This is a genomic window from Kitasatospora sp. NPDC097605, assembly GCF_040302725.1.
In the GTDB taxonomy this organism is placed as follows: Bacteria; Actinomycetota; Actinomycetes; order Streptomycetales; family Streptomycetaceae; genus Kitasatospora.
The window spans coordinates 56982-113204 of the sequence record NZ_JBEOSF010000010.1; the positions used below are offsets into that span (position 1 = coordinate 56982).

General features: G+C 74.9%; 51 protein-coding genes and 1 riboswitch (2 of these 52 running past the window's edge). Of the genes, 28 read left to right on the forward strand and 23 right to left on the reverse strand.

The window, feature by feature from the left end; all coding sequences use genetic code 11:
- The 6 genes from ABTX81_RS13990 to ABTX81_RS14015 form a co-directional block, all read left to right on the forward strand.
- Positions 1–765 carry the 3' portion of a carbon-nitrogen hydrolase family protein gene (locus tag ABTX81_RS13990; RefSeq protein ID WP_350544271.1) on the forward strand. The gene continues 240 nt to the left of window position 1, outside the view, so only the last 765 of its 1005 coding nucleotides appear in the window; its start codon lies beyond the left edge, outside the window; it ends in the stop codon at positions 763–765.
- Positions 762–1886: a cupin domain-containing protein gene (locus tag ABTX81_RS13995; RefSeq protein WP_350544273.1), complete on the forward strand. Its 1125-nt coding sequence runs from the start codon at positions 762–764 to the stop codon at positions 1884–1886. Before ABTX81_RS13990 ends, ABTX81_RS13995 begins: the two co-directional genes overlap by 4 nt.
- Before the next feature lie 16 nt (positions 1887–1902).
- Positions 1903–2817 carry a fumarylacetoacetate hydrolase family protein gene (locus ABTX81_RS14000; RefSeq protein WP_350544275.1) on the forward strand — a complete coding sequence of 305 codons (915 nt, stop codon included), beginning with the start codon at positions 1903–1905 and terminating at the stop codon, positions 2815–2817.
- 33 nt (positions 2818–2850) lie between these two features.
- A complete protein-coding gene (locus ABTX81_RS14005; RefSeq protein WP_350544277.1) occupies positions 2851–3612 on the forward strand; it encodes a maleate cis-trans isomerase family protein in 762 nt (253 codons plus the stop codon).
- Between the two features lie 78 nt (positions 3613–3690).
- The gene (locus ABTX81_RS14010) at positions 3691–4569 is read left to right on the forward strand and encodes a PaaX family transcriptional regulator (RefSeq protein ID WP_350544279.1); all 879 of its coding nucleotides are present in this window, start codon (positions 3691–3693) and stop codon (positions 4567–4569) included.
- Complete coding sequence (locus tag ABTX81_RS14015) at positions 4569–6185, forward strand: amidohydrolase (protein WP_350544281.1); 1617 nt, start codon at positions 4569–4571, stop codon at positions 6183–6185. Before ABTX81_RS14010 ends, ABTX81_RS14015 begins: the two co-directional genes overlap by 1 nt.
- 2 nt (positions 6186–6187) lie before the next feature.
- Here ABTX81_RS14015 and ABTX81_RS14020 read toward each other — a convergent pair whose 3' ends face one another.
- The gene (locus ABTX81_RS14020; RefSeq protein ID WP_350544283.1) at positions 6188–6766 is read right to left on the reverse strand and encodes a hypothetical protein; all 579 of its coding nucleotides are present in this window, start codon (positions 6764–6766) and stop codon (positions 6188–6190) included.
- 62 nt (positions 6767–6828) lie between these two features.
- Positions 6829–9144 carry a 5-methyltetrahydropteroyltriglutamate--homocysteine S-methyltransferase gene (gene metE / locus ABTX81_RS14025; RefSeq protein WP_350544285.1) on the reverse strand — a complete coding sequence of 772 codons (2316 nt, stop codon included), beginning with the start codon at positions 9142–9144 and terminating at the stop codon, positions 6829–6831.
- A 148-nt stretch (positions 9145–9292) separates the two neighbouring features.
- A riboswitch (cobalamin riboswitch) is annotated at positions 9293–9529 on the reverse strand.
- Positions 9530–9609: 80 nt separating this feature from the next.
- Between metE and ABTX81_RS14030 the strand changes: the two genes are divergently transcribed.
- On the forward strand, positions 9610–10314 hold the full coding sequence (locus ABTX81_RS14030; protein WP_350544287.1) for a TetR/AcrR family transcriptional regulator: 705 nt from the start codon (positions 9610–9612) through the stop codon (positions 10312–10314).
- A 40-nt stretch (positions 10315–10354) separates the two neighbouring features.
- On the opposite strand, the gene ABTX81_RS14035 is transcribed toward ABTX81_RS14030, so the two are convergent.
- Both ABTX81_RS14035 and ABTX81_RS14040 read right to left on the reverse strand, forming a co-directional pair.
- Positions 10355–11992, reverse strand: a complete 1638-nt coding sequence (locus ABTX81_RS14035) for an amidohydrolase (RefSeq protein ID WP_350544289.1) — start codon at positions 11990–11992, stop codon at positions 10355–10357.
- Between the two features lie 56 nt (positions 11993–12048).
- Positions 12049–13467, reverse strand: coding sequence for an APC family permease (locus ABTX81_RS14040; RefSeq protein WP_350544291.1), 1419 nt, complete (start codon positions 13465–13467; stop codon positions 12049–12051).
- Positions 13468–13787: 320 nt separating this feature from the next.
- On the opposite strand from ABTX81_RS14040, the gene ABTX81_RS14045 reads away from it, so the two are divergent.
- Positions 13788–15029: a cytochrome P450 family protein gene (locus ABTX81_RS14045; protein ID WP_350544293.1), complete on the forward strand. Its 1242-nt coding sequence runs from the start codon at positions 13788–13790 to the stop codon at positions 15027–15029.
- Positions 15030–15132: 103 nt separating this feature from the next.
- On the opposite strand, the gene ABTX81_RS14050 is transcribed toward ABTX81_RS14045, so the two are convergent.
- The 4 genes from ABTX81_RS14050 to ABTX81_RS14065 all read right to left on the reverse strand — a co-directional run bounded on the left by ABTX81_RS14050 (position 15133) and on the right by ABTX81_RS14065 (position 18194).
- Positions 15133–15876 carry a choice-of-anchor P family protein gene (locus tag ABTX81_RS14050; RefSeq protein WP_350544295.1) on the reverse strand — a complete coding sequence of 248 codons (744 nt, stop codon included), beginning with the start codon at positions 15874–15876 and terminating at the stop codon, positions 15133–15135.
- Between the two features lie 139 nt (positions 15877–16015).
- Entirely contained in the window at positions 16016–17404 is a 1389-nt protein-coding gene (locus ABTX81_RS14055; RefSeq protein ID WP_350544297.1) for an XrtP-associated glycosyltransferase, read from the reverse strand.
- Positions 17401–18009, reverse strand: a complete 609-nt coding sequence (locus tag ABTX81_RS14060; RefSeq protein WP_350544299.1) for an archaeosortase/exosortase family protein — start codon at positions 18007–18009, stop codon at positions 17401–17403. Before ABTX81_RS14060 ends, ABTX81_RS14055 begins: the two co-directional genes overlap by 4 nt.
- 8 nt (positions 18010–18017) lie before the next feature.
- Positions 18018–18194: a hypothetical protein gene (locus ABTX81_RS14065; RefSeq protein ID WP_350544302.1), complete on the reverse strand. Its 177-nt coding sequence runs from the start codon at positions 18192–18194 to the stop codon at positions 18018–18020.
- 432 nt (positions 18195–18626) lie between these two features.
- Between ABTX81_RS14065 and wecB the strand changes: the two genes are divergently transcribed.
- From wecB to ABTX81_RS14090, 5 genes are all read left to right on the forward strand, one after another.
- Positions 18627–19751, forward strand: coding sequence for a non-hydrolyzing UDP-N-acetylglucosamine 2-epimerase (wecB, locus tag ABTX81_RS14070; RefSeq protein WP_350544304.1), 1125 nt, complete (start codon positions 18627–18629; stop codon positions 19749–19751).
- A 230-nt stretch (positions 19752–19981) separates the two neighbouring features.
- Complete coding sequence (locus ABTX81_RS14075) at positions 19982–20398, forward strand: CbtA family protein (protein WP_350544307.1); 417 nt, start codon at positions 19982–19984, stop codon at positions 20396–20398.
- Between the two features lie 244 nt (positions 20399–20642).
- Entirely contained in the window at positions 20643–21608 is a 966-nt protein-coding gene (locus ABTX81_RS14080) for an SDR family NAD(P)-dependent oxidoreductase (protein WP_350544309.1), read from the forward strand.
- A gap of 37 nt (positions 21609–21645) precedes the next feature.
- A complete protein-coding gene (locus ABTX81_RS14085) occupies positions 21646–22830 on the forward strand; it encodes an alcohol dehydrogenase catalytic domain-containing protein (protein WP_350544311.1) in 1185 nt (394 codons plus the stop codon).
- 10 nt (positions 22831–22840) lie between these two features.
- The gene (locus ABTX81_RS14090) at positions 22841–23995 is read left to right on the forward strand and encodes an AI-2E family transporter (RefSeq protein ID WP_350544314.1); all 1155 of its coding nucleotides are present in this window, start codon (positions 22841–22843) and stop codon (positions 23993–23995) included.
- Between the two features lie 18 nt (positions 23996–24013).
- On the opposite strand, the gene ABTX81_RS14095 is transcribed toward ABTX81_RS14090, so the two are convergent.
- Positions 24014–24865, reverse strand: coding sequence for a LysR family transcriptional regulator (locus tag ABTX81_RS14095; protein ID WP_350544316.1), 852 nt, complete (start codon positions 24863–24865; stop codon positions 24014–24016).
- An 81-nt stretch (positions 24866–24946) separates the two neighbouring features.
- On the opposite strand from ABTX81_RS14095, the gene ABTX81_RS14100 reads away from it, so the two are divergent.
- Positions 24947–25432: a cupin domain-containing protein gene (locus tag ABTX81_RS14100; protein WP_350544319.1), complete on the forward strand. Its 486-nt coding sequence runs from the start codon at positions 24947–24949 to the stop codon at positions 25430–25432.
- 88 nt (positions 25433–25520) lie between these two features.
- Complete coding sequence (locus ABTX81_RS14105) at positions 25521–25880, forward strand: DoxX family protein (RefSeq protein ID WP_350544321.1); 360 nt, start codon at positions 25521–25523, stop codon at positions 25878–25880.
- 27 nt (positions 25881–25907) lie between these two features.
- Here ABTX81_RS14105 and ABTX81_RS14110 read toward each other — a convergent pair whose 3' ends face one another.
- On the reverse strand, positions 25908–27221 hold the full coding sequence (locus tag ABTX81_RS14110) for a cytochrome P450 (RefSeq protein ID WP_350544324.1): 1314 nt from the start codon (positions 27219–27221) through the stop codon (positions 25908–25910).
- 119 nt (positions 27222–27340) lie between these two features.
- Here ABTX81_RS14110 and ABTX81_RS14115 point away from each other — a divergent pair, with 119 nt between their 5' ends.
- Positions 27341–27961: an L-threonylcarbamoyladenylate synthase gene (locus ABTX81_RS14115; RefSeq protein ID WP_350544327.1), complete on the forward strand. Its 621-nt coding sequence runs from the start codon at positions 27341–27343 to the stop codon at positions 27959–27961.
- Between the two features lie 75 nt (positions 27962–28036).
- Here the strand turns inward: ABTX81_RS14115 and ABTX81_RS14120 are convergent, their stop codons facing one another.
- On the reverse strand, positions 28037–28567 hold the full coding sequence (locus ABTX81_RS14120) for a universal stress protein (protein WP_350544330.1): 531 nt from the start codon (positions 28565–28567) through the stop codon (positions 28037–28039).
- Positions 28568–28745: 178 nt separating this feature from the next.
- Between ABTX81_RS14120 and ABTX81_RS14125 the strand changes: the two genes are divergently transcribed.
- Positions 28746–29384, forward strand: a complete 639-nt coding sequence (locus ABTX81_RS14125) for a DUF4291 domain-containing protein (RefSeq protein ID WP_350544332.1) — start codon at positions 28746–28748, stop codon at positions 29382–29384.
- A gap of 24 nt (positions 29385–29408) precedes the next feature.
- On the opposite strand, the gene ABTX81_RS39645 is transcribed toward ABTX81_RS14125, so the two are convergent.
- Positions 29409–29732, reverse strand: coding sequence for a hypothetical protein (locus ABTX81_RS39645; RefSeq protein WP_502892775.1), 324 nt, complete (start codon positions 29730–29732; stop codon positions 29409–29411).
- A gap of 60 nt (positions 29733–29792) precedes the next feature.
- Between ABTX81_RS39645 and ABTX81_RS14135 the strand changes: the two genes are divergently transcribed.
- On the forward strand, positions 29793–30503 hold the full coding sequence (locus ABTX81_RS14135; protein WP_350544334.1) for a rhomboid-like protein: 711 nt from the start codon (positions 29793–29795) through the stop codon (positions 30501–30503).
- Here ABTX81_RS14135 and ABTX81_RS14140 read toward each other — a convergent pair.
- From ABTX81_RS14140 to ABTX81_RS14175, 8 genes are all read right to left on the reverse strand, one after another.
- Positions 30476–31132 (reverse strand): LuxR C-terminal-related transcriptional regulator, encoded by a 657-nt coding sequence (locus ABTX81_RS14140; RefSeq protein ID WP_350544337.1) that lies wholly within the window; start codon positions 31130–31132, stop codon positions 30476–30478. The genes ABTX81_RS14135 and ABTX81_RS14140 overlap by 28 nt on opposite strands.
- Positions 31096–32415 (reverse strand): sensor histidine kinase, encoded by a 1320-nt coding sequence (locus tag ABTX81_RS14145; RefSeq protein ID WP_350544339.1) that lies wholly within the window; start codon positions 32413–32415, stop codon positions 31096–31098. The genes ABTX81_RS14140 and ABTX81_RS14145 overlap by 37 nt, the downstream gene beginning before the upstream one ends.
- A gap of 70 nt (positions 32416–32485) precedes the next feature.
- Positions 32486–34477 (reverse strand): hypothetical protein, encoded by a 1992-nt coding sequence (locus ABTX81_RS14150; protein WP_350544342.1) that lies wholly within the window; start codon positions 34475–34477, stop codon positions 32486–32488.
- Positions 34462–35253, reverse strand: coding sequence for an ABC transporter ATP-binding protein (locus ABTX81_RS14155; protein ID WP_350544345.1), 792 nt, complete (start codon positions 35251–35253; stop codon positions 34462–34464). The genes ABTX81_RS14150 and ABTX81_RS14155 overlap by 16 nt, the downstream gene beginning before the upstream one ends.
- Positions 35254–35525: 272 nt before the next feature.
- A complete protein-coding gene (locus ABTX81_RS14160; RefSeq protein WP_350544347.1) occupies positions 35526–38234 on the reverse strand; it encodes a DUF6493 family protein in 2709 nt (902 codons plus the stop codon).
- 137 nt (positions 38235–38371) lie between these two features.
- Entirely contained in the window at positions 38372–39772 is a 1401-nt protein-coding gene (locus tag ABTX81_RS14165; protein ID WP_350544349.1) for an amino acid permease, read from the reverse strand.
- Positions 39773–39991: 219 nt separating this feature from the next.
- A complete protein-coding gene (locus ABTX81_RS14170) occupies positions 39992–40204 on the reverse strand; it encodes a DUF5988 family protein (protein WP_350544352.1) in 213 nt (70 codons plus the stop codon).
- A 184-nt stretch (positions 40205–40388) separates the two neighbouring features.
- Positions 40389–41672: a PA0049 C-terminal domain-containing protein gene (locus ABTX81_RS14175; RefSeq protein WP_350544354.1), complete on the reverse strand. Its 1284-nt coding sequence runs from the start codon at positions 41670–41672 to the stop codon at positions 40389–40391.
- 183 nt (positions 41673–41855) lie between these two features.
- Between ABTX81_RS14175 and ABTX81_RS14180 the strand changes: the two genes are divergently transcribed.
- Entirely contained in the window at positions 41856–42467 is a 612-nt protein-coding gene (locus ABTX81_RS14180; RefSeq protein ID WP_350544356.1) for a TIGR03086 family metal-binding protein, read from the forward strand.
- Positions 42468–42556: 89 nt separating this feature from the next.
- Here the strand turns inward: ABTX81_RS14180 and ABTX81_RS14185 are convergent, their stop codons facing one another.
- Positions 42557–43033, reverse strand: a complete 477-nt coding sequence (locus tag ABTX81_RS14185; protein WP_350544593.1) for a carboxymuconolactone decarboxylase family protein — start codon at positions 43031–43033, stop codon at positions 42557–42559.
- On the opposite strand from ABTX81_RS14185, the gene ABTX81_RS14190 reads away from it, so the two are divergent.
- The 3 genes from ABTX81_RS14190 (at position 42981) to ABTX81_RS14200 (ending at position 45074) form a co-directional block, all read left to right on the forward strand.
- Positions 42981–43139 (forward strand): hypothetical protein, encoded by a 159-nt coding sequence (locus ABTX81_RS14190; protein ID WP_350544598.1) that lies wholly within the window; start codon positions 42981–42983, stop codon positions 43137–43139. The two genes, ABTX81_RS14185 and ABTX81_RS14190, sit on opposite strands and share 53 nt — an antisense overlap.
- Before the next feature lie 198 nt (positions 43140–43337).
- The gene (locus ABTX81_RS14195) at positions 43338–43631 is read left to right on the forward strand and encodes an SH3 domain-containing protein (RefSeq protein WP_350544358.1); all 294 of its coding nucleotides are present in this window, start codon (positions 43338–43340) and stop codon (positions 43629–43631) included.
- A 186-nt stretch (positions 43632–43817) separates the two neighbouring features.
- A complete protein-coding gene (locus ABTX81_RS14200; protein WP_350544360.1) occupies positions 43818–45074 on the forward strand; it encodes an MFS transporter in 1257 nt (418 codons plus the stop codon).
- On the opposite strand, the gene ABTX81_RS14205 is transcribed toward ABTX81_RS14200, so the two are convergent.
- Positions 45058–45378, reverse strand: a complete 321-nt coding sequence (locus tag ABTX81_RS14205) for a hypothetical protein (protein WP_350544362.1) — start codon at positions 45376–45378, stop codon at positions 45058–45060. The two genes, ABTX81_RS14200 and ABTX81_RS14205, sit on opposite strands and share 17 nt — an antisense overlap.
- A 361-nt stretch (positions 45379–45739) precedes the next feature.
- Here ABTX81_RS14205 and ABTX81_RS14210 point away from each other — a divergent pair, with 361 nt between their 5' ends.
- From ABTX81_RS14210 to ABTX81_RS14220, 3 genes are read left to right on the forward strand one after another with little or no spacing between them, the layout of a single operon-like run.
- Entirely contained in the window at positions 45740–46678 is a 939-nt protein-coding gene (locus ABTX81_RS14210) for a helix-turn-helix domain-containing protein (RefSeq protein ID WP_350544365.1), read from the forward strand.
- On the forward strand, positions 46659–47354 hold the full coding sequence (locus ABTX81_RS14215; protein ID WP_350544368.1) for a hypothetical protein: 696 nt from the start codon (positions 46659–46661) through the stop codon (positions 47352–47354). The genes ABTX81_RS14210 and ABTX81_RS14215 overlap by 20 nt, the downstream gene beginning before the upstream one ends.
- Positions 47351–48628 (forward strand): nucleotidyl transferase AbiEii/AbiGii toxin family protein, encoded by a 1278-nt coding sequence (locus ABTX81_RS14220; RefSeq protein WP_350544370.1) that lies wholly within the window; start codon positions 47351–47353, stop codon positions 48626–48628. The genes ABTX81_RS14215 and ABTX81_RS14220 overlap by 4 nt, the downstream gene beginning before the upstream one ends.
- A 530-nt stretch (positions 48629–49158) precedes the next feature.
- Here the strand turns inward: ABTX81_RS14220 and ABTX81_RS14225 are convergent.
- Positions 49159–53982, reverse strand: coding sequence for a CLIPPER-2 domain-containing protein (locus tag ABTX81_RS14225; RefSeq protein ID WP_350544373.1), 4824 nt, complete (start codon positions 53980–53982; stop codon positions 49159–49161).
- A 372-nt stretch (positions 53983–54354) separates the two neighbouring features.
- On the opposite strand from ABTX81_RS14225, the gene ABTX81_RS14230 reads away from it, so the two are divergent.
- The 3 genes from ABTX81_RS14230 to ABTX81_RS14240 form a co-directional block, all read left to right on the forward strand.
- Positions 54355–54552 carry a hypothetical protein gene (locus tag ABTX81_RS14230; protein ID WP_350544376.1) on the forward strand — a complete coding sequence of 66 codons (198 nt, stop codon included), beginning with the start codon at positions 54355–54357 and terminating at the stop codon, positions 54550–54552.
- Positions 54553–54636: 84 nt separating this feature from the next.
- Entirely contained in the window at positions 54637–55242 is a 606-nt protein-coding gene (locus tag ABTX81_RS14235; RefSeq protein WP_350544378.1) for an archaeosortase/exosortase family protein, read from the forward strand.
- On the forward strand, positions 55239–56223 hold the 5' portion of the coding sequence (locus ABTX81_RS14240; RefSeq protein WP_350544380.1) for an XrtP-associated glycosyltransferase. It continues 434 nt past the right edge of the window; only the first 985 of its 1419 coding nucleotides appear in the window; it begins with the start codon at positions 55239–55241; its stop codon lies beyond the right edge, outside the window. Before ABTX81_RS14235 ends, ABTX81_RS14240 begins: the two co-directional genes overlap by 4 nt.

Consider the following 56223-nt stretch of genomic DNA (forward strand, 5'->3'; position numbering starts at 1 on the left):
CGGGCGTCGGTGGACGTGCCCGGCCCGCACGTCGACACCCTGCGCGCCGCCGCCCGGCGGGCCGGAGCGGTCGTGGTGATCGGCGTCAACGAGCGCGGTCCGGACAGCCTGGGGGTGCTCCACAACACCCTGCTGGTCATCGACGCCGACGGCGAACTGATCGGCGTGCACCGCAAGTTGGTGCCGACCTGGGCCGAGAAGCTGACCTGGACGCCCGGCGACGGCAGCACCCTGCGGGTGCACCGCACGGCCGTCGGCCCGCTCGGCGCGCTCGCCTGCGGGGAGAACACCAACCCGCTCGCCCGCTTCACCCTGCTCGCCCAGGGCGAACTCCTGCACGCCGCCTCCTACATCGCCCTGCCCGTCGCCCCCGAGGACTACGACATGGCGGAGGCCATCGCGCTGCGCGCCGCCGCGCACTGCTTCGAGGGCAAGGTGTTCACGGTGGTCTCCTGCTCCACCCTCTCGCCGGAGATCGTCGAGGCGGTCGCCGGCGAGGACCAGCAGCTGCGCAAGCGACTCGCCCGCCCGCGCAGCGCGCTGTCCGGGATCTTCGGCCCCGACGGGCGCGCGGTGGGCGAGCCGCTGGTGGACGAGGAGGGCATCGTCTACGCCGAGATCGACCTCGGCCGCTGCGTGCAGCCCAAGCAGATGCACGACATCGTCGGCCACTACAACCGCTTCGACGTCTTCCGGCTGCAGGTGGACAACCGCCCGCTGCGGCCGCTCACGCTCACCCAGCACCCCCCGAAGGAGCAGCCATGAGCGACAGCCCGGACCACGACGACACCCGGATCGGCCGGGCCAGGGTCACCGACAACCCCGAACTCGCGGCCTACTACGAGGAGCTGGCCAAGGTCGACGCGGGAGCGCTGTGGACGGTGGCCAATGAGATCGAGCCCTGGTACCCGCAGCCGAAGTCGGTGCCGGTGCTCTGGCGCTACGCCGACCTGCGCCCGCTGGTCCGCAAGGCGCTCCCCCTGGTGAGGGCGGACGACGCCGGGCGCCGGGTGGTGATGCTGGTCAACCCCGGGCGCCGTGAACTCAGCGCGGCCGTCGGCCTGCTGTACACCGGCCTGCAGATCATGGGCCCCGGCGAGGCGATGACCGCGCACCGCCACCAGGCCTCCGCGCTGCGCTTCGTCCACGAGGGCACCGGCGCCTGGACGATCGTCGACGGCCAGAAGCTCAAGGTCGGCCCGCGCGACTTCGCCATCACCCCCAACGGCAGCTGGCACGAGCACGGCAACGAGTCCGGCGACGCCCCGGTGATCTGGCAGGACGGCCTGGACATCCCGCTGGTCAACATGCTCGACGCCAACTTCTACGAGGTGCACCCGGAGCTGTACCAGCGGCCCGGTCCGGTCGCCAACTCCTCGCTGCTGACGTACGGCGGCAACCTGCTGCCGTACGGCGTCGAGAAGTGGACCCGCCCCTACTCCCCGCTGCTCGGCTGGCCCTGGGAGCCCAGCTACCACGCGCTCACCCGGCTCGCCCGCGCCACCGAGGGGTCGCCCTGGGACGGGGTGATCATGGAGTACACCAACCCGGTCACCGGCGGCCCGGTGATGCCCACCATGGGCGCCCACCTCCAGCTGCTGCGCCCCGGCCAGGCCACCCGGGCGCACCGGCACACCGGCTCCGTGGTCTACACGGCGGCCAAGGGGCGCGGCGTCTCGGTGGTCGCCGGGCGCAGCTTCGCCTGGCGGCAGGGCGACATCTTCGTGGTGCCGTCCTGGGCCTGGCACGAACACGCGAACCTCGACCCCGGCGAGGACGCCTGCCTGTTCTCCTTCAACGACTTCCCGGTGATGCACTCGCTCGGCCTGTACCGCGAGGAGGCCTACCCGGACCACGACGGGCACCAGCCCACCGACACCCCGTGACCAGGAGCCCTCACCCATGCGCCTGTTGACCTTCCGCACCCGCGAGACCCCTGACGGCGGCCGCCCGCGTCTCGGCGCGCTGCTCGACGGCGACCGCGTCGCCGACCTCTCCGCACTCGCCGCGGCCGCCGGCGCGCAGCTGCCCGGCGACCTGCTGGGACTGATCCGCGCCGGGGAGCCGGCCCTGGCCACCGCCGCCGCACTGGCCGCCGGGGCAGGGCGGAACCCGGCCGCCCTGCCCCGGCTCACCGAGATCGCGCTGGACGCGCCGCTGCGCCCCGGCAAGATCGTCGGAGTCGGCCTCAACTACGTCGAGCACGTCGCCGAGGCGCACCGCTCGCTGGACACCGACCGCGAACTGCCGGACCGTCCGGTGCTGTTCAGCAAGCCCTCCACCGCGGTCACCGGCCCCGGGCAGCCGATCCGGCACAACGCCGACCTCACCAAGCAGCTCGACTGGGAGTGCGAACTCGCCGTCGTCATCGGCGCCCCGGCCTTCCGGGTGGCCGAGGCGGACGCCTGGCGGCACGTCTTCGGCTACAGCATCGTCAACGACATCAGCGCCCGCGACCAGCGCCGCTCGGGCCAGTGGTTCTTCTCCAAGGGCCAGGACAGCTACGCGCCGTTCGGCCCGCTGGTGGTGACCGCCGACGAGATCCCCGACCCGCAGCGCCTCGACCTCTCGCTGCGCGTCAACGGCGAGCTGCGGCAGTCCTCCAACACCCGCCACATGCTGTTCGGCGTCGCCCGGCTGATCGCCGACATCTCCTCCGGCGTCACCCTGGAGCCCGGGGACGTCATCTCCACCGGCTCGCCGTCCGGTGTCGGCGCCGGGATGGTGCCGCCGCAGTTCCTCCAGCCCGGGGACCTCGTCGAGGCGACCGTCGAGGGCATCGGCACCCTCGCCAACCCGGTGATCGACGCCCGCTGAGCCCCGATCGACCACGGAAGGAGCCTGTCCGCCATGGCCACCACCTACCGGATCGGCCAGATCGTCCCGAGCTCCAACGTCACCATGGAAACCGAGGTGCCCGCCCTGCTGCGGGCCCGTGAACGGGTCGCACCCGAGCGGTTCACCTTCCACTCCAGCCGGATGCGGATGACCAGGGTCACGCCCGAGCAGTTGCGCAGCATGGACGCCGAGTCCGACCGGTGCGCGGCCGAACTCGCCGACGCCCGGGTGGACGTGCTCGGCTACGCCTGCCTGGTCGCCGTGATGAGCGCCGGCGCCGGCTACCACCGGGAGGCCGAACAGCGGCTGCACCGGCGCACCGTGGAGAGCGGGGCGCCGGCGCCGGTGGTCACCAGCGCCGGCGCCCTGGTGGCCGGGCTGCACACGCTCGGCGCGCGCCGGGTGGCCATGGTCACCCCCTATCTGCGGCCGCTGGCCGCCACCGTCGTCGACTACCTGGGCCAGGAAGGCATCGAGGTGGTCGACCACGCGGCCCTGGAGATCGCCGACAACCTCGATGTCGCCGCCCACGACCCGGCGAAGCTCCCCGGCATCGCCGCCGGGCTCGCCCACGCCCGGGCCGACGCGGTGGTGCTGTCGGCGTGCGTGCAGCTGCCCTCGCTGTCGGCGATCGAGGAGGCCGAGCAGCGGCTCGGCAAGCCGGTCGTCTCCGCGTCCGTCTGCACCGCCCACCAGTTGCTGCGCGCCCTCGGGCTGCCGGCCCACGCCCCGGGCGCGGGGCACCTGCTCTCCGGCGCCTTCGCGGAGGCCTGACCGGACCGTCCTCGGGAAGGACGCGAAGGAGCGCGCCGCCGCTATGATCACCACGAGCTGCCGGGGAGGAGGCCCACCATGCCCACCACGCCCACCACGCCCACCGGGCTGGAGAGCACGCCCCGGCCCAGCTCGCTGATCCACACCGTCTACGGCGAGTTCGTCCGCCGCCTCGGCGGCTGGATATCGATCGCCGACCTGATCGCCCTGATGGCCGAGCTGGACGTCGACGCCCCCGCCGTCCGCTCGGCCATCTCGCGTCTCAAGAAGGCCGGCACCCTCCTCCAGGAACGCCGCGACGGCACCGGCTACCGGCTCTCCCCCGCAATGGACCCGGTGTTCGAGGAGGGCGACCGCCGGATCTTCCACAGCCTGGAGCCCGCCGCGCTCGCCGACGGCTGGGTGGTGGCGGTCTTCTCGGTGCCCGAGTCCGAACGCGCGCAGCGCCACACCCTGCGCTCCCGGCTCAGCTGGCTCGGCTTCGGCAACGCCGCCCCCGGGGTCTGGCTGGCCCCCGCCCGGCTGCTGCCGGACGCCCGCCGGCTGCTCACCCGGCTCGGCCTGGACGCCTATGTGCACCTCTTCCTGTCCGCCGAGTACGCGGGCTTCACCGAGCTGCGCGGAGCCGTCGCCGCCTGGTGGGACTTCCCCGCCATCGAGGCCCAGTACGCGGCCTTCACCGACGCCTGGCGGCCGGCCGCCGCCGCCCTGCGCCAGCGGGACGCCGATCCGGACCCGGCCGAGGCGTTCCGCGCCTACGTCCCGATGCTCACCCAGTGGCGCCGGCTGCCCTACCTGGACCCGGGCCTGCCGGAGCCCCTGCTGCCCGCCGACTGGAACGCCGTCGCGGCCCGGGCCGTCTTCACCGAGCTGCACGGACGGCTCGCCGGACCCAGTCTGGGACACGTCGAGAAGGTCACCGGCCTGCCGGCCGCCGCCCACCACCAGGAGCCGTGATGACCCGTCCGCCCGCCGACCTGCTGGTGCACGCCGCCGCCGTGCACACCCTCGTTCCCGGCGAGCCGCCGCAGCGCGCCCTCGCCGTCACCGGCGGCCGGATCACCGCCCTGTCCCCCGACCCGCACGGCCTGGACGCCCTGGCAGGGCCGGCCACCGAGACCGTCGACGCGCCGCACGCCACCGTGTTGCCCGCCTTCGACGACACCCACACCCACCTGGTCCTGGCCGGCCACAGCGTGCACGGCGTTCCCGTCCACCGGGCCGCCGACCTGCCCGGCTTCCTCGCCCTGATCCGCGAGCGCGCCGCCCGCACCCCCGCCGGCGAGTGGATCCGCACCACCGTCAACTGGCAGGAGGTGAACCTGGCCGAGCAGCGGATGCCCACCACCGAGGAGCTGGACACCGCCACCGCCGACCACCCGGTGCTGGTCCGCCGCGGCGCCTACAACATGGTGCTCAACTCGGCGGCGCTGCGGCTCGCCGGGATCACCGCCGCCACCCCCGACCCGCCCGGCGGCGTGATCGAGCGCGGCGCGGACGGCCGGCTCACCGGGCGGCTGATCAACCGGGCGACCGGACTCGCCGAGCGCGTGCTGCCCCGGCCCGGGCTCGCCGAGCGGATCGACGGCCTGCGCGCCGCCTCCGCCGACTACGCGGCCACCGGCATCGGCACCGTCCGCGACTGCCTGGTCCCGGTCGAGGACCTCGACGTGCTGCGCGCCGCCCGCGACCGGGGCGCGCTCGCCGTCCGGGTCCGGGCCCTGGTCTCCGGCTTCGCCGTCCGCACCCCGGCGGAGGTGGACGGGCTGCTGGACCGGGTCGACGCCTGGCGCGCCGCCGGCCACGAGAACGACCTGCTGTCGGTCTGGGGCGTCAAGTTCGGCATCGACGGCGGCTTCGAGGCCGGCGCGCTGGAGGAGCCGTACCAGGACCGGCCCTGTTACCACGGGCGGCTGCTCTGGGAGCCGCAGGAGCTGGCCGACGCCGTCGACCTGGTCGTCGGGCGCGGTCTGCGGGTCGGCGTGCACGCCTGGGGCGACCGCGGGCTGCGCGTCCTGCTCGACGTCTACCGGGAGGTGCTCGCCCGCCGCCCCGGACTGCCCGCCGGCACCCTGGTCGTCGAACACGGCGGCCTCGCCCGGCCGGAACAGCGGGCCCGGGCGATCGCCCTCGGCGTCCCGGTGACCGTCCAGCACCCGCTGCTGCACGACGGCGCGCTCACCCAGCAGCGGGCCTGGGGCGCCGAGCGCACCGGCGCGCTGTTCCCGCTGCGCGAGTGGCTCGACGAGGGCGCGCAGCTGGCCGCCGGCTCGGACTTCCCGATCGGCCCGTACGGCGCGATGCTCTCGGTGTGGGGCATGACCACCCGCCGGACGGTGGCCGGGGTGCTCGGCGCCGAGCACGCGATCGGCCGCGCCGAGGCGATCGCCCTGCACACCGTGAACGCCGCCCGGCTGACCGGGGAGAGCGCCGAGCGCGGCTCGCTGCGCCCGGGCGCGCTCGCCGATCTGACGCTGTGGCCCACCGACCCGCTGAGCTGCCCGGTCGACGAGTTGCGCGACCTGCTGCCCGAGCGCACCGTGCTCGGCGGCCGCACGGTGCACCGGCGCTGAACTCACTCCTGGGCCGGGCGCACCTCCTGGAGCAGTCCCCAGGTGAAGTCCGCCGTGCAGGCCCGGGGCCGGCCGTCGGCGTCCGGGGCGGTGAAGTCCAGCCGGAACCTGGTCGGCGCGCTGCCCTCGCGTGGCACGGCGGGCGGGAAGGCGGTCCCGACGTCGGCCACCACGCAGCTCCAGGGCGTCAGCTCGGCGAGGGTCCGCGGCGCGGGCGGCGGGGTGCCGGGCGCCCGCACCAGCCAGGCGTTCAGCTCCGCCCCGCCCGGGCCGAGGAGCACCTCGAAGCGCAGCCCGGGCCAGAGCGGCAGCACCCACTGGCGCGCGGTGCAGGCGAGGTCACCGATCCGCCGCGCCGCCTCCGCCTCGGGCGCGCCGAGCACGGCGGTGTAGCGCCGCCCGCCGGACGGGAACCCCGGCGAGCGCACCATCGCCTGCCACCGCTTGTTGGCCTCCCGCATGCCCGCCCGGGTCATCCCCAGCCGCCGCACCGCGTCCTCGACCAGCTCCGGCTGGAAGTCCGCCATCCGCCGCAGCAGCACCAGCTGGAACTCCGTCACCCCGAATCCGTGGACCGCCATCCCGGCAGGCTACCGTTCCCGGGGCGGCGAGCCCGCCGCCCCGGGGACGGGCCGCCGGAGCGTCAGCCGGCGAGTTCCCCTCGCAGTCGGCGGGCGGCGGCGACCAGGCTCTCCAGCGAGGCCCGGGTCTCGGTCCAGCCGCGGGTCTTCAGGCCGCAGTCGGGGTTGACCCAGAGCCGCTCGGCCGGGATCGCGGCCAGGCCGGTGCGCAGCAGCCGCTCGGCCTCGTCGGCGCTCGGGACCCGCGGCGAGTGGATGTCCCACACGCCCGGGCCGACCTCGCGCGGGTAGCCGGCGGCGGCGAGTTCGCCGGCGACCTCCATGTGCGAGCGGGTGGCTTCCAGGGAGATGACGTCCGCGTCGAGCTCGTCGATGGCGGTCATGATGGCGCCGAACTCGGCGTAGCACATGTGGGTGTGGATCTGGGTGTCGGCGCGCACCCCGGAGGTGGCGAGCCGGAAGGCCTCGGTGGCCCAGGCCAGGTAGCCGGGGCGGCCGGCGGCGCGCAGTGGGAGGGTCTCGCGCAGGGCGGGTTCGTCGACCTGGACGACGGCGGCGCCGGCGGCCTCCAGGTCGGTGACCTCGTCGCGCAGGGCCAGGGCGACCTGGCGGGCGGTGTCGGCGAGTGGCTGGTCGTCGCGGACGAAGGACCAGGCGAGCATGGTGACGGGGCCGGTGAGCATGCCCTTGACCGGGCGGTCGGTGAGGCTCTGGGCGTAGCGGAACCAGTCGACGGTCATCGGGCGGGGGCGGGAGATGTCGCCGGCGAGGACCGGCGGGCGGACGTAGCGGGTGCCGTAGGACTGCACCCAGCCGTGCCGGGTGGCGAGGTAGCCGGTGAGCTGTTCGGCGAAGTACTGGACCATGTCGTTGCGTTCGGGCTCGCCGTGCACCAGGACGTCGAGTCCGGCCTTCTCCTGGTACGCGATCACCTCGCGCACCTCGGCCTCCATGCGCTCGCGGTAGGCGGCGGCGTCGATCCGGCCCGCGCCCAGGTCGGCGCGGGCGGTCCGCAGTTCGGTGGTCTGCGGGAAGGAGCCGATCGTGGTGGTGGGGAGCAGCGGCAGGCCGAGGCGGGCGCGCTGGGCGCGGGCGCGCTCGGGGTAGGGCTGGGTGCGGCGGGCGTCGTCGGCGGTGACGGCGGCGGTGCGGGCGCGCACGGCGGGGTCGCGGGTGATCGGGGAGGTGGCGCGGGAGGCCAGGTCGGCGCGGTTGGCGGCGAGTTCGCCCGCGATCGCGGCGGTGCCCTCGCGCAGGCCGCGGGCGAGCAGGGCGGCCTCCTCGGCCTTCTGACGGGCGAAGGCGAGCCAGCGGGCGATCTGCGGGTCGAGGTCGCGTTCGGCGGTGACGTCGATCGGCACGTGCAGCAGGGAGCAGGACGGCGCCACGTCCACCCGGCCGGCCAGGCCGAGCAGGGTGGCCAGGGTCGCCAGCGACCGCTCCAGGTTGTTGATCCAGATGTTGCGGCCGTCGACGACGCCGGCGACCAGGCGCTTGCCGGGCAGTCCGCCGGCGGCGGCGAGGTCGTCCAGGTTGGCGGCGGCCGGTCCGGTGAAGTCCAGCGCCAAGCCCTCCACGGGAGCCTTCGCCAGCACCGGAAGCGCCTCGCCGAGGCGGTCGAAGTAGCTCGCCACCAGCAGCTTCGGCCGGTCGGTGAGGGCGCCGAGGTCCCGGTAGGCGCGGGCGGCGGCGTTCAGTCCGGCCGGGGTGCGGTCCTGGACGAGGGCGGGCTCGTCGAGCTGCACCCACTCGGCGCCGGCCGCGCGCAGGTCGGCGAGGAGTTCGGCGTAGACCGGCAGCAGCCGGTCCAGCAGGGTGAGCGGCTGGAAGTCCTCCGCCGCCCCGGGCGCGGGCTTGGCCAGCAGCAGGTAGGTGACCGGGCCGACCAGCACCGGGCGGGCCGCGTGGCCGGCGGCGAGGGCCTCGGTCAGTTCACCGACGGCCTTGCCGGAGTTCGCGGTGAAGGCGGTGCCGGGGCCCAACTCCGGGACGAGGTAGTGGTAGTTGGTGTCGAACCACTTGGTCATCTCCAGCGGCGCGGCGTCCTGGGTGCCGCGCGCCATGGCGAAGTAGCCGTCCAGCGGGTCGGCGTCGACGGCGGCCCGGTGCCGGGCGGGGACCGCGCCGACGGCGACGGTGGTGTCGAGCACGTGGTCGTAGAGCGAGAAATCGCCGGTGGGGACCTCACGGACACCGGCCTCGGCGAGCCGGCGCCAGTTCTCCCGGCGCAGTCCGGCGGCCGTGGTGAGCAGCGCCTCGGCCGTGACCGTGCCCTTCCAGTAGCCCTCGACGGCCTTCTTGAGTTCCCGGTCCCGGCCCTGCCGGGGGTAGCCGTGGACGGTGGCCAGGGTGGCCGCGGCTGCGGACGTCGCTGTCAAGGGACTCTCCTTCGCGAGTCTTGCTCCTCAAGTGCCCGGTGACGGGACGAGGACGCGAAGGGAGGACGGACCGGACGGACGCCCGTACGGCTCCGCCAGGTCTGCACGCCGACCCGCCCACGAGGTCACCGGAAGCCGCGTGCGATCGGTCGCGCGCGGACAGCGGGCAGGTCTTCGGACTCGCGGGCACGCCCACCCTGTGAAGGGCGGACACCTACTGGCCGTCGCTTCCCAGACCCGACCGGGCCCAGTGCGTATGACGGCGGTCGTTCCCGCTCACCGCTGCGGGGCAGTCCCGGACTGGCCGATTGAAAGGCGTCACCGGGTTCCCTCTTACGACGCGCCTGCCTGGAGGACAGGGCGAACCAGCTGCACCGCCAGCCTAGACGCAGAACGGCGGCCCCGTCACGGATTTCCGCCGACAGCCCCTGTGCTACGTCAAGGGCGTTGACGTAGCCTTCCCGGGTGAGCGAACGCGTAGTGCCCGAACCCCAGCGACGCCGCCGGCGGCCCACCAAGCAGGGGGTGGTGCTCTCCCACGAACTGATCGTCGACACGGCGCTGCGGCTGGTCGGGCAGCACGGCGCGGAGGCGCTCACCGTGCGCAGGCTCGGCACCGCGCTCGGCGCCGACCCCAGCGCGGTCTACCGGTACTTCCACAGCGCGGACGATCTGCTGCTCGCCGTCGCCGAGGAGCTGATCGCCCGCGCCCAGCACGGCTGGCGGGCCACCGGCGACTGGCGGGCCGACCTGCGGGAGATCGGTCTGCGGATCCATGCGAGCTACCGGGCCCACCCGCAGGCCGCGCTGCTCGCCGCCCACCGCACCACCGGGCGCGCCCATGAGATCGCCGCCGTCGAGGCCATCCTCGGCGTGCTGCGCGACGCGGGCTTCCCCGACCCGGAGGCCGTGCGGATCTACCACGCGTTCGTCGACCAGAGCCTCGGCTTCGCCGTGCTGGACGCCGCCGCGCTCGCACTGCCGGCCGCCGCGCAGTCGGCGGACCTGCGGGTCTGGCACGCCGCGTACGGCCGGCTCGACGCCGCGGCCAATCCGCACATCGCCGCCACCGCGCACCTGCTCGCCGCCGACATGCGGCGCAGCGGCTACCCGTTCGCGCTGGAGCTGCTGCTGGACGCCGCCGAGGCCCGGCTGGCGGCGACGCGCTGAGCGCCGCCGCCGGCCGGCCGGCCCGGCTGCCGGCCTCGGATCAGTCGGCCCTGTGGACGAGTTCACCGCCGACGTAGGTCCGCAGCACCCGGGCGGCGGCGATCTCCTCGGGCGGGCCGGTGAGGATGTCGCGGTCGAGGACGACGAGGTCGGCGAGGTTGCCGGCGGCGAGGGTGCCGGCGTCGTCGTGGCCGTTCACGTGCGCGGAGCCGGCCGTGTAGGCGGCGATCGCGGAGGCCAGGTCGAGCCGCTGCTCGGGCAGGAACACCCGCTCGTCGACCGCGTCCGGCTCCCGGCGGTTGACCGCCACGTGCAGCCCGGCCAGCGGGTCCGGGCTGCTCACCGGCCAGTCGCTGCCCGCCGCGAGGGTGGCGCCCGCCCGCTGGAGCGCTCCGAACGGGTACTGCCGGGCGGCCCGCTCGGGGCCGAGGAACGGGATGGTCAGCTCGTCCATCTGCGGTTCGTGGGCCGCCCAGAGCGGCTGGATGTTGGCGATCGCGCCGAGCCTGGCGAAGCGCGGCAGGTCGTCCGGGTGGACCACCTGGAGGTGGGCGAGGTGGTGGCGGGTGTCGCGCCGGCCGTTGGCGGCGCGGGCGGCCTCGACGGCGTCCAGCGCCTCGCGCACCGCCCGGTCGCCCAGCGCGTGGAAGTGCACCTGGAAGCCCAGCGCGTCGAGTTCGGTGACGTGGCCCCGCAGGGCGATCGGGTCGACGAAGCTGAGGCCGGAGTTGGCGGTGGCGCAGCCGCAGCCGTCGAGGTAGGGGCTGGTCATGGCGGCGGTGAAGTTCTCCGCGATGCCGTCCTGCATGATCTTCACCGAGCCGGCCCGGAACCTGCCGTGCGCCAACGCGGCGCGCCGCTCGACGAGTTCGGGGATCTGCTCGGCGCCCCGGTCGCGCTGCCACCAGAGCGCGCCGGTCACCCGGGCGGTCAGCGCGCCGGAGCGGGCGGCGGCCAGGTAGGCGTCGGACGGGTCGGACATGCCGTTGAACTCGCCGAGCAGGGCGTCCTGCCAGCCGGTGATACCGAGGGAGTGGAGCAGTCGCTGCGCGCGCAGCAGCCCGTCGAGGCGGTCAGCGGCGGTGACCGGCGGCAGCAGCCGGGCGACCAGGGCGGTGGCGCCCTCCTGGAGCATGCCGCTCGGGGCGCCGTCGGGCTCGCGCTCGATCCGTCCGTCGACCGGGTCGGGGGTGTGGCGGTCGATCCCGGCGAGTTCCAGGGCCCGGGTGTTGGCCCAGGCGCCGTGGTGGTCACGGTTGGTCAGGTAGACCGGACGGTCCGGGACGGCGCTGTCGAGCAGCTGCCGGGTCGGCAGCCCGCCGTCGAAGCTCTCCATCGACCAGCCGCTGCCGGTGATCCACTCCTGTTCCGGGTTGGCCCGGGCGTAGGCGCGGATCCGCTCCAGGTAGTCGGCGACACCGACCGTGCCGGTGAGGTCGCAGCCGGCCAGCTCGGCGCCGCCGCCCACCGCGTGGATGTGCGCGTCCTGGAAGCCCGGCAGCAGCAGCTTCCCGGCAAGGTCCACGACGTCGGTACCCGGACCGATCAGGTCGCGGACCTCGTCGTGGCCGACGGCGGTGATCCGTCCGCCGGTCACGGCCAGGGCGCTCGCCCGGGTGCGGGCGGCGTCGCCGGTGTGCACGGGGCCGCGGGTGAAGACCAGATCGGCCTTGGTCATGGGTGGTGCTCCGTTCTCGGGTCGTGCGGGGTGGTGCGGGTGGTGCGGTGCCCGGGTCAGCGGGCGTCGCGGAGGAAGTACGGCGAGCGGCGCCGCCAGCGGGCCCAGGCCGCCGCCGGCAGTCCGCTGACGATCATCACGATCACCACGGACAGCTCGAACCAGCCGTTGTCTGCGGCGAGTTCGAAGTGGTCGGTGGAGTCGTAGAAGGTCCAGGCGAGGTAGCCGCCGACGGCGAGCAGCGCCGCTGCGCCCAGCAGCGGGCCGACGACCGCGCGCAGGCCCTCCAGCACGCTGGTGCGCAGCAGGTGGCGGAAGCGGACGGCGGCGGCGACGGCGGTGAGCGCGTAGTAGAGCGCGACGACGATGCCGATCGCGTTGACGGCGGCGGAGATGAGATCGTTGACGGTGGGGATGGCGATCGCGCACAGGGCCAGGGCGACGGCGATCCCGGTGATGAGGAGGGTTCCCGCGGCGGGCGTCGAGTGGCGGGGGTGCAGCCGGGTCCAGACCGGGCCGAGCACGCCGTCGCGCCCCATCGCGAACAGGCCGCGGGCGGTCGGGATCACCGAGGACTGCAGCGAGGCCACCGCGGAGAACATCAGCGCGATCAGCGGCAGGGCGGCCAGCGGCTGGTCGGCCAGCCTGGCCCCGAAGTAGGCGAGGCCGTGCGCCCCGTTGTCCGCCAACTCGTCCAGCGGGAGCACCCGTTGGAAGGCCGTGCCGGCCAGCAGGAACAACGCCAGCATCACCAGCAGGGCGAGCGTGCCGGCCCGGGAGGCGTCCCGCGGGTCGCGGACCTCCTCGCCCACGCTGAACACCGACTCGAAGCCCCAGTAGCAGAACACCGCGAGCACCATGCCCTGCGCCAGCGCCTCGAACGAGGGAATGTCGAAGGGGTTGTACCACTGGAGCGAGAACGGCTGGTCCCCGGCGAACAGCCCGTAGCCGCAGAAGCCGAGCAGCACCACGTACTCGAAGACCAGCAGCGCCTTCTGCAGTCGCGCCGCCAGGTCGAGTCCGCGCACCGCGACCAGTGCGGCGCCGACCAGGACGGCCAGGCCGATCAGGGTGCACTGGACGGTGGAGTCCGCGTCCAGCCGCAGGCCCGCGACGCTGCGCAGCCCGGCCAGGTCGAGGAGTTGGACGATCGACGAGCCGGTGACGGTCGTCGTGTAGGCCATGAACACCACGGTGCCGACGGTGTTCACCCAGCCGGTGAGGAAGCCGAGCCAGGGGTTGAGCGTGCGGCCCACCCAGCGGTAGCTGCTGCCGGCGTCCGGCTCCGCGGCGTTCAGCCGCCCGTAGCCGCCCGCGATGGCGATCACCGGGAGGAAGGCCAGCAGCATGATCGCGGGCAGGTGCAGGCCGACGACCCCGGCCATCAGGCCGAGGCCGATGCCGATACTGCTGGTCGCGGCGGTACTGGAGGCGGCGATCGCCGCCCCGTCGAGGAGGCCGAGGGAGCGGCGCATGGGGGCGTGGGAGACGCTCGCGTCCGTTCTCGGACCGCTGCCCGTGGCCTTCGCCGTGGATGCCAAGGGATCACCGCCTTGCTGGTGGGGGTGTGGGGGAAGTGCGAGCCATGAAACCGGGGGTGCCGAGACACGTCAATGCTGTTGTCATAAGGGAGTACGGCCGCTCGCTGCGGCCCCGGGGGCCGGGTACGCGCTCAGGGGCGCCGCCCCCGGGCGTGCGGAACCGGCGGTGGGCGCCCTTTCGTGACCCGCCCGGCGGTCGTACGGTCACAGGCGGCCGACCGTTTCCGACCGCCGCTCCCCCTCCAGGAGGGCCCATGGAACCCCGCTGCCCCTACACCCACGTCCTCGACACCCTCGGCACCGACCTGCACACCGAGGCCGCCCATCTGCGCACCCACGGCCCGGCCGTCCGGGTCGAACTCCCCGGCCGCGTCCAGGCCTGGTCGGTGACCCGCGCCGACGTCGCCAAGCGGCTGCTCACCGACCCCCGGATGGCCAAGAACGCCCGCCACCACTGGCCCGACTGGATCGAGGGCCGGGTCGGCCCGGACTGGCCGCTGGCCAGCTGGGTCGCGGTGGAGTCGATGTTCACCAGCGACGGCGCGGACCACCACCGGCTGCGCACGCTGACCGCTCCCTCGTTCGGCCCCCGGCGGGTGGAGTCGCTGCGGCCCCGGGTGCGGGCGATCGCCGCCGCCCTGATCGACGCGCTGCGCGGGGCCGCGCCCGGTGAGACCGTCGACCTGCACGGCCGGCTCTCCTACCCGCTGCCGACCACGCTGATCTGCGACCTGTTCGGTGTCCCCGAGGAGCAGCGGGCGGAGGTGCGGCGGGTGGTGGACGGCGTCCTGGCGACCGACGCCACGCCGGAGCACGCCAAGGCCGTCCTCGACGACCTGTTCGCCGCGATGGCACGGCTGGCCGCCACCAAGCGGGCGGAGCCGGGCGACGACATGACCAGCGAACTGATCGCCACCCGCGACGCCCAGGGGTCCCGGCTCAGCGAGCAGGAGCTGATCTCCACGCTGATCCTGATGATCGGCGCCGGGTCGGAGACCGCCGTCAACCTGATCGACCACACCGTGGCGCTGCTGCTGTCGCACCCCGGGCAGCTGGCACTGATCCGCTCCGGCGAGGCGACCTGGCGCGACGCCATCGAGGAGTCGCTGCGCCTGGAGCCGCCGGTGATGCACCTGCCGATGTACTTCGCCGCCGAGGACATCGACCTCGGCGAGGGGGTGCTGATCCGCGCCGGCGAGCCGGTCCTCTTCGCCTTCGGCGCGGCCGGGCGCGACCCGGGGCTGCACCCCGACCGGCCGGAGGAGTTCGACCTGACCCGGCCCGACAAGGCCCATCTGGCCTTCGGCCACGGCCGGCACTACTGCCTGGGCGCGGTGCTCGGCGTGATGGAGGCCGAGGAGGCGGTCAGCGCGCTGTTCGACGCCTTCCCCGCGATCGAACTCGCGGTGCGGAAGGAGGAGTTGCTCCCGCAGGAGTCGTTCATCGTGAACGCCCTGCGGTCCCTGCCGGTCCGGCTCGCCCCGGCCGCCGGATAGCGCCGGTGCCGGTGCCGCCGTCGTACTGGTACGACCTCCGGCCGGCCGGACGGAGGGGTGCGGACATCGCCGGGGCGCCCCGGGCCGGGGCGCCCCGGGGGGATCAGACGGTGCTGTTGCGGCGGCGCAGCAGGAAGACCCCGGCGGCGGTGGCCAGGGCCGCCGCTCCACCGACGGCGGCGACCTGCGGGTCGACCATCGACACGGCCTCGGCGGGCGCGGCGCCGCCGCACTCGGCGTGGCCGATGGTCAGGTTGGCGCCGTTGAGGATCGGCAGCAGGGCGATCCGGACGGCGTTGACGGTCAGCACGCCGTTGGCGTCGGTGACCTGCTCGTTGAGGATGACGGTGGCGACCCCGGGCACGTTGACCTGCGTGTTCGGGGCCGCGCCGGCCTGCAGGGTGATCGCCGGGAGCAGCGGGAGCTTGACGCTGCCGCCCGCGATGACGCCGGAGCCGGTGGCTCCGGCCGGGGTGGCGCTGCAGGTCGAGTTGATTCCCGTCAGCGAGACGGTGGCGAGGGTCAGGTCGACGCCGAGCGAGTCGACCGTGGCGGAGGCCCCCGAGGTGCCGGCCTGCGGGTCGCCGGAGGTGGTGGCGGTGAGCACCGAGTCGGTGGCGAACGGCCCGAGGTGGACGCCGACCAGGGTGTTGGTGCCGCCCGAGGGGTAGGTGGAGGAGGGCATCGGGGAGACGGCGACCAGGCTGCCGACGGCGTCCGCGGCCACCACGTAGGCCTTGGCCTCGGGGGCGGCGAGCGCGGCCCAGGCCGGCGAGGCGGTGCAGACCAGGGTGGCGGTCAGCGCGGCACCGGCGAGCAGGCGGGTGCGGGTACGACGAGAGGTCATGGTGGTGGTGCCTTTCGTGGGACGGGAAAGGGACTGACATCGGGATCGGTCGGGGACGGACGGGGACGGTCCGGCAGGCAGGACCGGGTCTGGCCGCCGGGTGGGCCGCGGGCGGAGCGACGGGCGGGTCGGCGGGCGTTCATGCCGCCGGCTCTCCGACGACGGCCGGGGCCGGGGCGGGTGCGGGTGCGGGTGCGGCGGCGACCCGGGCCGTCTTGTGCCAGGAGTTGCGCCGGCACAGCACCCGCCAGGCCGCGCGGACGGCGACCAGGTAGGTCGTGGCGGCGTACAGGGCCAGCGCGAGCCCGTACCCGAGCGCGGCCCGGCGCCCCACACCCGGCTCGCAGCGCCGCCGGTACAGCGGCCCCCAGACGGCGAACTCGCCGACGCCCAGCAGCAGGTAGAGCGCCAGGAGCAGCGCGCCGCCCTGCCGCAGGAAGGCGAGCACGAACTCCGGGTAGAGCACGAGGTTGTAGCCGAAGGCGGCGATCGGCACGGTGTACACCACCAGGCCGACGAGTTGCAGCCACGGCTGGCTCATGAAGTACAGCACTTCCAGGAAGCCGGCCGTGCCGAACGCCCGTGAGCCCCAGATCTCCCGGAGGTAGCGGGTGCACTGCATGGAGCCCTGCGCCCAGCGCACCCGCTGGGTGATCAGCTGCCGCACGCTCCACAGCGCCTCCTGGTCGACCCAGGCGTCGGTGGTGTAGCCGTTGCGCCAGCCGGCCAGCATCAGCCGCAGGCCCAGCTCGTAGTCCTCCAGCAGCGCCTTGCCCCACGGCCGCCCGCCGCCGCGGTCCACCGCGCGCAGCGCGGAGAGCCGGGTGAACTGGCCGTTGCCGCCGACGTTGACGGTGCCGGTGCGGCGCCGGGTGATCTGCATCGCGGATATCGGCCCGCGGAACTCGATGTCCTGGAGGCGGGCGAGCAGCCGGGCCCGCTTGTTGGCGAACGCGCCGCGGCCGGGCAGCGGCGTGGCGACGTCGCGGTTGGACATCCGGACCTCGACCTGGACGGCGCCGATGCCGGGGTCGCCGAAGAGGGCCGGTCCGGCGCACACGGCGAGCGCGCCGGGCGAGGGGCGGCCGTCGGCGTCGAGCACGCAGACCACCACCCGCGCGGGGTCGGTGCCGGCGGGCAGCGCGGCCTCCAGCGCCCGGTAGCCCGCGTTCAGCGCGTCGCCCTTGCCGGTCCGCGCCTCGGGCGGCCGCCGGGACACCAGGTGCACGGTGAGGCGCTCGGAGGTGGCGGGCCAGGTGCGGACGAGTTCGGCCGTGCGGTCCTCGGAGGCGTCGTCGACGACCCAGACGGTGGCGCCCGCGAAGTGCTCGGCGAGGTAGTCCAGGGTGGTGGCGATCACCGCCTCCTCGTCCCGGCAGGGGATCAGGAAGTGCCAGCCGAAGCCGTCCGGATCTCCGGACGGCGCCGGGCGGTCCCGCAGGAAGCCGCGCACGATCACCACGACGTAGGCGAGGAAGCCCACGCCCAGCACGAAGGAGAGCGATACGGAGGTGTCCAGCAGGGTCACGGCGTCTCCTCCCCGCTCGGGCCGGCGGGCGCGGGCGCGGCGGTGCCGCTGCGGGGCAGCAGCCGCAGGAAGAGCAGCGCCGCGGCCAGGGCGGCGGTCATCATCAGCACCGAGCCGAACAGGACGTGCGTCCAGCCGAACCCCTCCGCCCCGTACCGGTGTTGCATCACCAGGACGAGGGTGAGCCGGGCGAGGTTGGTGGCCACGACCAGGGCGGCGGCGACGGCGAAGGCCAGCAGGACGCGGCCGGGGCGGCGGTTGCCGAAGAGCAGCAGCAGCGCCGTCACCAGGGCGAGCGGGGCGATCAGCAGCGCGCTGCTGCACCCCGTGGTCAGGGCGACGCCCCGGTCCAGGCCGGTGTGGTCGCCGGCGTACAGGACGGGGGCGGTCGGCCCTTCGAGCAGCAGGGTGCGCATCCCCAGGAGGTGCTCGACCAGCCACGCCGTGCCGCGGCTCTCCTGGGTGCGGTAGGCGCGTTCGCCGGCCACCAGCGAGCCGCACACGCCGAGCAGCACGGCGCCGCACAGCACCCCGACCGGGGAGCGCCCGGCCCGGGCCGGGGCGGGCCGGCGGGGGGCGAGCGGGTGCGACAGGGATTCCGTCATGGCGCGGCTCAGTCCTCGCCCGGGCCCTCGCCGCGGCGCAGCCGGCTGCGCCGCAGCAGGCCGAGGCCCAGCAGGACCAGGGCCACCGCGGCCGTCGCCGTGACACCTATGCCCACCGATCCGGTCGCGGCCAGGGCGCCGCCACCGGCTGCCGGCGGCAGTCCGCCGGCCACAGGTCCGTACATGGGGAATTCCTCTCGTCGGAAAACGGGTCGATGAAGGGGGTGTTGCGAGGGGGGGATACCGCGCTGTGGAAAGGCGTGCGCGGCGCCGGAGCGGCCCGCCGATGGCAGGGGGCGGCCGCCGGGCACGTCGGAACCACCCGGGCGGGGACGAACGTTACGCGACCCCGCCACGGTTCGAACTCCCGTGCTGCTGGCACATCATGGTCGGAAAATCCGATGTTTGATGGTCCGTATTCAGACGATGCCGACCCCGCCTGACCTGTTCGGCGTGGCGTCGGCATGTCAACGGCGTGGCGCGCCGGCCGGCCGTACCGCCATTCGGGGGACATTGATCACCATCAGTTGCCGCCGCTCGCGGTCGACGGCCATGTTGTGACACGTAGTCCGAACACCTCGATCGTTTCGATCGGATGCACCGTCAAGGGAGCCCGAATGCCCTCCGCCGACATAGCCGTGGTCCTCGGAACCCGACCGGAAATCGTCAAACTCGCCGGTGTGGTGCGACTCCTGGAGGACTCCGCCCGCATCGTCTGGACCGGTCAGCACTGGGATCCCGGCCTCACCACCGCGTTCTTCCGGCAGTACGCGCTCCCCGACCCGCACATCACGCTCAGCGGGGTGGCCGGCGAGGCCCGGGGCCGTCAGATCGGCCGCATGGTCAGCGCGCTCAGCGACCACTTCGCCCAGCACCCGCCCGCCGCCGTCGTCGTCCAGGGCGACACCAACTCGGCCGCGGCCGGCGCGCTGGCCGCGCACTGCGCGGGCGTGCCCGTCGTCCATGTCGAGGCCGGACTGCGCTCCTTCGACCCCGACATGCCCGAGGAGGCCAACCGCCGGCTGATCGCCCCGCTCGCCGACCTGCACTGCGCCCCGACCGCGACCGCCGCCGCCCATCTGCTGCGCGAGGGGATCGAGGCGGACCAGGTGGTGGTCACCGGCAACACCGTCGTCGAGGCCACCCTGGAGTCACTGCCCGGACCGGCCGAGGCCCGCGCGGTGCTGGACGGGTACGGGCTGCGCCCCGACCGCTATCTGCTGGCCACCCTGCACCGCCCCGAGAACACCGACGACCCCGCCCGGCTCGGCCGGATCCTCGCCCAACTCGCCGCCGTGGAGCTGCCGGTGGTGCTGCCGCTGCACCCGCGCACCCGGGCGGCGATCGAACGGTTCGGCCTCTCCGGCGCGCTCGCCGGGCTGCGTCCGGTGCCCCCGGTGGACCACCGCACCTTCCTCGCCCTGGCCGCCGGCTGCCGGCTGCTGGTCTCGGACTCCGGCGGGGTCCAGGAGGAGTGCACGGTGCTCAAGCGGCCGCTGATCGTGGTGCGCAACTCCACCGAACGGCCCGAGGCGGTCCGGGCCGGCTTCGCCCGGCTGGTGCGGCCCGGCGCCCAGCTCGACCTCGCGCTGCGCGAGGTGCTCGCCGACCCGGACGCCGTCGGCTCGCTCGCCGGGCGGCCCTCGCCGTACGGCAGCGGCACCGCGAGCGCCGAGATCGTCGCCGCCGTCCGCTCCCGCTACCTCGTCGAGGACCGCCCCCGGCTGCTCTGCGCCGGCTGAGCCCGGTCGCCGCCGAGCCGTTCGCCGCCCGCCGCGGGGCAGCCTCCAGCGCTCCGCCCGCCCGGTCCGTTCGACGGCGGCCGGCGGGGGCACGTCGAACTGCCGGAAGGCCTTGGTCCGGGACGCCGAGGGCGGACACCGCGGCGGCCCGGACCACGTCCGGCTCGGCGACCACCGGGCACGGCCGCCCAGCGCGGCCGCCGTTCCCTCCAGCCGGCCGCCGACCGGACGTGCCGTTCCTCACGTACCCGGCGATGCCGCCGGCGGTCGGCGATCCGGACACCATCGGGCAGCGCACCGCGCTGTTCTTCCTGACGATCGCGCTCAGCGTGCTGCTCGGCGTCGCCGCGGCGGTCCTCGGCATGCGCCTGGCTCCGCGCCTGGGCACCTGGAACGCCGTCGTCGCGGCCGGCCCCGGTTACGTCGCGGTGATGGCCGTGCTCGCCCTCGTCCTGCCGTCCGACGACGACGCGATCCCGGACGGCTTCCCGGCCGCACTGCTGTGGGACGTCCGGCTCGCCTCGCTCGGTCTGCGGGTCGTGCTGGGGACCGGGTTCGCCCTGGTCTCCGGCGCCCCGGGCACGGCGGGTCCTCTCCCCCGCCGCCCCGGCGGGGACCGTACGGCCGTCCCCGCTCCGGCGGTCTGACCGAGGCCTCCTCCCCCGCACCCGGCCGGACCCCGCCGAAGGCGCGCCGACGGGGTCCGGCCGGGTGCGGTCAGGCGGCGGCCGCCGCGCCCCGGGCCAGGTCGACGGCGGACCACCCGGCCGGGACCGTCAGGGACGCCACAAGCGGTCCCGGGCCCGCTCTCCACCGCGGCGGGTTTGGCCGTGGCGCCCTCGGACAGACGCCGGGCGACGGGAGGTCCCCGACCGAAGGAGGGCACGGCCGATGCGTGGCAGAAGCGAACTGGCCGGACGCACGGCCCTGGTGACCGGTTCCTCGCGCGGACTCGGCCTGCTGATCGCGGGCGAGCTCGCCGACCGCGGCTGCCGGGTGATGCTCACCGGCCGCGACGAGCTCGCCCTGGAGCGGGCCGTCCGGCGGCTGCGCGGCCGCCCCGGCGAGGTGGCCGCCACGGCGGGTGACCTGACCGCCGCCGACACCCCGGCCCGGCTGCTCGCCGCCGTGCGGGAGCACTTCGGCGCCGAGGTGGACCTGCTGGTCAACAACGCCGGCCTGATCCAGGTCGGCCCGCTCACCGCCATGCAGGAACAGGACTTCCGGCGGGCGCACGAGCTGATGGTGATGGCGCCGCTGCGGCTGGTCCACGCGGTGCTGCCCGCGATGCGGGCGCGCGGCGCGGGCTCGATCGTCACCATCGGCTCGATCGGCGGCAAGGTCCCGGCGCCGCACCTGCTGCCGTACGTCACCGCCAAGTTCGCGGTGACCGGCCTCTCCGAGGGGCTGGCGGCGGAGCTGGCGCCGTACGGGATCCGGGTCACCACCGTCGTCCCGGGGCTGATGCGCACCGGTTCGCAGACCGCCGCCGAGTTCGCCGGGCAGGCCGGACACGAGTTCGCCTGGTTCGCCACCGCCGCCTCGCTGCCGCTGCTGTCGATGGACGCGCGGCGGGCGGCGCGCCGGATCGTCCGGGCGGTCGAGACCGGCCGCCGGGAGCTGGTGCTCACCCCGCTCGCCAAGGCCGCCGCGCGCGCCCACGGAATCGCGCCGGCCACCACCGGCCGGCTGCTCACCCTCACCGCACGGCTGCTGCCGCCCACCGGGTCCGCCCCCGAGCACGGGGTGCCGGGCGTCCGGGCGGCGGCCCGCCACCGGCGCGGCGGCCCGGTCGACCGGCTCACCGCCCTCGGCCGCCGGGCCGCCCGCTCCCACAACGAACCGACGGCGTCCTGAGCCGCGCCCGTTCCATCCGAGGAGCAAGGAGCACACCATGAAAGCCGTGACCTGGCACGGGCGCCGCGACGTCCGGGTCGACTCCGTCCCCGACCCCGTGCTCCAGGAGCCCACCGACGTCCTGGTCGAGGTCACCACCACGGGGCTCTGCGGATCGGACCTGCATCTGTACGAGGTCCTCGGCGCCTTCCTCGACGAGGGCGACATCCTCGGCCACGAGGCGATGGGCGTGGTGCGCGAGGTCGGCAGCGGGGTGCACGCGGTCGAGGTCGGCGAGCGCGTGGTGGTGCCGTTCAACATCTCCTGCGGCACCTGCTTCATGTGCGTGAAGGGCCTGCACTCCCAGTGCGAGACGACCCAGGTGCACGCCTACGGGACCGGCGCGGCGCTGTTCGGCTACACCAAGCTGTACGGGCAGGTGCCCGGCGGCCAGGCGGAGCTGCTGCGGGTGCCGTTCGGCAACACGCTGCCCGTCGCCGTCCCGCACGGACCGCCGGACGACCGCTACGTCCTGCTGTCCGACGTGCTGCCGACCGCCTGGCAGGCGGTGGAGTACGCCGAGGTGCCGCCCGGCGGCAGCGTCGCCGTGCTCGGGCTCGGCCCGATCGGCGACATGTGCGCCCGGATCGCCCGGCACCGCGGCGCGTCCACCGTGATCGGGGTGGACCTGGTCCCCGAACGGCTGGAGCGCGCCCGGGAGCGCGGCGTCGAGGCGCTCGACCTGGCCCGGCTCGGCTCCCGGGTGGTCGACGCCGCCAAGGAGCTCACCGACGGACGCGGTCCGCACGCCGTGATCGACGCCGTCGGCATGGAGGCGCACGGCTCCCCCGCCGCCACCGCGGCGCAGCGGATGACGTCGCTGCTGCCCGACGCGCTGGCCGCCCGGCTGATGACCCGGGTGGGCCTGGACCGGCTGCACGCCCTGCACCTGGCCGTGGACATGGTGCGGCGCGGCGGCACGATCTCGCTGTCCGGCGTGTACGGCGGCATGACGGACCCGCTGCCGATGCTGACCATGTTCGACAAGCAGCTGCGGCTGCGGATGGGCCAGGCCAACGTGCTGCGCTGGACCGAGGACCTGCTGCCGCTGCTGGGCGACGGGGATCCGCTCGGCGTGGACGGCTTCGCGACCCACCACCTGCCGCTGGCGGAGGCACCGGCCGCGTACGACCTGTTCCAGCGCAAGCAGGACGGGGTGGTCAAGGTGCTGTTCCGCCCCTGAGCGCCGTGCCATGACCGCGGGACGCGGGCGCGCGCGGCGTCCGGGCAGGACCGGCAGGCCGAGCAGGCCCGGTCCGGCCTTTCGCGCCGGGCCGGACCGGGCCGCCGCCCGCGCCCGCGGCGGCGAGCGGGTGCCGCCGGGGCTGCGGACCGCCGCCGGGTACGCCTGGCGGCTGGTCGCGATCGGCGTGGCCGCCTATCTCGCCGTCAGCGTCCTCACCCGGCTCGAACTGCCGGTGATCGCCCTGTTCCTGGCGCTGGTCATCACCTCCGTGCTGCGCCCGCCGGTCGACCTGCTGGCCCGGGGGATGCCCCGCTCGCTCGCCGTCCTGCTCGCCCTCGTCGGCTCGGTCGCCCTCGTCGGCGGGATCCTCGCCCTGGTCTGGACGACCGTCGCCGCCGAATGGGGCAGGCTGGGCGACGAGCTGCACGGCGGCCTCGGCCGGATCGACCGCTGGCTCACCGGCGCCCCGTTCCACCTGCACCCCGGCACGGCCACCGATCTCAAGGCCCGGATCGGCGACTTCGTCGCCACCCACCGCTCCATGCTGCTCAGCACCGCCCTCAGCGGCGCCGGGCGGGCCGTCGAACTGCTCACCGGGCTGGCGCTCGCGGTGTTCTGCTCGGTCTTCTTCCTGCACTCCGGCGACCGGATGTGGACCTGGGCGCAGCACCAGTTCCCGGCCCGCGCCCGACCGGTGTGGGAGCGGGCGGGCCACGCCGCCTGGCACACCTTCGCCGGCTACACCCGCGGCGTGCTGATCGTCGCGGCGACCAACGCCGTCCTGGTCGGCATCGCCCTCGCCGTCCTCGGGGTGCCACTGGTGCTGCCGCTGGTCGTCCTGGAGTTCGTCGCCACCCTGATCCCGCTGATCGGCTCCCCGATCGCCCTGGCCATCGCCTCGCTGGTCGCCCTGGCCGCCCGGGGCCCGGTGGTGGCCCTGCTGGTCCTCGGCCTGATCGTGGTGATCGGCCAGATCGAGGGCCACCTCCTGCACCCCCTGGTGCTCGGCTGGTCCGTCCGCATCCATCCGGTCGCCGTCGCCCTCTCCGTCACCGGCGGCGCCGTCCTCGGCGGCGTCCTCGGCGCGATGGTCGCCGTCCCCGTGGTCTCCGTGGCCTGGGCGGTGATCAACGCCCTCCGCCACGACGCCCCCGAGGACTGAGCCGCCGGCGGTCCGCGTTCAGTGCCGGTACGCGGCCGTCGCGATCTCGACGAAGGACCGGATCAGCGGGTTGGTGTCGCCCTCGTTCCACACCGCCACCACATGGCTCGGGGGCATGTCGAGCAGGGGCACCACCGCCAGCTCCGGGGGCAGGTCGTGTCCGAGCGGGGCCAGGCCGACCGTGCCGTTCCACAGCACGGTCTGCAGGCATTCCTGGACGGCGCGCACCACCGGGCCCTCCCTCGGCCTGCCGCCGTTCCAGTACGACTGCCAGCGGGGGTCGGTGCCCCGTGGGAACTGGAACCAGCGGCGGTCGCCCAGCTCGGCCAGCCGCAAGCCGTCGCGGCGGGCCAGCGGATCGTCGGCGCGCAGGACCACGCCGACCGGATCGCTCCGCAGCGCACGCGTCGTCAGGGCGGTCCGGTCGAACGGCGCCCGGGTCAGCGCGACGTCGACCAGTCCGGCGCGCAGCCCGCAGGTCGGATCGGTCAGGTCGGTCTCGCGGACCCGGATGTCGATGCCGGGGTGACGGCGGCGGTAGGCGGCGGCCAGCCGGGCCACGCCCGGATCGGTGCCGTCGCCCAGGATGCCGATGGTGAGGGTCCCGACGCCGGCCGCCGCGCTCACCCGGACCCGGACCCGGTCGGCGTGGTCGAGCAGGGCCCGCGCTTCGTCGAGCAGCACCGCGCCCACCTCGGTGAGCGTGACGCCGGTGGGCGAGCGGGTGAACAGCAGGGCCCCGGCCTCGGTCTCCAGCCGCTTGATCGCCCGGCTCAGCGGCGGCTGGCTCATGTGCAGTCGGGTGGCGGCCCGGCCGAAGTGGAGTTCCTCGGCGACCGCCACGAAGTAGCGCAAGGTCCGTAGCTCCACGGTGCCACGATACCCACGCGGTATCGGCTCCGCGGGACGGGTCTTGGACGCCGGCGAGCCCCCGGCGGTGCACTGGTGGGCATGACCGAAGAAGCGAAGACCAGCCGGCCCGAACAGGCCGACCCCGCCGTCTCGGTGGTGGGTCCCGGGGACGGCGGGACGATCGTTCTGGGCACCACCCGGATGCGCGTCCTGGAGGACGGCAGCCACACCGGGCACCGTCTCGCGATCGCCGAGTCCGTCCTCGCCCCGCACACCCAGGGCCCTCCGCAGCACCGCCACGCCCGACACGACGAGGGCTTCTACATCCTCTCCGGCACCGTGCGGTTCACCGTCGGGGACGAGGAGCACGACGCCACCGCGGGCACGCTGGTGATGGTTCCGCCCGGCACCCCGCACACCTTCGCCAACGCGACCGACCGGCCCGCCGTCCTGCTCAGCACCTTCACCCCCGACCTGTACGTGCAGTACTTCCGGGACCTCCAGGAGGTGCTCGCCGCCGGCCGGCCGCTGACGCCGCAGGCCTCCATCGACGCGATGCGCCGCTACGCGACCGGGCCCGCCTGATGCCGCCGGTACGGCACGGCACGGCCGTCCTCCTCTCCCCCGTCGCCTTCCTCCTCGACCTCGACCTCGTCCTCGACCGGCAGGAACCATGAACCTCGCCTACGGCATCGTGGCGGCTCCGCTCGCCCTCTTCTACGTCTACGCGGGCACGCTGAAGGCGACCCGCGGCCGCGATCGGCTCCGGCCGATGATGGCCTGGGTCGACCGCGTGCCCCTGCCGGCCCTCAGGGCGCTGGGGACGGTCGAGGTGCTCGGCGCGACCGGCCTGATCCTGCCGCCGCTGACCGGTGTCGCTCCCTGGCTGGCGCCGGCCGCGGCCATCGGCTTCGTGCTCCTGCAGGCCGGCGCGATCGCCGTCCACCTGACCGGCGCGGACCGCCGGATCGCCCTCAACGCCGCGCTCATCGCCACCGCCGCCGTGACCGTCCTGCTGGCCACCGGGCTCTGATCGCGCACCGGCCCGCGCCGGCGGCGCTCAGGGGCCGACCCCGCTCCGCCAGCGGACGGGGAGGTCCTTCAGCCCGTTCTGGAAGTTGGAGACCAGCCGCTTCGGCGGCGGGCCCGGGGCGGCTTCCAGGCCGGGCAGGGTGAGCAGCCGGCGCAGCAACGCCGTCAGCTGCAGCCGGGCGAGCTGGGCGCCGAGGCAGAAGTGCGGGCCGTGGCCGAAGCTGACGTGGTCGTTGGGGCTGCGGGTGATGTCGAACCGGTCGGGGTCGGGGAACACCGTCTCGTCGCGGTTGGCGGAGGCGTGGTAGACGACCACCTTGTCGCCGGCGCGGACCGGAGTTCCGGCAAGTTCGACGTCCCGGGTGGCGGTGCGCCGGAACTCCAGGACCGGCGGCCAGTGGCGCAGCATCTCCTCGACGGCGGAGGCGGTCAGTTCGGGCCGGGCGAGCAGCAGCCGGTGCTGGTCGGGGTGGCCGAGCAGGGTGTGCAGTCCGCCGGGCAGAGCGTTGCGCACGGTCTCGTTCCCGGCGACGGCGAACAGGAAGAACATCGTCTCGAACTCGGCGGTGCTCAGTCCGGCGTCCCGCATGCGGGCCACGATGCTGCCGGGCGGGGGCTGTTCGGCGAGGGCGTGGGCATAGGCGAACATGTCGGCGAGGGCGGCGCGGGAGCGCGGGTTGACGGGGCGGCCGTCCGGGGCGGTGCGGGCGGTGGGGCGGTGGGCCAGTGCCGCGCGCCCCAGGTCGGTGAGGGCGGAGGGGTCGGCGGTGCGGGAGTCGGCGTGGTCGCTGTCCTGGTAGCCGATCACCCGGTTCGACCAGTCGACCAGCAGCTGCCGGTCCTGGTCCGGCACGCCCAGGATCCGGGCCAGGGTCCGGACCGGCAGGTCGGCGGCGAGCGGGACGAGGTCGGCCTCGCCCAGCGGACGGACCTCGGCGACCAGGTGCGCCGCGCGCTCCTCGACGGCGGCCGTCAGTTCGCGCAGGGCGCGCGGGGTGAAGGCCGCCGCGACGATGCGGCGCAGCCGGGAGTGGTCCGGCGGGTCCTGGTTGAGCATCATGGTGCGGGCGAAGTCCAGGTCGGCCGCGGAGTCGGGGTCGCGGATCTGGGTGGCGCCGAGCTGCGAGGAGAACAGCCCGGGCGTGCGCAGGACGTGCTTGACGTCGGCGTGCCGCAGGACCGCCCAGTAGCCGGGTCCGGCCGGCCAGTCACCGACCGGCGGCTCCTCGACCCACCAGAGCGGGGCCGTCGTCCGCAGTTCCCGGAACAGGTCGTAGGGCACGTCCCCGGCGTAGGTCCCGGGGAGGAAGATCCGGTTCACTCGAGCCTGGTCGAAACCCATACCGACGGACCGTACGCGACCACCCCGGCGGCCCACCAGCACCCGGGTCGGGCCGGCGCCCGAGCGGCGGGCTGCGGCGGCTGCGCCCGACGGCCGCCGGGATCCCGTAGGGTCGGCCAATGGCCAAGTACTTCGACGTGCATCCCGAGTCTCCCCAGCCGCGCACCATCGGCACGGTGGCCGCCAGTCTCAGGTCCGGGGCCCTCATCGCGTACCCGACCGACTCCTGCTTCGCGCTGGGCTGCCAGTTGGACAACCGGGAGGGCCTGGAGCGGATCCGGTCGATCCGGCGGCTCGACGAGCGCCACCACTTCACCCTGATGTGCGTGGACTTCGCGCAGCTGGGGCAGTTCGCCCAGCTCGACAACAACGTCTTCCGTGCCGTCAAGGCGGCCACCCCGGGCAGCTACACGTTCATCCTGCCCGCCACCAAGGAGGTGCCCCGCCGGCTGATGCACCCGAAGAAGAAGACGGTGGGGGTCCGGATCCCCGACCACGCCGTCACCCGGGCGCTGCTCGCCGAACTCGGCGAGCCGCTGGTCTCCAGCACCCTGCTGCTCCCCGGTGACGAGGAGCCGATGACCCAGGGGTGGGAGATCAAGGAGCGCCTGGACCACGTGCTGGACGCGGTGGTGGACTCGGGCGACTGCGGCACGGAGCCGACGACGGTGGTCGACTTCTCCGGGGGCGGGCCGGAGATCGTCCGGCGGGGCGCCGGGGACGTCACCCGCTTCGAGTGACGCCCCGGGCGTGAGCGGGGATCGGGCCGCTCGGGCCGCTCGGGTGGTCCGGGCGGTTCGGGCGGTCCGGGCAGCTCAGGCGGCGACGAGGTGGTTGAGTTCGCGCAGGTCGACGCCGCGGCGCAGGGCACGCAGGTCGGCCTGGAGCTCGGACGGCGGGACGGCCAGGACGGTGCAGCGGGCGTGGGCCAGGCAGTAGCGGCTGACCGAACCGCCCTGGAACAGGCGGCGCACGGTGGTGCGCAGGGCGCCGTGCCGGCCCGCGCCGACCACCAGCAGGTCGTCCGGCCGGTCGGCCAGCGCGGTGAGCACCGGGCCGACCTCGCCGCGCACCACCAGGGGCTCGACCCGGACGCCGGCCGGGAGGCCGCCGAACGCCTCCCGCAGCGCCTGGTCCATGCGGGCGTCGGCCATGTCCTGCCAGGCGCGGAGCAGCGAGGGGCAGGGGCGCAGCCGGTAGTTGTACTCGCCGCCGGCCGGGGTCCAGGCGAGCACGGGCACCAGGACGGCGCCCCGGTCCCGCGCCTCGTCCGCCGCCCGGTGCAGGGCGGTCAGGCTGTGCAACGATCCGCTGACTCCGACGATGACGCGCGCGCCGTCCGACATGATCCTTCGCTTTCCGGTGTTCGATCCGCTGATTGCTTACGGATTATGGTTCCACAGCGCAGATAGGCCTGCAAATCGAAGGCTTTAACTGTATATGGCCTTGCATCGCCCACGCCTACCCGGCCGCCGGGCGGAAATCGGTGGCGGCCTGTGCCGGCCGCGGTCCACCCTGGGCGGCGTGACAGCACAGCAAGGACCGGGCAGCACCGAACCGGGCAGCACCGAGCCGGAACCGAAGCACGGCATCCGCGCCGTCCACACGGCCACCACCGTGACCGTCTACCAGGCGTACCGGCCGGAGATCGGGGTGGCTGCGGCCCGGGACGGGCGCTTCCCCGAGCAGTGGAAGCGCGACCGGATGACGTGGATCAAGCCCTCCTTCCTCTGGATGATGTACCGCTGCGGGTGGGCGACCAAGGAGGGGCAGGAGACCGTGCTCGCCGTGGAGATCGACCGCGCGGGCTTCGCGTGGGCGCTGGAGCGCGCCTGCCTCGCGCACTACGAGCGCGGGCTGCACCCGGACCGGGCGACCTGGCAGCGCCTGCTGAAGCGGGCACCCGCCCGGGTGCAGTGGGACCCCGAACGCGATCTGCACCTGCGCCCGCTGCCGTACCGCTCCCTGCAGCTCGGCCTGGCGGGCGAGGCGGCACGGCGGTACGCCGACGAGTGGACGGTGTCCGTCACCGACGTGACGCCACTGGTGCGGCGGATCCACGGCCATCTGCGCGACGGCGAGGCGGACGCCGCACGGCTGCTGCTGCCGGACGAGCGGCCGTACCCGGTCGCGGAGGGCTCACTGGCCCACCTCCGCGGGTGACCGGCGGGCGGTGGCGGCATACGATCATCGGGTGTCCAAGTCTCGTGATCGCTCGTCAGCGGCCGCCGCGTCGGCCTGCTCTCCCGCGTGGACGTCCTGTGCCACGGACTCCCTGCTGTCCATCGGATCGGCGGGGTCGGTCCTGTCGATCGGCTCCGCCGGGTCGGTGCTCTCGATCGGGTCGGCGGGCAGCGTCCTGTCGATCGGGTCGGCCGGGTCGGTGCTGTCCGTGCTGTCCGCCGGGTCGTGGCTGAGCGTCGGCTCGCTGCTCTCGGCGAACTCGCGCTGGTCGGTGCTGTCCTGGCGTTCCCGGGGCGGGCTGCTGGCCGCCGGCGCGGTGGCGCTCACCGCGGGCGCGGTGCTCGCCGGCGGCGTTCGGCCGCGACGGCGCGCCCGGTAGGGGCGGGGATGCCGGCACGGCCGGCGGTGCGGCGGCAGCCGCTCCGGTCGCTCCCGCCGCTCCGGTCACTGCTGGGCAATCCGGCGTTCTGGTACGTCACCGCGCTGGCCGCGATGTGGCCGGTGCTGCGGCTGCTGCCGGCCGACCGGGTGCGGGCGCTGCGCGCGTGGGCGTCGACCGACCTGGACAACCTGCGGCCCTGGCCGGACGGCCATCCGGTCGGTTCGCTGACGGTGTCGGCGTTCGTCCCGCAGGACACCGTGTGGGTCTGGCCGGTGTTCGCGCTGTCCGTCTTCGGGGTGGTCGGGGCGCTCGGCGGCCGGCGGGCGGTGGCGGTCCTGGCCCTGGTGCACCTGGCGGCGACCGCGCTGACCGAGGGGCTGGTGTGGTGGCGGATCGAACACGGCGCGCTGCCGGCCGAGGCCGCGCACGCCCTGGACACCGGCCCGTCCTATGTGGTGGTCGCGGCGCTGGCGGTGGCGGCCTGCCGGGCCCGCCCGGTGTGGTCGCGGGCGGTGTGGCTGGCGATGCTCGCGGTGGCGGCGCCCAATCTGCTCGGCGGGGTCGCGGACGGCGAGGTCGCCGCCGTGGGACACCTGGTCTCGCTGCTCGCGGGGCTCGCCGTCGCGGCCGCGCACCGGGCGGGGCTGCGGCCGGTGGCCCGCCGGACGGCCGCGGCGCGGGCCCCGGGTCAGTCGGCGCGGGTGCCGTCGAGGTAGGCGAGGACGGCCAGCACCCGGCGGTTGTCGTCGTCGGAGGCTCCGAGGCCGAGCTTCGCGAAGATGCCGGAGGTGTGCTTGCTGACCGCGCCCTCACTGAAGTGCAGCCGCTGGGCGATCGCGGCGTTGGAGCGCCCCTCGGCCATCATCGCCAGCACCTCCCGCTCGCGCGGGGTGAGCAGCGCCAGCGGCCGGTCGTCGGCGTTGCGGGCGAGCAGGCGGGTGATCACCTGCGGGTCCATCACGGTGCCGCCGGAGGCGACGGTGCGCAGCGCGTCCATGAACTGCCCGGCGTTGGAGACCCGGTCCTTGAGCAGATAGCCGACCGCCCCGGCGCCGTCGGCGATCAGCTCGCGCGCGTAGAGCTGCTCGACGTGCTGGGAGAGCACCAGGACGGGCAGGCCCGGTCGGGCCCGGCGGGCCGCGAGGGCGACCTGGAGGCCCTCGTCGGTGAAGGTGGGCGGCAGCCGCACGTCCACCACCGCGACGTCCGGCCGGTGCTCGGCCAGCGCGGCGGCGAGTTCGGGGCCGCTGCCCACCGCCGCGACGATCTCGTGCCCGTGGGCACCGAGCAGCAGGGACAGGCCGTCCCTCAGGAGGTAGAGGTCCTCGGCGAGGACAACGCGCACGGTAGCTCCATGGTCAGCCGGGTCGGCCCGCCCGGCGGGCTGATCAGCGTGAGCGTACCGTCGAACGCCGCCAGCCTGCGCTGGATGCCCCGCAGGCCGGTGCCCCGGCCGGGGTCCGCGCCGCCCCGGCCGTCGTCGGTGACCTCGGCGCGCAGCAGCCCGTCCGCATGGACCAGGTCGACGGCGGCGTGCCGCGCGCCGGCGTGCTTGACCGCGTTGGTCAGCGCCTCGCTGACCGCGTAGTAGACCGCCGACTCCACCGGGGCCTCGGCGCGGCCGGGCAGTTCGGCCCGCACCTCGACGCGCAGCGGCACGTCCAGGGCGAGGGCGCGCAGCCCCTCGGCCAGACCGCGCTCGGCGAGCACCGGCGGGTGGATGCCGCGGACCAGGTCGCGCAGCTCCTGGAGGGCCTGGGTGACGTTCTCCTGGGCCTCCGTCACCACGTCCCTCGCGCGTGCCGGGTCGCGGTCGATCAGCGCGGCGACCGCGCCCAGCCGCAGGCTCACCGCGACCAGCCGGGCCTGGGCGCCGTCGTGCAGGTCGCGCTCGATCCGGCGCAGCTCGGCGGCCTGCGCCTCGGTGACGTCCAGGCGGGTCACGGTCAGCTGCTCGACCCGGCGGGCGAGGCGGGAGCGCTCGGTGGGGCCGAGCAGGGCGCGCGTCCAGTGGCCGTGCAGGCGCAGCGCCGGGCGGGCCAGGGCCGGGCCCGCGGCGGCCAGGGCGAGGCCGAGGGCGGCGGTGAGCCCGGCCGGGAGGCCCATCGGGAGGCCGCGCTCGCTGCCGGACAGCGGGAGGACGACGCACGCGAGAGCGTAGAGGCCGCCGCCGAGCAGCAGCGGCGGGGTGGCGGCGAGGACGCCGCCGGCCACCGGGTTCAGCAGCACCCAGAGGACGTCGCGCCAGGTCGCCGGATCCTTCCAGAGCCAGCGGATGGTGCGTGAGACGCTCGCGAACCAGCGGCTCTTCTGGTAGTCGTGGCCGGTCCAGAACCAGCCGTGCAGGGTGCGTTCGAGCGCCGGACGCGGCAGGTAGGGCGACGGCACCGGCACGCCCGACCACCGGCCGGCGTAGGCCCGGGCGAGTCCGGCGGCCGCGCGGGCGAGCCGGGTGGTGGCGGGGAAGAGCACGAAGAGCCCGAGACCGAACCAGAGCACGAAGCTGCCGATCACGACCACCAGCAGCACCAGTTCGGCGGGGACGACCGCCGTCAGCGCCAGCAGCCGGCCGAGGGCGGCGGTGCGGCTCCGCAGGGCGGCGGGGGCGGCGGGCGGCGTGCCGGTCACCGGTCCTCCGTTCGGTGGTCGCTCGTGGTGGGCGGGCTCCGGAGCGCCGTGGTGACGGTCCCTCGCGCGGTCATGATCCCAGCCGCGCCGACGGGGCCCGGGGGTCGGGGCCGTCGGGGCGGGACGGCCGGGACGGCGGGGACGGCGGGGACGGCCGGGGAGGGCCGTTCAGCCGGTGCGCCACCCGCAGGCAGAACGCGCCGAGCAGAACGAACACCACCGCCAGCGGTATCCCCGCCCCCGCCGGCAGGTAGAGCGCCAGGAACCAGCTGCGCGCGGAGGGCGCGAACAGCTTCAGGGCGAGCGCCACCAGGCCCTGGGGCGCGATCAGCAGGATGCCGCCGGTGGTCAGCAGACCGACCGCCACCGAGCGTCCGCGCGAGAGCCCGGCCGCCGGACCGTCCTCGTCCCCCTCCGCCCCCTCGCCCCGTGCGGGCTCCGCCGTACGGTGGAGGCCCTTGCGCAGCACGTCCAGCAGCTCCGGACCGCGGTCCTCCAGCCGGCGCCGGGCGGCCCGGCCCAGCGCCCACGCGTACAGCGCGCCGGTCAGCAGACCCGCCGGCACCCCGGCCCAGCGCAGCGGCGCGCTGGACAGCAGCGTGCCGGCCAGCACCACGCCGGCTGCGGGCAGGGCGGCGAGCAGTTGCAGCCAGAACGCCGCCAACCCCTGGGCGCGGACGTGTTCGGCGCTCTCGTCGGCGAGGTCGTCGAGCGGACCGCCACCGGGGCGGTCGGGCGACGGGGCGGCGCCGACCACCGACATCAGCGGGATCAGCCCGGCCGCGGCGCCGAGCACGGCCGGCAGCACGGCGAACACCCACGGCCGGACGTCGCCCGGGGCGGCGGGGAGCGCGGCGACCGTCAGCAGCAGCGCCACCGGCGCCGTGACCAGCAGCCAGGCGGCCTGTCGGGCCCGGACGTCGGCCCGGACCGCGCCCGGCACCACCAGGGTCAGCCAGAGCGCGCCCGCGTCCAGCCCGTACAGGTTGACGCAGAACGCCCCGGCGAACAGCGCGGCGACCACACCCGACCACGGCAGCAGCACGTCGTAGCCGTCGAGCAGCGGGAGCAGGCCGGTGAACACGCCCGTCCAGAGCGCGGTCCGCAGGAACCGGGCCCGGCGCGGGTCGCGCCGCCACAGCAGCAGTTCCTTGGCCAGGACCGCGCCCGCCGGAGTGTCCGGGAGCGCCCGGCGCCGGGACCGGGGGCGGTCACGGGCCCGCAGCGGGCGGCTCCCGCCGCCGCGCACCAGCTGCCGGGAGAGCAGCGCCGCCCAGCCCGCCAGGAGCAGGGCGCAGAGGGCGGCCAGCGCACCGAGCGCGGCGGCGGCCGTCGCCCAGTCCGCCCGGCGGGCCGCGTCCACCGCGACCACCGCCCAGCCCGAGGGCAGCACCCGCACGGCCGTGGCGGCCCCGGCCGCCCAGTCGCCGGTGCCGAGCCGGGCCAGGAAGCCGAGCGCGAACCAGCCGGAGTTGAGGCAGGCCATCACCAGGCCGACCAGCAGCGCGGACAGCTCCCAGCCGAGACGGAAGCGCAGCACGCCGCCCAGCGCCTGCGGGGTGAACTTCGCCAGCACCACCACGAAGAGCAGCTGCAGCAGCACGGCGGGCACCGCGACCAGCGCCGCCGCCGGGCCCTGGCGGGCGCCGTAGACGAACAGCCCGCCGAAGGCGACCAGGGCGAGCACCGGGGTGACGCCGACGAAGGCGGCGCCGAGCAGCCCGACGGCCAGGCCGCGCGGGCGCATCGGCACCATCGCGAACCAGGCCGGCCGCAGGGTGGCGTCGCCGCCGGTGACCAGCGGCCCGAGCGCCCACCCCAGGCTCCACAGCAGCTGGCCCAGCGCCAGGACACCGAACCCGGCCTCGGGGGTGGCGTAGTCCGCCAGGCCGAGCAGCGCGGTGCCGACCGCGCCCGCCCCGCCGCACAGCGTGCCGACCACCAGCCCGGCGGCGCGGGGACCGGACATCGACCGCCGCAGGACGGTCATCCTCATACCGGCGAGCACGGTGATCGCGACCCGCCCGCCCGCCGCCGGCGGGACCGTCAGGACGCCAGCCATTCCAGCCCCTCCGCTCCCCCGGTCCGGGCGCCGACCAGCTCGACGAACACGTCCTCCAGCGCCCGCCCGCCCCGCACCTCGGCCACCGTCCCGGCGGCCGCCACCCGGCCCCCGGCGATCACCGCGACGTGGTCGCAGAGGCTCTCCACCAGGGCCATCACATGGCTGGAGAGCACCACCGAGCCGCCGGCCGCGACGAACCGCGTCAGGATGGTCCGGACGGTCGCCGCCGAGACCGGGTCGACCGCCTCGAACGGCTCGTCCAGCACCAGCAGCCAGGGCGCGTGCAGCATCGCGACGGCCAGGCCGATCTTCTTCCGCATCCCCGTGGAGTAGTCGATCACCGCCGTCCCCGCCGCGTCCGTCAACTCCAGCACCGCCAGCAGCTCCTCGGCCCGGGAGTCCACCGTCCGCCCGTCCAGGCCGCGCAGCCGGCCCAGGTACCGCAGCAGCTCCGGACCGGTCAGCCGCTCCGGCAGCGCCAGGCCGTCCGGCAGCACTCCCACCAGCGCCTTGGCGTGCAGCGGGTCGGCCCACACATCGACCCCGAACACCTCCGCCCGCCCGGCGTCCGGCCGCATCAGCCCGACCGCCATCGACAGCGAGGTCGTCTTGCCCGCGCCGTTCGGCCCCACCAGCCCGTAGAACGAGCCGCTCGGCACGGTCAACTCCACGCCGTCCACCGCCCGGTGGGCCCCGAACCGCTTGCTCAACCCCACCAGCCGCAACGCCGCGACACCCGCACCCGCCACCCGCACCACGCCTCCCCGACTCACCGGCCCACCCTCTCCGGGCGGCCCATGAAGAACGCTAGGACGAACACGATCCAGGCGGAATCCACCCCACTCCACACATCACGGTGGGCCCAGCCCCACCCCCGCCCTGCAGCTGCCCTCCGCGGCGAACGGCGTCCACGGGTCCTTCCCCCGGAACCACACCACCCGTGACCCCGGCCCGGAGTTCTGCTCGACCGGGGCCGCACCGGGCAGGGCGACCAGTGCTTCCGGCTCACCGCCGGCCCCGACCCGATGGAGGGGTCGGCGGCCCTTCACGCCGCGAGGATCCTGGCCAGGCGGGCCGCCTCCGTTCGGACGCGGCGGGGGGCGGTGGGGGCGGTCAGGGGGTCGAGGGCGGGGACGGGGATGCGGAGGTCGTCGGCGGCGGCGCAGTCGGCGGCGAGGGTGAGGGCGTCCGCCAGGCCGCGGCGGGCGGGGTCGGGGGCGAGTTCGGTGAGCATCGTGGTGAGCACGGTGAACACCGGGCGGCCCGCGCCGCCGCGGGCGGCGTCGGCGAGGACGGGCAGGAAGCGGTTCGGCTTGGCGACGGACAGCCGCCACAGTGCCGCGAGCCACTCGCCGAGCGCCTCCGGCCGGAGCCGGCCGCGTGCGGTCAGTGTCAGCAGGGCGTCCAGGGCGGCGGTGCGGTGCTCGGCGCGGGCGGCGGTCAGGCCGTGTGCGAGCAGGAGGTGGCTCACCGGCCCGGGTTCGCCCGGGAGGTCCGCGAGCCGGGGCAGCAGGGGGTTGGGGTCGCGGGGGCCCTGATCGCGGACCTGGACCGCCAGTTCGGGCAGGCCGTGCGCGGCGACGGTGTCCGGATGCCAGGGCGCCGTCCAGGGCAGCTGGCCGAGCTGGCCGGCCGACGACCGGAACAGGCCCGCGCTCCAGCCGATCCGGGTGGGGTCGGGCAGGGTGTGGAGCAGCCCGGTGACACCCTCGGACACCGCCGGGGCGGGGGCCAACGGGGCGATGCGCGGAAATGTGTGGGGCGAACCGTCCGGGGCCTCGACATGGAACCCCTCGGGCGCGGGCAGCGGCGCGTCGGACGGCAGCTCGCAGCCGAGTCCGGCGGCCGCCGCGCGGACGGCCGGCAGCGCGTCCGGCGCCACCCGGAGCAGTGCCTGGGCCAGATCGGCGGGCCAGGGACGGGCACCGGCCGCCCGGTGGGCCGCGAGCCGCTCGACGAGCACGGTCGGATCGAGACCGCCGTCGGCGGCGGTGGGAGTGGCGAGCAGCACCGGTACCGGCGCGTCGGCGAGGCCGCACGCCGCTTCCAGGACGCGCAGCGCGGGGATGACGGCGGGGGTGCGCAGCGGGTCCCGGAGGGCGAGCAGTTCGGCCGTGAACGCGGCGGACCGGTGCTCGCGGCCGGTCAGGGCGTCGAGCAGGCAGCCCAGCGTGCCCGTGACGGTGCCGATGCCGTCGAACAGGACCCGGTTCCCGCCGCGGGCCGAGGCGAGCGGGGCGAGCGCGGCACCGAGGGCGGCCGCGTCGCGGTGGTGCTCGGCGACCAGGGCGGCCAGCACCACCTCGAACTCGCCGGGGTCGGGCACCCGGTCGGCCAGCAGGGCGGCCAGCCGCTCGGCGAGCTCGGCCGGCCCGGCGGGGGCCGCCGGGAGGGCGGCGGGCCGCGCGGGCCCCACCGCGGCGGAGGGCTGCGCGGCCGCGGCCGGGGCGGCCAGCAGCTCGGAGGCGTCCGGCCGCAGGGCGGGGCCGAGCCCGGTGGCGGCGACGCGCACGACCTCGGCCGTCGCCGGGTCGGCGGTGTCGGGCAGATGGCGGGCGACGAGCCGCAGCGCGCGCTCCTGGACCGCGGGCGCCGGGTGCGCGAAGGCCACCGCGAGGGCGGGCAGCAGCTCGTCGGCCCCGGCCGGATCGCGCTTGAGCACCGCGTCGGCCCAGCTCAGCTGGACGGTGGCGAGGGCCTTCTCGGGGCGGGCCAGGACGGCGGCCGTGAGCTCGGTGAACCGCTCGGTCGGGAGCCGGGTGCCGATGGACCGCAGCGCCGCCTGGGCGGCCTTCGCGACGGTCGGCGCGCCGTCGGCGGCCAGCCGGACGTGGTCGCGGGACCGGGCGGCGACCTCCTCGGCGTCGGGGGCCAGCGCCTCGTACAGCCGGAGGAAGCCGCGCAGACTGCCGGGCCGGTCGCCGCGCAGCAGCCGGCCGAGGCAGCGGTCGAGCAGTTCGGCGCGGTCGAGCAGCCCCTCCCCCGCCAGCGCGGCGAGCGCCTTGGGCCACTCGTTCTCCGGCCCGGAGCGGGCGGCGTAGGGGTCGGTGAACTCGGCACCGACGTCCGGGAGTTCGAACAGCCGCCGGACGAACTCGGCGAGCCTCGGCTGAGCCCGCAGCCAGGAGAGCAGCGTGTCGTGGTGCGGCACCGGCGGGCGCAGGCCCTGGTCGGCGAACCACTCGGCGATCTCGCGGTAGCGGTGGCGCATCAGCCCGCCCTCGCGCACCCAGCCGATCAGATAGCCGTCGGTGGCGGGCACCTCGGCGCCGGACCAGACGGCCAGACCGTGGGCGATCAGCCAGCGGAAGCGGTCGCCACGGGCCGGCAGCCATTCGGCGAGCAGGACCGCGAGTTCGCGCTGGAACGCCACGTCGCGGTGCGGCAGGAGCAGCACCAGCAGGAGGTCCCGGGGGTCGGCGCCGACGGAACCGCCACCGGACAGCGGCCAGGTGAAGGAGAGCAGCCGCCGCGCGGTGAGCCAGTCCAGGGCCTGAGCCGGGGTGGCGGCGGAGAGGATCCCGGCGAGCTGGAGGGCGGCGAGCTGGTCGTACGCGGCGCTGTAGCGTCGCGGGTCGCCCGAGGAGAGCTCGCGCAGCAGCTCCGTACGGAGCTTGCGCAGCGGCGTGCGCAGCCCGCCCAGCTCGGCCGCGGGCACCGGGGCGAGCCGGTCGATCACCCCCTGCGGCACCCGATCGGCGATGAGCGCCCGCACCTCGTCCCAGCCGATCGCCCCACTCGCGGTGCCGGTCATGGCGCCCCTCCTCCACCCGCTCCGGTTGATGATCGCGAAGCTAGCCGACGCCACCGACAACCGCGCGGCGGTGGCGGCCCGGAACGCCGCTGGGCCCGCACCGGACGGGTGCGGGCCCAGCGGGCGAGTCGTTCGGCTCAGGCGCGGGTGCGGCGGGCGGCGAGGACGGTGTGGACCAGGACGCCGACGAGCAGGAAGAGGACGCCCTGGTAGACGGCGGCGTAGCCGGCGCCGGCGACCAGCCAGGCGGAGAAGGCGAAGGCGCCGAAGGCGAGGGTGAGGTCGCGGGCGAGGCGGGTCGGGGCGACGCGGTCGCGCTCGCCGCTCAGCAGCCAGCGCAGCTGGGCGGCGCTGGAGAGGAGGTAGGGGACGGTCGCGGTGAAGGTGGTGACCAGGACCAGGGTGTCGAAGGCGGCCTTGGCCCCGGAGGCGAAGTCCAGGACGGTGAGCAGCGAGGCGAGCGTGACGCCGGTCAGCACGCCGACGACGGGCACGCCGCGGCGTTCGGTGGCGAAGACGGCGGGGAACAGGCCGTCCTTGGCGGCGGCGTAGGGGGCCTGGGCCGAGAGCAGGGTCCAGCCGTTGAGCGCGCCGGTCATCGAGACCAGGGCGGCGACGGCGACGGCGGTACCGCCCCAGGAACCGCCGAAGACGGCGTTCACCGAGTCGGAGAACGGTGCGGTGGAGTGGACCAGCCGCTCGTGGGCGACGGTGCCGAACACCGCGAGCGTGCCGAGCAGGTAGACGACGGCCGCGCCGACGGTGCCGAGCACGCTGGCCCGGCCGACGTTGCGCTCCGGGTCGCGGACCTGGCCCGCGCTCATCGCGGCCGACTCCACGCCGAGGTAGCTGAAGAGCAGGATCGCGGCGGCGGCCGTCATCCCGCCGAGCCAGCCGTCGCCGGTCGCGTCGAAGGGGCCGAGGTTCGCCGGGTCGAAGGAGCCGAGGCCGGCCACCGCGACGACCACCAGGGGGACGAACTTGAGGACCGTGGCGACGAGTTGGACGGCGCCCACGTACCGGGTGCCGGCCAGGTTGGCGAGCGCGGGCAGCCACTGGACGGCCAGCGCGCAGCCGATGGCGAGCGGGGTGGAGCGGCCGACGGCCGGCCACAGGACGGTGAGGTAGCCGACGGCGGCGACGGCCAGGGCGGCGTTGCTGACCCAGGTGGTGATCCAGTAGGACCAGGCGGCCAGGAAGCCGGCGAAGTCGCCGAAGGCCTCGCGGGCGTAGACGTAGGGGCCGCCGGTGCGCGGGTCGCGGCGCGCGAGCCGGCCGAAGACCAGGGCCAGGGCGATGGCGCCGACGGTGAGCACGGCGAAGGCGAGCAGGCTGACCGTGCCGTACGGGGCCACCGAGGCGGGGATCATGAAGATGCCGCCGCCGATGATGTTGCCCATCACCAGGGCGGTCGCGGTCGGCAGACCGAAGCGGCGGACGGCGGACCGGGACGACGGCGGCGGCGCCGCGGACGACGGCCCCGACGGCGGCGACGGCTCTGGGGGTGCCTGCCGGGTCGCGGCCGGGCTGGTGTGCATGAGGGTGTGGTGCCTTTCCTGCGTCCTGCGCGCTCGGTGGAGCAGACGCCCATGCTCATGCAGGCGGCACCTTGTACCAAATCGGTGGGATTTGTCCGCCGGAGCGGCCCGCCCGCCGGAAAACCTTCGGTCGCGCGGCGGCCGGGCGGGCACTCGTCCCGCACCCTTCACCGGGGGTGCCGGGGGCCGCCCACCCGGCCCCGGCACCCCCGGCGCACGTCACTCGGCGACGAAGGTGTTGCCGCTCCACTCGAAGACGTCCAGCGGCACGCCCTCGTGCACCGCCGTCCGGCCGGTGCGCCGGAAGTGCTCGTACCGGTTGCCGGCGAGGACCTTGACCACGCTCGCACCGGTCGCGACCTCGCGCACGCGCGCGAAGTCCGATCCGGCCGCACCGCCTTCGAGCAGGATGTTCGCCTTCGGCTCCGTCATCGTGCTACCTCCCGGGGGTGGCTTCGCCAGGGATCCCTGACCTGGGCCCCGAACCTACGCAGCCGCCCGCCGCCGGAGAACCCCCTAGCCACCCCTTTCCCTGGGCCGCCACAGCACACGAACGGTCGGTGCACGGCGCGGTGCACGGCGCACCCCCGGGTGGCCGGGGGCCGCCGCGCCGCCGTCAGCCCGCGGCGGTGTGCCGCAGCACCTCCAGGACCTCGCCCGCGATCGCCGCCTCGTTCTGCTCGAAGAGCGGCCCGGTGAGCCGGTCGGTCTGCTCCGGCAGGCCGGTGAGCACCGGCGTGTGCAGGTGGCCGCCCGGCAGTTGCGGGGCGAGCTCCAGGCGCAGCCGGTTGGTGCGGTAGGCGACCTCGTTGGAGAGGTAGCCCCCGCCGCCTCCGGCGACCGCGCGCGAGCCGGGGGTCGGGCCGTCCGCCCGGTCGATCGGGGCACTCGCCCCGGCCGGGATCTCGGTGACGGTGGTGTTCAGCTTGACCGGGAACGGCTGCTGAACGGCCGTCATCGGACCGGTCGGCAGGCTGGTGGCGATGAACTCCGCGCCGGGGCCGAGGCCGGGGGCGGTGACGGGGTGGTAGCGGGTGCCGCCGGAGAGCGCCCCGGCGTTGTCGGTGTAGGGGTCGGCGGAGCGGGCGCGGCCGGCCCAGGCCTCCAGGGTGAACAGTCCGGGGTAGCCCTGGCTGACGGTGGTGATGAGGTCCGCGGAGCGGTGGCCGGGGGCGAGCCGCGGGCCGAACGCGCGCTCGACCATGCCGCGGTCGAAGTCGCCGTAGCGGACCGGGAAGACCACCGCCTGGATCTCGGCGGGGGTGCCGTCGGCGAGGGTGATCCGCCGTCCGTCCAGTTGCAGGACCGCCGAGCCCGAGGGGTTGGCGCGGCGCGGCTCGGCGTCCAGGCCGAACGGGTCGAAGCCGCTCACGAAGATCCGGCGCACACCGTGCCGGGCACCGAACCCGCTGTCGGCCAGCCCGCGCGAGGCGTCCTCGAAGCGCTGCCGCAGCGCCGCCGCGTCGACGGTGAAGTCCGGCTGCCAGCGGGCGAGTCGGATGGTCATGGCGACCCGGGTCCAGTACAGCGGGCGGTCGTCGCCGGCCGGCAGGTCGCCGCCGGGGCGGCGGCCCTGGGCACGGTCGACGCCGGCCCGCCAGAGCGCCTCGCCCCAGGCGTCGACGATCCGGCCGGCCCCGGCGGCGTTGCGTGCGGCGCAGAGCGCGGCGGGGAAGCGGCGGACGAAGTCGCCGAGGCCCCCGCGTTCGGTCAGCGCGGCGGTCCGCGGGTCCGCGGTGCGGGCCTGCTCGGGGTCGAGCGGCGCCGAGTCGACGGTCCGACAGGACGGGCGGCCCGCACGGCCGTCGGCGGCACCGGCGGTGGTGGCGGGGAGGATGGTGGCGGCGAGAGCGCCGATGAGGGTCGCGGTGAGCGCGACCCGGCGCCGGGCGGTCGTCATGGCGTGGACACTACAGTCGCGTCGCCGGGCTTCACCAGAGCGCCCCTCCCCCGCCACGGACGGTCACCGTGCAGGGCGCCGGCCTCCGGAGATCCCCAGCGGAACGGCCCCCGACTCCCCTGGCGAGTCACGCCCCGTAGCGGTTTACTGGGAGTGAGCAGGGCAGGAGACGGAGGCCCGGCGATGGAATGTCCCCACCCACCCGGATTCCACGCTGAGGTCCGCGCACAGTACGCGGCCGCCGGAGCCGAAACGGCCCGGCTGCTGCGCTCGGTGTCCGAGGACCTCTGGACAGCGCCCACCCCGTGCCGCGACTGGGACGTGCGCGCGCTGGTGAACCACCTGGCGGCCCAGCACCTGTGGGTGTGCCAGGCGGTCGCCGGCTACACCCCGCAGCAGATCGGCCACCGCTTCGAGGGCGACGTGCTCGGCCGCAACCCGCAGGGCGTGTGGTCGATGGCGGTGCGCAGCGCCTTGCGCGCGCTCAACCGCCCCGGCGCGCCCGACTTCCTGGTGCACCTGCCGTACGGCCTGCGGGACGCCGGCGGCTACGCCCGGGAGCTGACGGCCGAGACCGTCGTGCACAGCTGGGACCTCTCCCGGGCGCTGGGCGAGCGGGTGCGGATGCCGCCCGGCTCCGCCCGGTACGCGCTCGCCGAGTTCCGCGGCTACCGCGACCTGGCCGGCACCGGCCGCTTCGACCCGCCGCGCGCCGCGCCGCCGGGCGCCGACGCCGAGGGCCTGCTGCTGGCCCTCACCGGCCGCGACCCGGCCTGGTCCACCGACCGGATCTGACGGGCGGGACGGACGCCCCGGACGCCCGGAGCCCGGAGCCCGGACGGACACCCGTCACCGCGGACGCCCGCCCGGCCGATCACCGCGGGTCAGTCGCCCGACCGGTCCTGCGGGTCCGCGAACATCCCGGGCTCGAACGAGCCGCCCTTCTGGTGGACGACGACGTTCATCCGGGTCGCGGCATTGATCAGCGCGATCAGGCAGACCAGCGCGCCGAGCCGGTCGTCGTCGAAGTGCTCGCGCGCCCCGGCCCGGGTCGCGTCGGTGACGCCGTTCCGGTCCAGCACGGTGGCCTCCTCGGTGAGCGCCAGGGCGGCCCGCTCGGCCTCGGTGAACACGGTGCTGTGCCGCCAGGTGGCAACCAGGTGGAGGCGCAGCGCGCTCTCCCCCGCCGCCGCGGCCTCCTTGGTGTGGATGTCGACGCAGAGGCCGCAGCCGTCGAGCCGGCCGACCCGCAGCTGCACCAGCTCGCGCAGCGGCTTCGGCAGGGTGGACTGCTCCAGGACCAGCGCGGTGTTGGAGAAGCGCCCGGCGCTGCTGGTCGACCTCGCCGGGGACGGCGACAGCGTCGTGGCCCTGCGGGTCGACGACGGCCTGATCACCGCCCTCTACATCGTCCGCAGCCCCGCGAAGCTCTCCCGTCCGGCCCGCGAGACCCCGCTCACCCGGTGAGGCCCGCCGCCCCTCGGCCACCCGGGTGCTCCGCTCCGCGGGTCCGGACGAACGGATCGCCGAGAAGGCGCCGGAACGGCCGATCGCGCCGGTCGCTCTCCTAGGCTCGCGGCGCGCGGGCGGGCCGTCGCGGTCACGCTCGCCGGACCTGTGCCGCCGCGGGCCGGGTGGCGTCGACGAGAGAAGAGCGAGGAAGAGATGGGTACACCCAGCGAGCCGTTCGGGACCGTTGTCAGCGAGATCGGAGTCAACATCCGGGAGTTCCCCAGCACCGACTCCTCCATCGTCGGCACGTTCCCCTTCGGCGCCAAGATCGGCCTGCGCTCGAAGGTGCGGGCGCAGAACGTCGACGGCAACGACATCTGGTACCTGCTGCGCGACCGCAACGCCTGGGTCGCGGCCCGGAACGTTGACAACACCGGCGTCGTGAAGTTCGCCAAGGACGTGTCGGGCGGCTCCGGGGTGGCGGCGGACGAGGGGGCCAGGAGCTAGCCGATCCGGCGGCGTCAGGGCGGTGTGCCCCACCCCACCGCCCTGACGTCGCCTCCCCGGTTCCCCACTGCCCGGGCGGTCCGGTGCACGGGACGGTTGATGTCCGATTCACGCCAGCCCGACACCCTTTCCGTTTGGTGGACTTCGGGCGTCGATCACTCACCGTGCCCGGACAGGAACACCGTCATGCCCGACACCGCCCACGCCCCCTCGCGTCCGCTGCCCGCGGGCCGGACCCGGACCCGGACGGGCGGGTGGCCCGCCGTCCTCGCCGTCACCGCCGGGGTCTTCTCCATCGTCACCACCGAGATCCTGCCCGTCGGCCTGCTGACGCCGATCGGCGCGAGCTTCCGGATCTCCGACGGCACCGCCGGGCTGATGATGACCCTCCCCGGCCTGGTCGCCGCCGTGGCCGCGCCCGCGGTCACCGTGGCGACCAGGCGGGCCGACCGGCGCACCATGCTCTGCGCCCTGCTGCTGCTCCTGGCGCTCGCCGACCTGCTGAACGCCGCCGCCCCCGCGTACGGGGCGGTACTGGCGGCCCGGGTGGCGCTCGGGCTGGTGATCGGCGCCTTCTGGTCGATCGGCTCGGGACTCGCCCCGCGCCTGGTGCCGCCGGACCGGCAGGCCCGGGCGAACACGGTGATCTTCACCGCCGTCCCGCTCGGCTCGGTGCTCGGCGTCCCGGCCGGGGTCCTGCTCGGCTCGCTCGCCGGCTGGCGCGCGGCCTTCGCCGCGATGGGCGTGCTCACCCTGCTGGTGCTGGCCGCGCTGCTCGTCTGCCTGCCGCCGCTGGCCCCGCCGGCCACCACCACCGGCCTCGGCGTCCTGCGCGGCCTGCTGGCCGGCCGGGCCACCCGCACCGGCCTGGCGGTGACCTTCCTGATCGTCCTCGCCCACTTCGGCGGCTACACCTACGTCACACCGTTCCTGGCCGACGTCACCCACGCCGGAGCCGGTCTGATCAGCGGACTGCTGCTCGCCTACGGCGCCGCCGGCCTGCTCGGCAACCTGCTCGCCGGCCAGCGCGCCGCCCGCGCCCTGCGCCCGGTGTTCACCGCGGCCGCCGCGCTGCTGGCCGGCGCCACCCTGCTGCTGCCCCTGCTCGGCACCTCCGCCCCCGGCGCCACCGTCCTGCTGCTGCTCTGGGGCGTCGCCTACGGGGCCGTCCCGGTCTGCTCGCTCAACTGGTTCCTCGCCGCCGCCCCGCACACCCCGGAGGCCGCGGGCGTCCTGTTCACCTCCTCCTTCCAGGCCACCATCGGGATCGCCGCGCTGGCCGGCGGCGCCGTCGTCGACCGCACCACGCCGACCACCGTCCTCCTGCTGGCCGGGGCCACCGCCCTGCTCGCCGCCGTCACCGCGCTGCTGACCGCCCCCGCGACGGCCTCCACCGCTACGACCTCCCCCGCTACGACCTCCCCCGCTACGACCTCGCGATGAGCACGCCCACGGGCAGCAGGGTCAGCCCGGCGCTCACCGGCCAGTAGGCCCAGGCCGGTGCGGCGGAGCGCCGTCGCACCGGCCCGTTCGCCAGCCACCAGAGCGCCGCGGACGCCGCCACCACCGGTCCGAAGAGCACCAGCCAGGGCAGCGGGCCGTCGTTCTCCGTCGGCTCCGCCTCCGTCCAACCGATCGCCGCCAGCGGCCAGTTGGCGGCGAAGTACCACAGCATCCAGACCGGCACCACGGCCGGCACGCCCAACAGCAGATTCACGACCGCGGCGGCCGGTGCGTACGTTCGCATCCGGAAAGTATCCCCGGCCCGGGCGGGGCGCCGGCGGGGGCACCGTCCGGGCTGCCCGCACCGACCGCCCGGGACCGGCGGACGGCGGTCGCTCCAGGGGTGGGCGAGTTCGAGGGCATGGGACACCTGGAGGAGCAGATCCTCCCGCCCACGGCGCGGCGCCGAGCCGGACCCCGACCGGCAGCCCGGTGGCCTCGTCGTGGTGGAGGGGCAGCGAGACCGCCGGCTGCCCGGTCACGGTGAGCAGGGAGGCGAACGCCCCCATCGGACAGCAGTTCCGCAGCACCGTCGGCGGATCCGCACCGGTGCCCGCCCGCCAGGGGGCCGCCCGCCTTGGACGAATGTCCCGTAGCCTGACGGCATGCCACCCCTCCGGACGCCACACGCCGCCGCACCGATGTGGGACGTCGCGACTCCCCGGGGCCCCGGCCGGCTCGGGGGCATCGCCATGGCGGGCTTCCGCGCCCTCAGCACCGGCCCGCTCGACCTGGCGGTGGTCCCCTACCCGGCCGTCACCGTGGCCGTCGACCTCGGCGGCGGCCCGTTCGCCGTCGGCGACGCCGGCGGCCGGCAGGAGAGCGGCAGCGTCGCCGTCGGACTCGCGCCGGACGGCCTGCGCGGGCGCGGGAAGGACGTCGAGTGCCTCCAGATCCGGCTGTCGCCGGTGGTCGCGCACGCCGTGCTGGGACCCGCCGCCGACCTCGCCGGGCGGATCGTCCGCCTCGACGACCTGTGGGGCCGCGACGCCGCCCGGACCCAGGAGCAGCTGTGCACCGCCGGTTCCTGGGCCGACCGGTTCGCGATCGCCGAGGCCGCGCTCGCCCGGCGGTACCGGGAAGGGCCCGCCGTCGATCCGGAAGTCGCCTTCGTCTGGCGGCAGTTGGTCACCAACCGGGGTGATGTCCGGATCGAACGGCTGGCGGCCGAGACGGGCTGGAGCCGCAAGCGTCTCGGGATGCGCTTCAGGAGTCAGATCGGCCTGACGCCCAAGCGCGCGGCCCGGCTCGTCCGCTTCGACCACGCGGCCCACCGCCTCGCCGCCGGCCACCGCCCCGCCCTGGTCGCGGCCGAGGCCGGCTACGCCGACCAGTCCCACATGCACCGGGAGGTGGTCGACTTCGCCGGAGCGACGCCGGCGGCCGTCGCGGCCGCCCCCTGGCTCACCGCCGACGCCGACGCCTGGGCCGCCACCCGGGCCACCTGGGGACGCGCCACCGGAGCACCGCCCCGGCCCCCGGCCTGTCCGCACGGTTGTCAGAGGTCCATGGCAGCATGCCGCCATGCTCGCCACCCGTCCTGACCGGCACCCCGACGGCGCCCCGCCCCCGCCCGACCTCCGGGGCGACTTCGAGGTGCACCTCACCGTGCGACCGGGCGCCGCCGAGGCGCTGGCCGCCTGGGCCGCCGACCACGGCCTGAAGTTCACCCACATCCTGCTGGCCCGGGGCGCGGCGCCCTCCCAGCCGATGCTCACCCTGCGCGCGACCGGGCCACTGCGGGAGGTCGCCGCGACGGCCGCCCGGACGGCGCGGCAGCTGGACGGGGCAGGGTTCGCCGTCCTGCGCACCAAGATCGAGGCCACGCCGTGGGCCCACGGTGTCCCGGCCTCGGACGCGGACGCCACCGCGCACGGGCCGGCCCGCTACTTCGAACACCACGTCAAACTGCTGCTGCCCGGGCCCGCCCCGGCGCCGGCGCTCGCCGACCTCGCCGTCCGGCACGACGCCCACCTGTCGCACAACCCGCGCCGGGTGCGCGAGGACGGCCACCACGAGTGGTTCGTCACCCAGCGGTGCCGCCGGGTCGGCCTGGCCACCGCCGGCCACCGCCTGGACGCGCTGCTCGCCGACCTCACCGCCGACGGCCACCGGATCGCCTCCGTGGAACGCGAGTTCGTCGCCGTGGACAGCCATGAGGCACTGGACGCGGGCTGGCTGACCGAGCACGACCGCACCACCGGAGGAGAGAACCGATGACCAAGGAGCAGCCCCTCGCCTGGGAGGGCCTGGAGTACGGGCCGTGGCAGGGCCTCTCGCTGCCCGGGCAGCCCCCGTCGGAGGACGTCCGGGAGGAGCAGGACCTGCCCCGCTCCATCCTGCCGATCGACGACGCCGCGGTGCGCCAGCAGCCGGTCTTCGACCCCGCGCTCGCCGGGTACAGCCGGGCGCTGCGGCCGAGCGAGCCCGTCTTCGACGACCCCGGGCTCGCCGAGCGCTGGCTCGCCGCCCGGCGCGAGGCGCTGACCACCGTGCTGTCCGCCGTCGCCGCCTCGCCGTGGGCCGAGCACCTGGTGCTGCGCGGCAGCGTCCTGCTGCGCGCCTGGTACGGCGAACAGGCCCGGGAGCCGGGCGACCTGGACTTCGTGGTGCAGCCGGTGGACTGGCAGCTGGAGGACCCGCGCACCGAGCGGATGCTCACCGAGCTGGCCGCCGGCGCCGCAGCGCTCTCCGTCGCGGCGGCGCGCCCCGGCGAGGTCCGGCTGCACGCCGACCGGGCCGTCGACGACGACATCTGGACCTACGGCCGGGTCCCCGGACGCCGGCTGGTCCTGCCCTGGACGGCCCCCGGTCTGCCCGGCGGCACCGTCCAGCTGGACTTCGTCTTCACCGAGCACCTGCCCACCGCCCCCGAGCCCTGCGAACTCCCGGGTGTGGACCGCCCGTTGCTCGCCGCCACACAGCAGCTGTCGCTCGCCTGGAAACTCCTCTGGCTGGTCTCGGACAGCCATCCGCAGGGCAAGGACCTCTACGACGCGCTCCTGCTCTCGCGCACCACCGAGCTGCCCCACGCCCTGCTGCGCGAGGTGTTCACCCTGTCCGAGGACTCCTACGCCCGCTGGCCGGTGCTCCCCGAGCAGATCAGCGAACTCGACGTCGACTGGGACGAGTTCGCCAAGGACTACCCCGACTTCGCCGAGCCGGTCGAGGAGTACCCGGCCCAGCTGCTGGCCGGACTCACCGCCACCTTCGCCGGCCGCGGCGAGTACGCGCTGCGGGCGCAGTGGCTCGCGCCGATCATCGGGGAGCTGCGCGAGCTGCTGGCCCAGAAGGGCATGACCGCGGTCCAGCAGTGGATCACCAGGCACCACATGCCCCCGACCAATTCGCTGGTGGTCGTCTGCGAACTGCTGGACGGCGATCTCGCCGCCGCCCGCCGGCTCCTGGGGGACAACGGCCACCCGAACCGGTATCTCCACAACACGGCGGAGGTCGCCGACCGCTACGCCGTCGAGCTGGCGGACACGCCCTGACCGGGGACGGGCAGCACCTCCAGGCGCTGCAGTCCGACGGGCCGGACCACCGGCCGGAGTGCTCGATGGCCTCGCAGCCGTCGTGCTCGAACCGCACGGTCCCGTCGAGTGCCGACTTCCCGTTCGCACAGGCGCCGTAGTCCAGCCCCGGCTCTCCCGCCGGCGGGAACCAGGAGCGGCAGAAGCCGCACTGCTCGCCGTACCACTCGTCCCGGTACTCCGGGTCCTCGGTCCTGCGGTTCCGTCGCGCGACCCAGCGCTCATGGACCGCCTCCATCTCGTCCGGGTCGTCGGCCGGGTGATCACGCCGCGGCGGCCCCGCCGAACCTGTCGGTGGGGCCGCCGTGTTGGAGCGGGGGCCAGTCCGTCATCGGTCGCCCGTTCCGTGCTCCGTCGGTACGGAGCCGGCGGAGGCGGCCGGGCGGCATGGCGGAAGGGGCACCCGGGCGGCACCGGCCGGCGCCGCCAGGAGGACGGCGACGGACCGGGTGCCGGACCCGGGTCGGCTATCGACCCCGATCGTTCTCCGCTCACGCGGCCAGGACCGGGTAGCCGAAGTAGCGGAAGTGGTCGAGGTGGTCGATGAACTTGAAGTACTCAGGACGCTCGGGCTTCCACTCATGGCCGTCGTGGCCGCCGTGGCCGTCGTCGCCGTGGTCCGGCGGCGGGCACTCCTCGACGGTGATGCAGAGCTCGACGGGCGGGCTCTGGACGGGACGGCAGTCCGGGTCCAAGGCGTTGGCCGTCGCGCGGTTGGTGACGTGACCCGCCTTGGCGTCCTCCTCGGTGACCACGTAGCCGCCGGTGCAGGTCGTGCTCTGCCCCGGAGCGAGGGTCGTCTCGGCGCAGGTGATGTCCGAGACCCGGTCGTCGCTGATGGTCAGGTCGGTCAGGGTGGTCGTGCCGGTGTTGGTCACCGTGTAGGTGTAGACGATCGTGTCACCGGGGTGCACCGGACCGGGCTGGTCCGCCCGCTTGGTCAGCGACAGGCTCGACGTGGCGCCCGCCACCTGCACGGTCTCCTCCGCCGGCGGGCTCTGGACGGGCCGGCCCTGCGGGTCGAGACCGTTCGCCGTGGCGTGGTTGGTCACGCTGCCTGCCGCCGCGTCCGCCGCCGTCACCACGTAGCTGCCGGTGCACGTCGTGCTCTGCCCGGCCGCGAGGGTGGTCGCGACGCAGCTGATCGGCGCGACCCGGTCATCGGTGACGGTCAGGTTGTTGACTGTGACCGTACCGGTGTTGGTCACGGTGTACGTGTAGGTGATCGTGTCACCCACGTTCACCGGCCCCGCCGTGTTCGCCACCTTGGTCAGGGACAGGGTGGCGACCGAGGTCACCGGAACCGTCTCCTGCGCCGGCGGGCTCACCACCGGCTGGTTCTGCGGGTCGAGCGCGTTCGCCGTCGCCACATTGGTGACCTGACCCGCCACCGCGTCCGCCGCCGTCACCACATAGCTGCCCGTGCACGTCGTGCTCTGCCCGGCGGCGAGCGAGGTCGCCGCGCACGTCACCGGCGCGACCCGGTCGTCCGTAACGGTCAGGTTGTGCACCGGAGCCGTACCGGTGTTGGTCACGGTGTACGTGTAGGTGATCGTGTCCCCCACGTTCACCGGACCCGGGGTGTTCGCCTGCTTCGTCAGGGACAGGGCGGCAACGGAGGTCACCGGGACCGTCTCCTGCGCCGGCGGGCTCACCACCGGCTGGTTCTGCGGGTCGAGCGCATTCGCCGTCGCCACATTGGTGACCTGACCCGCCACGGCATCCGCGGCGGTCACCACGTAGCTGCCCGTGCAGGTCGTGCTCTGCCCGGCGGCCAGCGTCGTCGCAGCGCACGTCACCGGCGACACGTGGTCATCCGTGACGGTGAGGTTGTGCACCGTGGCCGTACCCGTGTTCATCACCGTGTACGTGTAGGTGATCGTGTCCCCCACGTTCACCGGGCCGGGAGTGCTCGCCTGCTTCGTCAGCGTCAGGGTGGCGACGGACGTCACCGGGACGTCCTCCTGCGCCGGCGGGCTCACCACGGGCTCGCCCTGCGGGTTCAGAGCGTCCGCCGTCGCCACGTTCAGGACGTGGCCGGCGATCGCGTCGACCGTCGTCACCACGTAGGAACCGGTGCACGTGGTGCTCTGCCCGGCGGCCAGCGTCGTCGCGGCGCACGTCACCGGCGTCACCAGATCGTCGGTCACCGTCAGGTTGTGGATCGCCGCCGTACCGGTGTTGGTGACCGTGTACGTGTAGACGATGGTGTCACCCACGTTGACCGGGCCGGCGGTGTTGGCCTGCTTGCTCAGGGAGAGGCCGGCGACCGAGGTCACCGGGACGGTCTCCTGCGCCGGCGGACTCACCACCGGCTGGTTCTGCGGGTCGAGCGCGTTCGCCGTCGCCACATTGGTGACCTGACCCGCCACCGCATCCGCGGCGGTCACCACGTAGCTGCCCGTGCAGGTCGTGCTCTGCCCGGCGGCCAGCGAGGTAGCCGCGCACGTCACCGGCGACACGTGGTCGTCCGTGACGGTCAGGTTGTGGATCGCGGCCGTACCGGTGTTGGTGACCGTGTAGGTGTAGGTGATCGTGTCCCCCACGTTCACCGGACCCGGGGTGTTCGCCTGCTTCGTCAGGGCCAGGCCGGCGACCGAGGTCACCGGGACCGTCTCCTGAGCCGGCGGACTCTCGACCGGCTGGTTCTGCGGGTCGAGGGCGGTCGCCGTCGCCACGTTGATGACCTGCCCGACCACGGCGTCCGCGGTCGTCACGGTGTAGCTACCGGTGCACGTCGTGCTCTGCCCGGAAGCCAGCGAGGTCGCGGCACACGTCACCGGCGCCACCCGGTCGTCGATGACCGTCAGGTTGTGGATCGCGGCCGTACCGGTGTTGGTGACCGTGTACGTGTAGGTGATCGTGTCCCCCACGTTCACCGGACCGGCAGGACTCGCCACCTTGGCCAGGGACAGGGCGGCGACCGAGGTCACCGGGACCGTCTCCTGCGCCGGCGGGCTCACCACCGGCTGGTTCTGCGGGTCGAGCGCGTTCGCCGTCGCCACATTGGTGACCTGACCCGCCACCGCGTCCGCCGTCGTCACCACATGGCTGCCCGTGCACGTCGTGCTGTCCCCGGAAGCGAGCGAGGTCGCCGAGCACGTCACCGGGGAGACATGGTCATCGGTCACCGTCAGGTTGTGCACAGCAGCCGTACCCGTGTTGGTGACCGTGTAGGTGTAGGTGATCGTGTCCCCCACGTTCACCGGACCGGGCGTGCTCGCCTGCTTCGTCAGGGACAGGGCGGCGACTCCCGTCACCTCCAGCGTGACCTGCGCCGGCGGGCTCTCGACCGGCAGCCCCGCCGGGTTGAGGGAGTTCGCCGTCGCCACATTGGTGACGTGGCCCGCCACCGCGTCGGCGGCGGTCACCACGTAGGTGCCGGTGCACGTCGTGCTCTGTCCGGGAGTGAGGGTCGTCGCCCCGCAGGTCACCGGCGTGACGTGGTCATCGGTGACGGTCAGGCTGTTGAGCGTCGTCGTACCGGTGTTGGTCACGGTGTACGTGTAGGTGACCGTGTCCCCCTCGTTGACCGGGCCGGGCGTGCTCGCCTGCTTGGTCAGGCCCAGACTCGATGTGGACACCACCGGGACGGTGGCCTGGGCCGGCGGGGAGGTGACCGGGGACCCGTTGGCCGTGCCGTTGGCGACGGCGTTGTTGACGACCTGGCCGGCGTCGGCGTCCGCCTGGGTGATGACGTAGCTGCCGTGGCAGACGGTGCTGTCCCCGGGGCTGCCCGCCGGGGCCAGCGTGGTGGCGTCGCAGGTGATGCCGGTGACCCTGTCGTCGGTGATGCCGACGGCGTCCACCTGGACACCGCCGGTGTTGGAGACGACGTAGGTGTAGGGCACGGTGTCACCGACCGCGAACGGCCCCGGGGCGTCGACCTGCTTGGTCAGGTTGATGCCCGGTGGTGCCACCACCGGCACGGTCTCCGAGGAGGGCGGCGACTCGACCGGGGCACCGTCGGCGGTGCCGGTGGCCACGGCCGTGTTGAGGATCTGGCCGGCCTGGGCGTCGGCGGCGGTCACCAGATAGGTGGCCGTGCAGGTGACGGTCTGACCCGGGTTCAGCGCGAGCACCGGGCAGCTGACCGGCCCGACCTTGGGGTCGTTGACGCCCAGGTTGTCGATCGCCACGTTCCCGGAGTTGGTGACCACGAAGTCGTACTGGACGGGCGTGCCGACCGTGATGAGGCCGGGCAGCGGCTGGTGGACCTGCTTGACCAGGTTCAGGGCCGGCAGCGGCTGGTCCGTACTGACGACCACATTGCGGATCAGGTGCACGTCGGTGAAGGCGCCGGTCGACCCGGCGAAACCGAACTTGTAGGTGGAGGGCACCGGTTGGGGCGCCGGGGTGGACAGCACCTGGTGCGCGCCGGTGCCGTCGTTGAAGTCCACGCTGACCGTCAGCACCGGCGACGGCGCGGGCGTCAGGTGCACGTTCACCCGGCGGCGGGACGGCTCCAGCAGGGTCTCCGCCTGCGCCGGGGTCACCAGGGGCGGCATGACCGTCAGCGGGCCCTGCAGATTGCCCGGCAGCGTGGAGGGCCACGGGCCGGTGGTGGTGAAGTTGCTGGTCGTCGCGGTCAGGAAGCAGTAACCGGTGGTGCCGTCACCGGGCCCGCGGACGGTGACCATGTTGCGGCCGGGTGCGGGGACGCGGAAACCGGTGCCGGCCGGCGAGCGCTGGGCGCAGCCGTTGCCCCGGTGCTCCCAGTCGCCGAAGTAGTTGCCGAGGACGTCCAGGCCGACACCGAGGTACCCCCGGTCGACGCCGGGCAGGAAGGCGAGACTCGGGTTGTCGTCGGGCAGTTTCTGCGCGTAGCCGAGGCTGCCGCCGAAGGCCCCGGGGTGGGTCAGCGAGGTGTCGCCGTTGACCAGGAAGAAGGAGATGCCGTCGGCCGGGGTGGCGGGCGTGGTGCTGCCGTACTGCCACTGGTCGAAGGTGACGTCCAGGCCGTTGCCGGCGGGCAGCGCCTGGTCGAACAGCACGGCGCCGGCCTCGTCGAAGCCGGCGTCGGTGAGCTGGAGGTATCCGTGCGGCGCGCCGTTCGGCGGCGGCACCGGCCCCACCTCGATCAGCGGGCAGCCGGTGAGCGGATGGTTGCCGGGCCCGGGGGTGCCGACGGGGGCACCGGTGAGGCAGGCGGTGCCGACGGCGGTGAAACGGGGGTCCGCCGTGGCGCCGGTGAACGTCTCCTGGAGCAGCGGGGTGCCGGTCGCCAGGACGCGCCCGCCCGAGCCGGGCGGCGGAGGTGGCTGGGGGGACGGCGCCGCCCCCGCGTGTAGTCCGGAGAGGCCTGCGCTGAGCATTCCCAGCAATGTCGCTGTGGTCACAAAGCGGGCCGTGCGCTTCAGGAGCCGCGACGGACCGCGAAGGTCTCTTGTCATGGAAACACTATGTGCATGTAATATTACTATCTGTCATCTTGGCGGACCGTCACCTCGCCCATCAGGGGATCCCGGCGTCCGGGTGGCGCCCCCGGTCACCCGGACGTGGCGTCACCTGACGCCGCGCCGGCCCGGTCCCGCCGGGCGCGGGCGAGTCGGCGGCCGGGAGAGTGGATTCGCCGCCGAGTGGCGCGTGGCGCCGCCCCTCCGGAGGCGGCGGGCCAGCACCATACGGGAGTCCCGGCCGACACCGCCGAGCGGTGTCGGCCCCGCGGTGGAGATGGAGGAATCCTCGTGTACGGAAACATTCACGGCGGGATCCCGCCGGCGGCCGGAGCCGGCGGGATCCTGGCCGCCACCGGATCGCCCGGCCTCGGGATCGCGGCGGCCGTCGCGGTGGTGATGGTGGTCACCGGTGTCGCGCTGATCCGCCGCGGCCAGCTGGCCGCGGACGTCCGGGAGCGGGGCCGCCAGGGGCACGGCCAAGGGTGACCCGTTCCACGAGTCGGGGCCGCCGTAGAGAAACGTTTCTTCTCGGCGGCCCCGCTTCCCGCCCCTCGTCCCGGGAGTGCCGCTGTGACCACTGAGACCTCTTCGCTCGCCGGGTCGTCGTCGTGGACGACCTCCCGGCGCGGACCCGTGGCGGGCCGCACCACGGTGCTCGGCCGGCTCTTCGGCCCCGTGCTGCTCGGCACCAGCGGCATGCTCGTGGCCGGCGAGCACTTCTACCGCCATCAGGAGATCACGGCGGCCGCGTGGCTGGTCGAGAACCTGCTGGGCCTTCGCACCATGCTGCTGGCCGGGCCGAGCGCCCCGGTCCTCTACGCCGGCACCGACGCGGGCTTCCAGCGCGGGATCGCGCTGACCGCCGGCTGCAGCAGCGCCATGCTGATGGCCCCGTTCGCCCTGCTGACCGGCCTGCTGCTGCTCTTCTCCACCCGCCGCCCGGTTCGGCTGCTGCTGGCCTTCGCGGTGGCCGCCGCCATGCTGCTGGCCACCAACCTGGGCCGCCTCACGCTGATCGTCGCCATGCAGCACCACCTCGGCGAGGAGGGCTTCGGCTGGGCGCACGTCCTGTTCGGATCGGTCCTGATGATGGCCGCCGCGCTCGCCGCGTTCCTGCTCTACCTGCACATCGTCGCCCACCATCCCGCCCATGACGGCAAGGAGCCCGAGCAGTGACCCTCCTTGACACCTCGATCTCGCTCTCCTTCGTCCTGGGCGTCAGCTTCCTCGCCTACGTCGCGGTCATCGTGCGCAACTACCTGCGCGCCCGCTCCCGGCCGCCCGGCGACCCGGCCGACTTCGACTGGCACTTCTTCATCCCCTGCCGGGACGAAGAGGCCGTCATCGGCACCACCCTCGACTACCTCGACCGGTACTTCCCGCAGGCCACCGTGTGGGTGGTCGACGACCACTCCACCGACGGCACCGCCGAGCTGGCCCGGGCCCGGGAGCGGGCCGGCTGGCCGGTCCACCTGGTCTCCAGGCGCCTGCCCGAGGCGCGGACCGGCAAGGGCGACGCCCTCAACGCCGCCTACCAGGCCCTGAACGACGCCCTGTGGATCGAGACCGACCCCGACCAGGTGATCGTCTGCGTCCTGGACGCCGACGGCCGCCCGTCGCCGAACATGTTCGAGGTCTGCGCCGGCGACGCCTACTTCGGCGACCCGAAGATCGGCGCCGTCCAGGTCGAGGTCCGGATGTCCAACCGCGACGTCGCCACGCCGCTGCCGGACCGGGGGCCGATCGCCAACCGCTGCGCCCGGCTGCTGGCCCGCCTCCAGGACCTGGAGTTCCGCGGGCCCATCTCCGCCATGCAGATCACCCGGCGGCACACCGGCACCGTCAACGTCGGCGGCAACGGCCAGCTCACCCGGCTCTCCGCGCTGGACGCCGTCGGCCTCGACGACGAACGGCCCTGGGGCAAGGCCCTGCTGGAGGACTTCGAACTGGGCCTGCGGCTGATGCTGGCCGGCTGGCGCAACGGCTACACCACCGACGCCTGGGTCGACCAGGAGGCACTGTGGAGCATCCGCCAGCTGCTCACCCAGCGGGTGCGCTGGGCACAGGGCTCCATGCAGTGCGCCCGCTACATGCGCTCGATCTGGAGCTCGCGCGAGTTCACCACGCTCGGCTTCCTGGAGGTCCTGTACTTCATGG

What these genes read in the sequence shown, in the direction of transcription:
- ABTX81_RS13995 (WP_350544273.1), top strand. Translation starts at nt 762, where the DNA reads ATGAGCGACAGCCCGGACCACGACGACACCCGGATCGGCCGGGCCAGG.
- ABTX81_RS14000 (WP_350544275.1), top strand. Translation starts at nt 1,903, where the DNA reads ATGCGCCTGTTGACCTTCCGCACCCGCGAGACCCCTGACGGCGGCCGC.
- ABTX81_RS14005 (WP_350544277.1), top strand. Translation starts at nt 2,851, where the DNA reads ATGGCCACCACCTACCGGATCGGCCAGATCGTCCCGAGCTCCAACGTC.
- ABTX81_RS14010 (WP_350544279.1), top strand. Translation starts at nt 3,691, where the DNA reads ATGCCCACCACGCCCACCACGCCCACCGGGCTGGAGAGCACGCCCCGG.
- ABTX81_RS14015 (WP_350544281.1), top strand. Translation starts at nt 4,569, where the DNA reads ATGACCCGTCCGCCCGCCGACCTGCTGGTGCACGCCGCCGCCGTGCAC.
- ABTX81_RS14020 (WP_350544283.1), bottom strand. Translation starts at nt 6,766, where the DNA reads ATGGCGGTCCACGGATTCGGGGTGACGGAGTTCCAGCTGGTGCTGCTG.
- ABTX81_RS14035 (WP_350544289.1), bottom strand. Translation starts at nt 11,992, where the DNA reads ATGACCAAGGCCGATCTGGTCTTCACCCGCGGCCCCGTGCACACCGGC.
- ABTX81_RS14040 (WP_350544291.1), bottom strand. Translation starts at nt 13,467, where the DNA reads ATGCGCCGCTCCCTCGGCCTCCTCGACGGGGCGGCGATCGCCGCCTCC.
- ABTX81_RS14045 (WP_350544293.1), top strand. Translation starts at nt 13,788, where the DNA reads ATGGAACCCCGCTGCCCCTACACCCACGTCCTCGACACCCTCGGCACC.
- ABTX81_RS14050 (WP_350544295.1), bottom strand. Translation starts at nt 15,876, where the DNA reads ATGACCTCTCGTCGTACCCGCACCCGCCTGCTCGCCGGTGCCGCGCTG.
- ABTX81_RS14060 (WP_350544299.1), bottom strand. Translation starts at nt 18,009, where the DNA reads ATGACGGAATCCCTGTCGCACCCGCTCGCCCCCCGCCGGCCCGCCCCG.
- ABTX81_RS14065 (WP_350544302.1), bottom strand. Translation starts at nt 18,194, where the DNA reads ATGTACGGACCTGTGGCCGGCGGACTGCCGCCGGCAGCCGGTGGCGGC.
- wecB (WP_350544304.1), top strand. Translation starts at nt 18,627, where the DNA reads ATGCCCTCCGCCGACATAGCCGTGGTCCTCGGAACCCGACCGGAAATC.
- ABTX81_RS14080 (WP_350544309.1), top strand. Translation starts at nt 20,643, where the DNA reads ATGCGTGGCAGAAGCGAACTGGCCGGACGCACGGCCCTGGTGACCGGT.
- ABTX81_RS14085 (WP_350544311.1), top strand. Translation starts at nt 21,646, where the DNA reads ATGAAAGCCGTGACCTGGCACGGGCGCCGCGACGTCCGGGTCGACTCC.
- ABTX81_RS14090 (WP_350544314.1), top strand. Translation starts at nt 22,841, where the DNA reads ATGACCGCGGGACGCGGGCGCGCGCGGCGTCCGGGCAGGACCGGCAGG.
- ABTX81_RS14100 (WP_350544319.1), top strand. Translation starts at nt 24,947, where the DNA reads ATGACCGAAGAAGCGAAGACCAGCCGGCCCGAACAGGCCGACCCCGCC.
- ABTX81_RS14105 (WP_350544321.1), top strand. Translation starts at nt 25,521, where the DNA reads ATGAACCTCGCCTACGGCATCGTGGCGGCTCCGCTCGCCCTCTTCTAC.
- ABTX81_RS14110 (WP_350544324.1), bottom strand. Translation starts at nt 27,221, where the DNA reads ATGGGTTTCGACCAGGCTCGAGTGAACCGGATCTTCCTCCCCGGGACC.
- ABTX81_RS14115 (WP_350544327.1), top strand. Translation starts at nt 27,341, where the DNA reads ATGGCCAAGTACTTCGACGTGCATCCCGAGTCTCCCCAGCCGCGCACC.
- ABTX81_RS14120 (WP_350544330.1), bottom strand. Translation starts at nt 28,567, where the DNA reads ATGTCGGACGGCGCGCGCGTCATCGTCGGAGTCAGCGGATCGTTGCAC.
- ABTX81_RS14135 (WP_350544334.1), top strand. Translation starts at nt 29,793, where the DNA reads ATGCCGGCACGGCCGGCGGTGCGGCGGCAGCCGCTCCGGTCGCTCCCG.
- ABTX81_RS14150 (WP_350544342.1), bottom strand. Translation starts at nt 34,477, where the DNA reads ATGGCTGGCGTCCTGACGGTCCCGCCGGCGGCGGGCGGGCGGGTCGCG.
- ABTX81_RS14160 (WP_350544347.1), bottom strand. Translation starts at nt 38,234, where the DNA reads ATGACCGGCACCGCGAGTGGGGCGATCGGCTGGGACGAGGTGCGGGCG.
- ABTX81_RS14165 (WP_350544349.1), bottom strand. Translation starts at nt 39,772, where the DNA reads ATGCACACCAGCCCGGCCGCGACCCGGCAGGCACCCCCAGAGCCGTCG.
- ABTX81_RS14170 (WP_350544352.1), bottom strand. Translation starts at nt 40,204, where the DNA reads ATGACGGAGCCGAAGGCGAACATCCTGCTCGAAGGCGGTGCGGCCGGA.
- ABTX81_RS14175 (WP_350544354.1), bottom strand. Translation starts at nt 41,672, where the DNA reads ATGACGACCGCCCGGCGCCGGGTCGCGCTCACCGCGACCCTCATCGGC.
- ABTX81_RS14180 (WP_350544356.1), top strand. Translation starts at nt 41,856, where the DNA reads ATGGAATGTCCCCACCCACCCGGATTCCACGCTGAGGTCCGCGCACAG.
- ABTX81_RS14195 (WP_350544358.1), top strand. Translation starts at nt 43,338, where the DNA reads ATGGGTACACCCAGCGAGCCGTTCGGGACCGTTGTCAGCGAGATCGGA.
- ABTX81_RS14200 (WP_350544360.1), top strand. Translation starts at nt 43,818, where the DNA reads ATGCCCGACACCGCCCACGCCCCCTCGCGTCCGCTGCCCGCGGGCCGG.
- ABTX81_RS14205 (WP_350544362.1), bottom strand. Translation starts at nt 45,378, where the DNA reads ATGCGAACGTACGCACCGGCCGCCGCGGTCGTGAATCTGCTGTTGGGC.
- ABTX81_RS14210 (WP_350544365.1), top strand. Translation starts at nt 45,740, where the DNA reads ATGCCACCCCTCCGGACGCCACACGCCGCCGCACCGATGTGGGACGTC.
- ABTX81_RS14215 (WP_350544368.1), top strand. Translation starts at nt 46,659, where the DNA reads ATGCTCGCCACCCGTCCTGACCGGCACCCCGACGGCGCCCCGCCCCCG.
- ABTX81_RS14220 (WP_350544370.1), top strand. Translation starts at nt 47,351, where the DNA reads ATGACCAAGGAGCAGCCCCTCGCCTGGGAGGGCCTGGAGTACGGGCCG.
- ABTX81_RS14225 (WP_350544373.1), bottom strand. Translation starts at nt 53,982, where the DNA reads ATGCTCAGCGCAGGCCTCTCCGGACTACACGCGGGGGCGGCGCCGTCC.